Consider the following 57,671-nt stretch of genomic DNA (forward strand, 5'->3'; position numbering starts at 1 on the left):
ACTTTTCCAGTACAACAAAAAATTTCCTCATTTGTTATAGCAAAAAAAGCCCTCTATCCGAGGGCTTAAACTTATCTGGCGTCCGCTATTTTTTTCTGGCTTTACTTTATGCCTGGCCGCAGGCGGGGCATGTCGCCTGTTTATTCAGGGTAAATTGCCGCCATTGGTTGGACAAACCGTCGAACAGGCTGAGTTGGTTTACCGCCACCTTATTGGCGGTGAGCAGCTTAATGGCGGTTAACGATTGCATACCGGCAATAATTGCCAGTACCGGGCCGAGAATACCTATGGTTTGGCAGTTGTTGACCGGGGCTTTTTCACTGGCGGGAAACAGGCACTGGTAACAGGCGCTGTCGGGGTTTCTTGGATCCACCAGCAGGTGTTGTCCGTCAAAGCCGGTGGCGGCGCCGACAATCAGAGGTACCTTGTGCTCCAGGCACAGCTGGTTCATTAAATATCGGGTGGCTATGTTGTCGGAGCAATCTATGACTAAATCCACCAGATCCAGGTAATAAGGCCCCAGTTCGGCATCGAGCATTTCATCAATGACTTCGATATTGATTTCCGGATTTTGCTGTTGCAGTTTTTCGCTGGCAACATCGGCTTTATTGTTTTGCAGATCGTCTTCGCTAAACAATATCTGCCTGGGCAGGTTGCTGATTTCGACGTTGTCGCCGTCGGCAAGGTAGAGGTTACCGACACCGGCCGAGGCCAGATAAAGGGCGGTGGGGTTGCCCAGGCCACCCATGCCGACAATCAGCACTTTGGCGTTGCGCAGCGCCTGTTGTCCAGCCTCGCCAATCTGATTTAACATGATCTGACGGCTGTATCTGAGTTGTTCGTTATTGCTTAACACGCTCATTGTAATGTTATTAGTCCCACTGCTGTGCTTTAGAAGTATCACTGTGGCGGGCGTCGAGCCATTTTTCACCTGCTTCAGTGAGCTCTTTTTTCCAGAACGGGGCTTGTACCTTGAGGTAGTCCATGATGAACTCGGCGGCGGCAAAGGCATCCTGGCGATGTTTGCTAGTGACGCCGACAAAGACGATTTGTTCGCCGAGGTTAAGCTGGCCTATTCTGTGGATCACCCGGACCCGGCCGATATCCCAGCGCGAGCGGGCGGTTTCCAGTATTTTTTCCAGCGATTTTTCTGTCATGCCCGGATAATGCTCCAGGTACAAGCCAGAGACTTTCAAGCCTAAGTTGTTATCCCGGACCCGGCCGGTAAAGGTAACCACGGCGCCGTCAGCGGCATTATCCTGTTCCAGGTAAGCCATCTCATCGGCGAGGTTAAAGTCTTGGGTTTGGATGCTGATACTCATCTTGTGATCCTGTTTCGAGCCTTTTGCGATCTGTTCGTTAGCCGCCGGTGACCGGCGGGAAAAAGGCGACTTCGTCCCCTGATTTTACCGGGTGTGAACCATCCACCATTTCATGATTGACGGCGCTTAATAACGAAGCATTGTTGAAGGTCTCCTGCCACTGGGGATTTTGCTCAACCAGCAGTTGTTTGATTTTGGCTATGCTGTCGGTGTTTTCGCCGGCGTTGACTTCAAGTTCGGCGCAATTGAGTTGCTCGCGCAGGGCGGCAAAAAAAACAACTTTGATCATATTTCACCTTTATGGGTTGTCATTACTCATGGTTGGGGCCTGCCATAAACCGGTTTTACCCCCTTCTTTGGATAATACCTTGATGCCGTGAATTTCCATGGCGGGATCGGCGGCCTTACACATATCAAACAGGGTTAAGCAGGCAACGGAAACCGCGGTCAGGGCTTCCATTTCTACCCCGGTTTGCCCGGTTAACCGGCATAATGCGGTGACTTTCACCTGGCTATTGTCACTATCGGCTTCAAAGTCTACCTGGACCTTACTCAGCATTAGCGGATGGCATAAAGGAATAAGGTCACTGCACTTTTTCGCCGCCTGGATACCGGCAATACGGGCAACGGCAAAGACATCGCCTTTTTTGTGCTCACCTGTGGTGATCAGCGCCAGGGTTTGTGGGGTCATGGAAATGTAGCCCTGGGCAACCGCGGTTCTGGACGTCATGGCTTTTTCGGTGACATCCACCATATTGGCTTCACCTTTTTGATTAACATGGCTCAGTTGTACGCTGTCCGGTGAATTACTCATATGTTAGCCCCGGGTCTCACATTGCTCAGCGTCGGTAAATTTCAGGTGCGGTACAAAGTTGCAGGGACGATGGCTGGCATCGAGCTGTTCTTTGATCACCTTGTCCCAGGCGGTTTTACAGGCATTGGTTGAACCCGGTACGCATAAAACCACAGTGCTGTTGGCGATGCCGCCAAAGGCGCGTGACTGTATGGTTGATGTGCCGATTTCTTCCAGGGAGACATGGCGGAACACTTCGCCAAAACCTTCTACCGCTTTGTCGAATAAAGGCATCAGCGCTTCCGGGGTATTATCCCTTGAGGTAAAGCCGGTACCGCCGGTGGAAATCACCACCTGGACATCATCGCTGGCGATCCATTTGGAGACGATCGCCCTGAGCTGATAGACATCGTCTTTGACGATTGCCTTTTCCGCCAGCTTGTGTCCGGCTGTGGTCAGCTTGTCCACCAGCGCCTGGCCGGAAGTATCGTTGGACTCGTCCCGGGTATCGGAAACGGTTAAAACTGCAATGTTTAAGGGAATAAAGGTTTTGCCACCATGACTAGACATAGAAACTCCGTAATTACTTGAACCTGGCTTTGGCTTGCTGCCATTGTTCTGGGGTATTAGTGTTAAATAAATGGGATGTTTTGTCAGGGACCACACTGGTGTGGGGAACCTGATTTAATAAGGCTTTAAACGAAGGACCGCTCTTTTTCCCCTGAGAATGTTCTTTGGGAATTGCCGCTGTGTTTTTCGCGAAAGCCTGAGACATAAACAGTTCGACATAACCGTTATTGGGCAGGTACAGCGGAATATTGTGTCCCTGGAAAAAACAGGCCTTTTGGCTGAGTTCTCCCTTGATTTTCAGCTGGCTTAATGCCGATGCTGTCATCAGGGGCAAGTCTACCGGCAGGGCTAAAATCGCCGCGGGGCGGTAATGTTGCAAGACGCTGTAAATCCCGGCAACCGGCCCGCCATTGGCTATGATATCCGGTACCTGGTAGTTATTGCCGCTGACGACGATGTCTTTAATACCTATATCGGTCAGTAACTGCTTACTAAAGCTGAGCATGTCGGTATTGCCGCGCATCAGCTTGGCTTTGTTTTCACCCATGCGGGAAGACAGGCCGCCGGCGAGCACTACGCCTAAACAGCCGCTGTTGGCTAAGCTTGCTTTCACGCCTTAACCTCCCAGCATGGCCAGATGCTTGGTGGCGCCGGTCAGTTTATCGTGCAGGAAATGGGAGGCTTTTTTATCATCGAGCAGGGACAGGATCCGTGCTTTTAACGGCGACAAATCGTCCTGCTGCAGTTGCTCTCTTAACGACAGGCCCTGATCGCCGAATAAACATAAATGCAGTTTGCCGCTGGAACTCACCCGCAGGCGGTTGCAGCTGTTACAAAAATCTTTGCTGTAGGGCATGATCAGGCCGATTTTTCCCTGGTAGTCCGGGTGGAAAAATTCCTGCGCCGGACCCGCTGATTTATCGCGGATCACCGGTTGCCAGCCGTCGAGGATCAGGTTTTGCTTGATACGTGAACCTTTAACATGCTGGGCATCAAAAAACTCCTGGTTATCGCCGGTTTGCATCAGCTCGATAAAACGCAGGGTTACCGGGGTATCTTTTAACCAGTCAAGGTAGGTTTGAATATCATAACCGTTATATTCGCGCATCAGCACGGTATTAACTTTGATATCCGGGCGGCCGTCTGCCAGCGCCATATCGATACCTTGCAAAATGGTTTTGAGTTTATCGTGTCCGGTAATGGCGTGAAACTGTCTCGGATCTAAACTGTCGATGCTGATGTTGATGCTGTCGATACCGGCATCGAGCCATTGGGGCAAGTGCTGGGGCAGCTTAAAACCATTGCTGGTGATGGCCACTTTTTTGATGCCCGGGGTTTGTTTGCAGGTTGCAATGATCTCAGGCAAGTCTTTGCGCAGCCCGGGCTCTCCGCCGGTAATGCGGATTTTTTCCGTGCCCAGTTGTGCAAAGGCATGGGTCAGGCGCTGTATTTCATCCAGGGATAAAAAGTCGCGATTGCCGTCGCACTGGTAACCGTCCGGCAGGCAGTAGTTGCAGCGAAAGTTGCAAACGTCGGTAATTGAGAGGCGCAGGTAATAAAACCGGCGGCCGAAATTGTCTGTTAACATGTCACCTTTCCAAATGTCGGGAGGCTAACGCGTTTCCTTGTTAACCCTGGTGGTTGCCAGACCCCTTGTTATGACATCAGGGGCAACATCGGCAACCACGGCTTAAAACAACATTTCAAAACAAAGCGTTAATCTTAGGTTTTGAATTAGCCGTTTCAGCTCGGCGATTAAAATATATGCTTTTCTATTACTAGCTTCTTTAGCTTAGTGCAATTATATAGCTTAGATATAGGACTATCTTACAATTAATTGCGACAATTGGCACTAGTGTTAGCAAACTCCGTTGGCTTTACAGGGAAAAGTTTGATCTGCGTCATTAGATGGCCGGTTACAAATTTGCTAATTTAGATGATATTATTCAGGCATAAAAAATTGATGAGTTAACTTAATGAGTGATTGTTGTTCAGCCCCCGGATTACTGCCGTTTGAAACCGCCCTGGAAAAGATGCTCAGCAGCATCACCCCGATAACTGAAACCAGGGAATTAGCGATTGGCGATGCCCTGCATTATGTTCTGGCACAAGATGTTTTAAGCCCGTTAAATGTGCCCCCCCACGATAATTCGGCGATGGACGGTTATGCCTTTGCCGCCGACAGTCTCAAAGACAGCCGGGTACTGACTCTGGCGGGAAAATCTTTTGCCGGTGCCCCCTTTGAAGGCAAATGTCTACCCGGGCAATGTATCCGTATTATGACCGGCGCTAAAATGCCGGCAGACTGCGATACCGTGGAAATGCAGGAAAATGTTGAAGTGACTGAGGCGGGCATTGAATTTCTCAAGCCGAGAAAGCCGGGTGATCACGTACGTAATGCCGGCGAAGACATTAAGGCCGGGCAGAAGGTGTTAAGTGCGGGCCACAGATTGACAGCAATCGATATCGGCGTGCTTGCTTCCCTCGGCCTTGGTACCGTGAAGGTTTACCGCCAGCTTAATATTGCCCTGATCGCCACCGGGGATGAATTAAAATCCCCGGGGCAAGAATTAACGCCGGGGGATATATATGAAAGTAACAGTTATGTGCTGGCTGCGATGCTGAAAAAGCTTCATGTCAATGTTATCGACTTTGGCATCATAGAAGATGATTACCAGTTGATCAAAGAGGCCTTCGTTAAAGCCGACCAGCAGGCGGATGCGGTGATCTCCTCCGGCGGCGTTTCTGTCGGAGAAGCGGATTACACCAAAGATGTACTGGATGAGCTGGGACAGATAGATTTTTGGAAAATCGCCATTAAACCGGGTAAACCTTTTGCCTTTGGCCAGTTAAGCAACAGCATCTTTTTCGGCTTGCCGGGCAACCCGGTATCGGCATTGGTGACGGCGCATCAACTGGCGATCCCCGGCTTGTTGAAGCTGCAAAATGCCGAAGTGGCCAAGCGCATTTCGGTAACGGCGACAACGGCAACCGATTTACGTAAATCCCCGGGGCGTATGGATTTGCAACGCGGGGTGTTATCGGTGAGTGAGACGGGAGAAAATATTGTTACTTCCACCGGGGCTCAGGGCTCAGGCATTTTATCCAGCCTGGCCCGCGCCAACTGTTATATTGTGCTGCCCCGGGAGCAAGGCCGGGTAGCTGCCGGTGAACAAGTTACGGTGCAACTGTTTGATCAGTATCTGCAATAACCAGCGCCACTGCTAAACCAGTCTAAGTAAAACGGCAGCCTGCTCAAGCGCTGCCGTCTTTGTTTTTAGGCTAGGGCAAAGATTACTGTATATTACTGTTGTTTTATACAGTAATGTTTTGTACAATAAATCTGTAGTTTGAGTTTTGAGCAAAGTTAGTGTGTTTTGTCGGCACATGGATAACAAATAATGTTAATATGTTTTATCAGCGCGCTGATAACCAACAATGGATTAATGAGGGGAAATCATGGCAGTTGAAAGCCGATTTGTCGTAATTCGACAGGGTGTGGAGGTAGAAACATTTATGGACAAAAAATCAGCAGATGAATATGACAAGATGCTGGATATGGCGGATAGCCTGGCGGAAATGTTATCTCATGCACCGGTTGAATTAACTGAGCAGGCAACCGAAGAATTAAGTATTTATTTTGCCAAGCACAGGGAAGATGTGTTAATTGCCCTGCAGGCGAAAAAAGCCAAACCTGAACCCGCTAAAGCGAAAGCTGAACCGGCGCTAAAAGCCGTGGAAAAAAAGGCTGAAAGTAAAGGGGAAAAGAAACCGGCTAAGGCAGCGAAAAGCACTAAGGCGAGTAAGGCTGAAAAGGAAGCCAAGCTCAGTGAAGCAAGTTAAGGCCGTATAAGTGTTATTGGCCGGTAGATTAATGTGGCAGTAGTCGTAATTTGACCATAGAGTATCAGCTGATCCGCAGCGATAAGCGTAAAACCTTAGGCTTACAGGTGAAAAAAGGGCAAGTTTTTGTGCGTGCCCCCCGGTTTGTAGGCGCAGAGCAAATAACCGCCCTGGTGCAGGCAAAATCTGCCTGGCTCAAAGCCAAGGTTGCCGAGCAGCAATTGCTGCTTGAAAATGAGGTCAGCCTGTTTTGCCAGGACAGTGAAATCTGGATCCGCGGTACCCTGAAAAGGCTGGATATTCGTGACCTGCCGGCGCTTGGCTCTGCTGTGGCCAGTAAAGCCCGGGTGCGGGAGTTCGAGCAGGTAATAGAGCTTGCTTTACCGGCAGCTAAACTTGCCTCTGGCCATGAGCAAGTATCTTTGAGCGTCAAAAAGCAGCTTGAACTTTGGTTTAAACAGCAGGCGCAGGATTATATCCCTGCCAGGCTTGAATACTGGTCCCAGGCAACCGGCCTGAGCTATAAGTCTTACAAGATCCGCCAATATAAGGCCCGCTGGGGCAGTTGCAACAGCCGGGCTGAGCTGAGTTTTAACAGCTTGTTGATGATGGCGCCCGACTGGGTCATAGATTATGTGATCGTACACGAACTTTGCCACTTGCAACATCTCAACCACTCTCCGGCTTTTTGGCAGCTAGTCGCCGGTTTTTATCCTCAATATGCGTTGGCCAAGCAATGGCTGAAAAGCAATCAAATGAAATTGAGCTGGAAATAATTGCTGTTGTTTAACCATTTGATTGTTAGCTTTATAACGGTTATTTACCGCTTATTTTCTTTTCCCCGGTTTGATTAATATCGCGCTATGCACTATTAATAAGATGCAAAGGGCTGACATTAAAATAAATAAAACCAAGCTTTAAAACTATCTGTTTATTTTTCATTTTTTAGCAGGGAAGTTGTCTGTTAAATAAGGGTTCCGGCTTGTGACTGAACATTACTCAGTGGCTGTCGGGACAACAAGAGGGATAGATTATGAAGATAACCGGTTATAACCTGAAACTGATCTGTTTATATTTAGCCTCCACTCTTTTCTCTGTCGGCGTATTCCATTTATTGACGGAAATCCCATACTGAGCAACCGGCTCCGGGGTTGCCGAGTTCACAAGCCCTAAATTCTAAGTCAAACAAGCTGTTAGGATCTCGCTTAACGGGGTCATGACAATGTTTACAGTTAATTTACAATTTATAGGTTTGGTGATTAACAAACGCCTCTTTTTAGGGTAAATTATCGCCATTAAAATAACAAAAGGTTCAAAATGTTATGACGTCATCTGTATTAATTTGCGATGATTCCAATATGGCGAGAAAGCAGGTGGTGCGCAGTTTGCCATCTCACTGGCCGGTAGAAGTGCAAACGGCTAAAAATGGTATTGAGGCGCTTGAAGTTTTGCGCAACCAGGCGGTTGATGTGTTATTTCTTGATTTAACCATGCCGGAGCTCGATGGCTTGGGAGTGTTGCAAAAAATCAAAGAAGAAGGCATAACTTGCTCGGTGTTTGTGATTTCTGCCGATGTTCAGCCGGCGATGCAGGCGAAAGTGCTTGAATTAGGTGCCACGGCATTTTTGCGTAAACCTGTTGAAGGCGAAGTCTTAATGGATGAATTGCAAGTACATGGGTTTCTATGACTGCATTTAATTTAAATGAAGATCAACAGGATTGCCTTCAGGAGCTGATCAATGTCGCCATGGGGCAGGCAAGCGATCAACTGGCCCGTTATCTGGATACTTTTGTGCATTTACGGGTGCCGAGTATTGAGCAGGTAAGCACCACCAGCCTGTCCAATAGCCTGAATAAGGAACAGCAATCTGTGGCTGTGGTCAGCCAGGGGTTTTTGGGTTATGAAGGTATCCGGGGCGAAGCTTTACTGGTTTATCAACATAAAGACTCCGACTGTATTGGCAATATCCTGGGTTATGAGCCGGATGAGCTATCGGTCGAAGAGCAGCTTATTGACCTAAGCTCCATTTTAACCACCACCTTTTTGAATGTCTTTGCCCTGCAAATTGATAATCAGATGTCTTATAATGCTCCGCGCTTACTTTCCAGTGGCCAGGATGCGCTTGCCGTCTATTTGCAGCAATTATCCTTTAATTGCGATATGGCGTTAAAGGTGAAAATTACCTATCAGGTAACGGACTATTCTTTTAACTGCGATATGATTTTACTCATCCCCGAGTCAGCCATCACCAACATTAAAGCGGTTATCGACAGGATATTGGCAGATTACTAAGGAAGGAAACTATGTCGATGGAAACCTTTCATTCGACCATTAATAATCAGTTAAATACCGGGGTCCTGATCCTGGATTTAGACTTGAATATTGTGTTTTGGAACCGCTTCCTGGAAGTGCATGCCAATCAAAGAGCCAGTGAGGTTGTCGGCCGCTCTGTTTTTGAGGTATTTAAAGAATTGCCGCGCCGTTGGTTTGAACGTAAAGTGACCGGCGTGGTGCAGTTAAACACTCCATCCTTTTGCTCATGGGAGCAAAGACATCATTTATTTGAATTGCCCCATACCCGGCCTATTACCACCGACAGTCATTTTATGGCGCAAAATTGTACCTTTTTGCCCCTGGCCCCCGACGGCGTGATCCAGCATATCTGTATTTTGGTTGAGGATGCCACCGATGTCTGTCACTACCAGAGCATGCTGCAAAAGACCCTGGCAGATCTGGAGCAGGCCAATCGCATTGATGGCCTGACCCAGGTATATAACCGTAAGCACTGGGAAGAATGCTTATCCAAGGAGTTTGATCGCGCGCGCCGTTATCAACATGACTTATCCCTAATAATGTTTGATTTAGATCATTTTAAGAAATTAAATGACATACACGGCCATCTTTGCGGCGATATGGTCTTGATTGAAGTGGCGAAAACCATCAGGCCACTACTGCGTAGTTGTGACTTTTTTGGCCGCTATGGCGGTGAAGAATTTGCCATTATTTTGCCGGAAACCAATATTACCGGTGCGGCAGATGTTGCCGAAAGAATTCGTCAGGCGATAAGACTTAATGTCATGGAATATCAAGGTGTTGAAATAAGTGCTTCGGTCAGTGTCGGTGTCGGCGAATTTGAACCGAGAACCCGGCGTTATGAGGATTTGATCGGTAATGCCGATGCTGCTTTATATGAGGCGAAATCAGGCGGGCGCAACCGAACCTGCTTATTTAAAGACTCTGTTGTCTGCTTGTAATTTTTATTCAAAATATGTAATTGGTTTTCAAAATAAACGGTTGACAGCTAAATATTAATCAGGCATGTTATTGAGTATGAAAATTCAACACAGCCAAATTACCACTATTATTACCACTACCACCCTCACCGGGATGGTGGTCATTGGCTGACGTGTAAAATAAACGATTTTATCAAAGCCCGTGACCGACAAGGTTCCGGGCTTTTTTGTTTTTAAGGGGATGTAAAAATGCGTGTACTCAAATTTGGTGGTTCGTCGCTCGCCACTGCTGAACGATTTAAGCAAGTGGCTCAAATCATCAAGGATAAAAGCCAGTCATCATCTGTGGCTGTGGTGGTCTCGGCGCCGCAGGGGGTGACCAACCACTTGGTGGCCATGGCGGAAAATATCAGCGATGAAGACAAACTCAGTACCGATTTACAGCTTTTTAAAACCGCGATAGACACCATTATCGATGATTTAAGCGCCAGTCTGGACGGCTTTAACCGCCAGCATGCGGAGCAGGCGCTGGCAAATTGCGAACACCAGCTGAGCCGTTATATGCAGGGGGCGACCATGCTGTCGTTTTGCCCTGAACATATCCGGGCACGCATTATCAGCACGGGTGAAAGGCTCAGTGTTGCCATACTTGAGTCGGCTTTTGCGGCGCTCGGCAGTGAAGTCTCCATCCTGGAGCCGGAAAAATTCCTCTTTACCAGCGACGAATCCCTTAATGCCGTGGCAGATCTGGTGCTAAGCAAGGAAAAGTTTGTCGAGTGTTACAGTGAGCGCAAACCAATTGCTATTATGCCGGGCTTTTTCGGCGTCAACAGCCAGGGAGAAGTGACCACCTTAGGCCGTAACGGCTCGGATTATTCGGCGGCGGTGCTGGCGGTATGTGCCGAAGCTGAATGCTGCGAGATCTGGACTGATGTTGACGGTGTTTTTAATGCCGATCCCCGCTTAATCAAAGATGCCAAATTGCTTGATTACCTCTCTTACCAGGAAGCGATGGAATTATCCTATTTCGGCGCCAGTGTCTTACATCCGAAAACCATAGGCCCGATTGCCCAGTACCACATTCCCTGTCTGATCAAAAATACCGGTAATCCCCAGGCGCCGGGTACCCTGATTGGCAATGAAAATGACCAGCAAAAGCGGGTTAAGGCAATCTCCAACCTCAATGATCTGACCATGGTCAATGTTTCCGGCCCGGGTATGAAAGGCATGGTGGGTATGGCCAGCCGGGTCTTTGCTACCATGAGCCGGGAAAATATTTCTTTGGTGCTGATCAGCCAGTCATCCAGCGAATACTGTATCAGTTTCTGTATTTATTCCAGTGATGCCCTGCGCGCCAAGCAAAGCCTGGCGGAAGAGTTTGAACTGGAATTGCTTAACGGCTTGCTTGAGCCGATCTCACTGACCGGCGACCTGTCCATTGTTTCCCTGGTGGGGGACGGCATGCATCACCAGCGCGGTGTGGCGGCGAAATTTTTCAGCTCGCTGGCACAGGCCCGGGTCAATGTGGTGGCCATTGCCCAGGACTCGTCCGAGCGCAGCATTTCCGTGGTAATTGAGCAAAGAAAATGTACCGATGCCTTAAAGGTCAGCCACCAGAATTTCTTCTCGTTTAAACCGACAATTGATGTCTTTATGATAGGTTGCGGCGTGGTCGGCAGCGAGTTGATCGCCCAGATCGCCCGACAGCAGCCAAGCCTTAAAGCCCAGAATATCGATCTAAAAGTGTACGGCCTGGCCAACAGCCAGGGTATGGTGTTTGATGAAAACGGTATTGATCTCGATAACTGGCAAGAGAGTATGGGTAAAGATGCGGTGCCGGTCACGGTGGAAAATATCAAGGCGTTTGTCCGTGACAACCATTTGATTAACCCGGTGCTGGTGGATTCTACCTCCAATGAAGAATTGGCCATGAGCTATGTCGGTTTCCTTGAAGAAGGTTTCCACGTGGTGACCCCGAATAAAAAATCCAATACCGACTCCTGGCAGTATTATCAAGAATTGCGGGAAGCGGCGCAAAAAACCAACCGCCGTTTCCTTTATGAAACAACGGTCGGCGCAGGATTACCGGTGATTGATACCCTGCAGAACCTGATCAAGGCCGGTGATCAGCTGGTGAAATTTGAAGGCGTGCTTTCGGGCTCTTTATCCTATATTTTCGGTAAACTGGAAGAAGGGATGCCGCTATCCCAGGCAACGGCAATTGCCAAGGAAAATGGTTTTACCGAACCGGATCCCAGAGACGATCTCAGCGGTATGGATGTTGCCCGCAAGCTGTTGATCATGGCGCGTGAATCGGGAATGCAACTGGAACTTTCCGATATCGAAATTGAGTCGGTATTGCCGGAGAGTTTTGACGCCGGTGGCGATGTCAGCCGCTTTATGGCCAACCTGGAAAAACTTGATGATGAATTCAGCCTGAAAGTGCAAGCCGCTAAAAACGAAGGCAAGGTGTTAAGGTATATCGGCAACATTGATGAAGGAAAGTGTAAGGTCACCATAGAAGCGGTCGACAGTAAACATCCTTTGTATAACATCAAAGACGGCGAAAATGCCCTGGCGATCCACAGCCGTTATTACCAGCCGCTGCCTTTTGTGTTGCGCGGTTATGGCGCAGGTGCTGCGGTCACCGCCGCCGGTGTTTTCGGTGACTTACTCAGAACCCTGGCATGGGAGCAGGAGCACTAATGGCAGTATCAGTATTTGCGCCGGCGTCGCTGGCGAACTTCAGTGTCGGCTTTGATGCCCTGGGACTGGCGGTAAAACCCGTTGACGGCACCTTGCTTGGCGACCTGGTTACCGTAGAACAGGCTGAGGGGGAAAATAATCTCAAGGTTGTGGGGCAGTTTGCCGACAAATTGCCTTTAGCACCGGAAGATAATATTGTCTGGTCTTGCCTGCATTTATTTAACGAAGCGATGGCGGATGCGGGCCGGGCCACAGAAAAAGTTACCATTACTTTAGATAAAAAAATGCCGGTCGGCAGCGGCCTGGGATCGAGTGCCTGCTCTGTGGTGGCGGCTTTGGCAGGGTTAAATGCCTTTTACCGGGATTGTTTTGACGAAAAAACTATGCTGAAAATGATGGGCCAGATGGAGGCGAAAATCAGCGGCAGTTTGCACTATGATAATGTCGCTCCCTGTTACCTTGGCGGCTTGCAACTGATGGTGGCGGATGAGCACATCATCAGCCGCACTTTGCCGGATTTCAAAGACTGTTTTTATGTGATGGCCTATCCCGGTATCGAAGTTTCTACCAAGGCGGCCCGTGAAGTGCTGCCGGAAAATTACAGCCGTAAAGATCTGCTGTGCTATGGCCAGAATCTGGCGTCTTTCGTCGATGCCTGCCACCGCCAGGATAAAGCGCAGGCTTTTGCGGTATTGCAGGATGTTGTAGCTGAGCCTTACCGCCAGTCATTATTGCCGGGGTACGAGCAGGCGCGCAATTATTTGCTGGCCCAGGGCAGCCTGGCGGTCGGTATTTCCGGCTCGGGTCCGACGCTGTTCTGCGTATGCGATCAACAGGAGCGGGCACAGGAGTTGGCCAGATGGCTGCAAGATAATTATTTACAAACTGAGTTGGGCTTTGTTCATGTTTGCCGGGTTGATGACCTTGGTGCCCGTACGCTAAAAGACTAAGGAATGAATAAGTGAAGTTTTATAATCTAAAAGAAAATGATGAAAAAGTAAGTTTTGCCGGTGCGGTCAGACAGGGACTCGGCAAAAACCAGGGGCTGTTTTTCCCCGAAGAAATTCCCGCCTTTGATAATATCCAGGAGCTGCTGGCCCTGCCTTTAGTGGAGCGCAGCGTTAAGGTTTTATATCCTTTTGTCAAAGACGACTTAAGTGAGGATGAATTAAAAGAAATCGTCACCGCCGCGTTTAATTTCCCGGCGTTATTGCAACCGATTTCCGAAGATCGGGCGATCCTGGAACTCTTCCACGGACCGACCTTGGCTTTTAAAGATTTTGGCGCCCGCTTTATGGCGCAATGCCTGCAAAAATTCAGCAAAGAAAAGAAAATTACCATCTTGACCGCCACATCCGGCGATACCGGTGCTGCTGTCGCCCATGCTTTTCACGGTCTGGATAATATCCGCGTGGTGATCATGTATCCTAAGGGCAAGATCAGCTTGCTGCAGGAAAAAATGTTTACCACCCTGGGCGGCAACATTGAAACCCTGGCGATAGACGGTGATTTCGATGACTGTCAGGCGCTGGTAAAGCAGGCCTTTGACGATAAAGCTCTGGCGGCAGCAATCGGCCTGAACTCAGCCAACTCCATTAATATCAGCCGTTTGTTGGCGCAAATTTGCTACTACTTTGAAGCCGTGGCCCAGCTGTCCCGTCAAAAAAGTAAGAGTGAGCTCGGCGATGTCGTTTTCTCTATTCCCAGCGGCAATTTCGGCAACCTGACTGCAGGTTTATTTGCCAAGGCGCTTGGTCTGCCGATCAAACGTTTTATTGCCGCCACCAATGAAAATGATACTGTGCCCCGTTACCTGGAAACCGGTCAGTGGTCGCCCAATGATACGGTTGCAACCATGTCCAATGCCATGGATGTCAGCAACCCCAATAACTGGCCGCGTGTGGAGCATATGCTTAAAGCCGGTATTATTGATAAAGAAGCCGTCAGCTCGGTTTCCGTGGGAGAAGAGCAGACGCAATCGACCATGTTGCAACTGAATAAGCTGGGTTATATTTGCGAGCCCCATGCGGCTGTGGCTTATAAGGCGATGCAATACGGTTTGACAGAGCAGGAGTTCGGGGTGTTTTTAGGTACCGCCCATCCGGCGAAATTTAAAGAAGTGGTGGAGAGCATCTTGGGTCAGCCGCTGGGCTTGCCGAAAGAGCTGGCAGATTGCGCCGGAGAGAAAATCCTTTCCAGTGATATGACGCCTGATTTTGCCTTGTTACGTGAATATCTGTTAAAGGGCAATTAATCCTTTTATCCGGTAAGGTTTTTATCTGTTAACGCCCCTTGTTTTTCGCTGGAAAAGCAAGGGGGGGTTTTTTATCGGCCCTGGCGGGATTGGGCTGTTACGGGTAAACTAGCCGCTTTAATTTCATTCATTATTATTTGCCTTTTCATGAAGACATCTGACAGCATCAGCCAGCCGACGTGGCAGCACATTATTAAGCAGCAACAGCAGCAGCAATATTTCCAAACCCTGACCGCAGAAATTGACCGGCAAAGACAAGCGGGGGAAGCAATTTACCCGCAGGAGGATGATGTTTTCAGCGCCTTTAATTATGTCGATTTAACTGAGGTAAAAGTGGTGATCCTCGGACAAGATCCTTACCACGGTGCGGGGCAGGCGCATGGCCTGGCATTTTCGGTGTTACCCGGGGTGAAAGTGCCGCCGTCCCTGGTGAACATTTACAAAGAACTGACCACGGATATTGAAGGCTTTACCACGCCGGAGCATGGCTATTTAACCCCTTGGGCAAAGCAGGGGGTATTGCTGCTTAATACCGTACTTACGGTACAGCAGGGCAAGGCCCACTCCCACGCAAAACTTGGTTGGGAGCAATTTACCGATGTTATTATTGACCAGATAAACCAAAACAATCCCGGCTGTGTCTTTATCCTTTGGGGCAGTCATGCCCAGAAAAAAGGTAAAAAAATAGATGGTGACAAACATTATGTTTTAGCCGGGCCGCATCCGTCGCCGTTATCGGCTTATCGTGGTTTTTTTGGTTGTAAGCATTTCTCAAAAACCAATGCCTGGCTGGAACAACAAGGTCAGACACCGATTAACTGGTGTCTGGATTGATAGGATTGACGCACCTTTAGTTAAGGTTTAGTCGGGCATTAATCGAAGTAGATGATCATTTCCGCGGCTTCGCAGTGACAGTTATAACCGCACAAAATGCAGTTGTAACCGTTTTTGCTGTCTTCATACCATTTGTCCGGGTGTGATTTCACCAGCTGGCCGCCGCACTTGGTAAAATATTTTACCGCACTGTTGCCGGGACTTTGTCTCCATAAATGGCTGACCCCTGCCAGTGAGCCTTGCTCTTTGGCGGCGGCAATGGAAAGTTTTAACAGCTGGCCGCCGATGCCGTGGCCGCGGTAGTTTTCATCGACGGTATTGCATTTAAAATAACAGCTTTTATCCACCGGCACTTTCCATAGCTGGGGGCTACACCATTTATCGACATGCCACTGGCCGGCGGCAAAGGTGATACGAAAACCGATAAGCTTGTTCTGATCGTAAACCACATAGCCGCTGTTGATGCCGTTTTTTATGCCTTTTTCATACCAGGCTCTGATGTTTTCGCTATTGAGGTAGCCGTCGCCGTGGACGAAGTTACCCAGGGTGATGATGTTGTCAAAATCATCCGGGGTTAAATTTTTATAAATGAACTGCTTAGTCATATAAGTGAACTGTAAATACTTGAGTTTGATAAGTGCAACTATTGGCAAATAATGGCATAGTTGGCGCGATAAAAAAATAGTGAAACAGGCGAAAGTTATCGGTGTTATTGTTAACTCTTGTTGCCGCAGTATCTATAACGATATGCTTATATTGATGTTTCCAATTAGTTCGTAGTTTGGAGTGAATGATGTACGACCCCTTGCATGATCTGTCCCCGGGGATAGGCGAAGATTACCCCGACAGTTATTGGGCTGATGTGTCCAAAGATGCCCCCGAAGATGACGGCATGTTGAAACAAGATCTGGATGTCGATGTGGCTATTATCGGCGCCGGTTATACCGGGTTATCGTGCGCCCTGCACCTGGCACGCGAACACGGCATTAAAGCCACCGTGTTGGAAGCGAATAAAACCGCCTGGGGCTGCAGCGGCCGTAATGCCGGGTTTATCCTGAAATCTTCCGGTCGCAAGGCCTACTCCACCATGGAAAAGCAGTGGGGAGAGGAAGTGATGCGCGGTATCTACGGGGAAATGTGTGCCGGGGTCGATACGGTAAACAGTTTAATTGCCGAGGGCATAGATTGCGACCGGCAGGATGCGGGGTATATCAAGGTTGCCCATAAGCCGAACAAACTCGATGAATTGATCTCACTGGCGAAGTTACAACAGAAAATGTTTGGCTATGATGTCCAGATATTGTCTCAGGATGAGGTACGCAGCCAGTACATGGATGATCGCAATGCTTACGGCGCTATCCGCTATCAGGATGGTTTTGGCTTAAACCCGCTGAAACTTGCCTGGGGTTACCAAAAACTGGCACGTAAGGCCGGAGCAAAAATATACTCATCTTCTCCGGTGACTGACTGGCAAACGACAAATAACAGACAACAATTGATCACCCCTCAGGGGATAGTGACCGCGAAAAAGGTGGTAATAGCCACTAACGGCTACACCCCGAAAAACCTCCATGGCCTGGTAAAAAACCGTACTTTGCCTGTACTTTCCCAGATCATCGTGACCCAGCTACTAACGCCGGCTCAGCTTGAAGCCTGTAATTTTCTCACCAGCAATGTGGTAATGGATACCCGGGCGCTGAAATATTACTATCGCAAATTACCGGATAACCGCATTTTATTTGGTGGCCGTGGAGCGATCACCGGCAAGGGTGCCGAAGATCCCTATTATGCCAACCGTTTATTGGAAGTATTAAAAACCAGCTTCCCGTCATTGGCACAAATTAAATACGATTATGCCTGGTCTGGCTGGATTTGTATGGCGCTGGATGATTTGCCCCATATTTACCAAAGTGAAAATAATGATGTTTTCTACAGCATGGGCTATTGCGGCAGCGGAGTGTCTTTTACTGTTCAGGCGGGCAAACGACTGGCGCAAAAAGTGGCCGGCGAGCAGCTACCTGACTTGCCGCTTTACCAGAAAGCTTTGCCAAAGTTTCCTTTTGCACCGCTTCGCCGGGTGGGGCAATGGGGTTACTTCCATTACGGTAAAATTAAAGATACCTGGTTTTAAGCGCTTATTTCACCTTATTTGCACCCCCTCCTTAAACCATTTTTAGTTTAAGGAGGGGCCATGGAAACCGACATTTTTTGATGAATTAAATTGGATATTATCTTTTTTCCGGTAATAGGAGCTTTTTAATCAGGTGTGGTTATTTTAATGTTTTGATCCTGATGGAAACAGAGGGTTATGCCGTTGTTTATTAATTGAGTTAGTTGTTACTCTCGTGTAAAATTCGTCCCCTTTTTTAGTGTGTATTCATATCCGAAGCGATCCGCTGTCAATATGGTTTAAGGATGTTGTTGAATGTTACAGGGTTTATGGCGAAAACTAGCCTGCGGTCTGTTTTGTGTTTTTGCTTTTTTAAGTTTTTCTGCTTCTGCCGCCGTCCCCGGTAGTGTCAGTTATTTTAAAGCCTCCAGTACCTCGGTTACCGACGGTACCACCATTACTTTAAGCTGGGGCAAGCCTTCGGGTTATTCCGACACGGTGAAATATAATTTTTATATTTTTAAACCGGGCGATAAGCTGTGGAAGTATAAATCCCTGACCAGCAGTACTTCTTTAAACCGCTACATGACCATATTAGGCACCCATAAGTTTTATGTGGAAGCCTGTAATACCGAGGGGGCTTGTGGCCCCCGATCTTCCCTCAGTGTTGTAGTAAAAGAGCCGGTGCCGGGGGCTGTTAGTTCGTTCAGGGCCTCGAGCACTCAAGTGGCAGACGGCACCACTATAAGTTTTAGCTGGGGGAAACCATCGGGCTTTTCCGGCGCGGTAAATTACAATTTTTATGTTTATAAACCGGGTGACAGGCTATGGAAATATAAGTCGGGGATCACCAGTACTTCTTTAAGCCGCTATATGACCATAGCGGGCACCCACAGGTTTTATGTGGAAGCCTGTAATTCAAGCGGTGCTTGCGGTTCCCGTTCATCCGTTAGTGTGGTGGTTAAACCGCCTGTACCGGGTAAGGTAAGCTCTTTTTCGGCCTCAAGCACTCAGGTGACAGACGGCAGCAGCATTAGTTTAAATTGGGGGGCGCCTTCGGGTTATGGTTATGCGCTGCGATATAATCTTTATGTGCAAAAGCCTGGAGCTTCGTTGGTTAAGTTCCAGTCAGCCGTAAGCACTACAGCTGTTAATTACACCACAAGCGGTGTGGGCAGTTATGCTTTTTATGTGGAAGCTTGTAATACCTATGGTGATTGCGGTTCCCGTACTTCCCTTAACGCGGTTTCAAAGCCGCCGGTGCCAGGAAATGTCGGCAGCTTTACCGCCAGCAGCAGTGCGGTCACCGATGGCGAAAGGGTGCTTCTTAACTGGAGTGCGCCATCGGGCTTTAACTACCCGGTGACTTATAATTTTTATATTCACAAACCCGGTGACGTGCTTTGGAAATATCATTCCCTTACTTCGGATACTTCCCTGGACCGGTACATGACGATTTCCGGCACCCATATGTTTTATGTGGAAGCCTGTAACAGTGATAGTGTTTGTGGCTCCCGTTCTTCGCTTAGCGTTGAAGTAAGTGCGCCGCTGCCCGGCCCTGTAGCTTCTTTTTCAGCAAGTAAAAGCCTAGTGAGAGACGGCACGACTATTTCCCTGAACTGGATCGCACCGGTAGATTTCACTCAAACGCTGACGTATAACGTATATGTGCATAAGCCCGGTGATAAGCTATGGCTGTATAAGCCTAACTATACCGAGATTTCTTTAAACCGTTATATGACCATAACCGGCGACCACGAGTTTCATGTTGAAGCCTGTAATGTCGATAATGTTTGCGGCCCGCGCTCTTCCCTGAAAGTGTCTGTGATTGAGCCGATTAGTGTCAGCCAGTTTACAGCATCGAGTTATGAAGTCGTCGATGGCGAAACCATTACCTTAAGCTGGCAGTTGCCGGAAGATATCACCGAAAATGTGACCTATAACGTGTATGTGTTTAAGCCGGGGGATCAACTCTGGCTGTATAAGCCTGACTATACCAGCATTTCTTTAGGTCGCCATATGACCATAGCCGGTACCCATGAATTTTATGTAGAAGCCTGTGATGCTGACAAGGTTTGCGGGCCGCGTGCTTCTTTAAGCGTTGTTGTCAAAGCACCAGAAGGCGCTATTGATATTGATACCGAATTACTGGGAACTCCGGTGATAGACGGGAGTAACTGACCTTGAATTTATTTGATAAAAAATATTTACACCTGGGGTGTACTTAATTGACGAGATTAAAAGTGAATACTGATATGAAAATATCCTGCAACAAGGACAAGCATTAACCATGAATAACAAAATAAAAAACACCTGGTTGAGTCCCTGTGTTGCGTTCTTTTTGGCTGCTTCCGGAGCTCCAGCCCTGGCGGCTGGAAAAATTACCGCATTAAATGTGAATAACGATATTGCCACTTTTACTACGGAAGAAGTGAAAACACATGCCCAGTTAGGATGTGTTACTGGTGATGCTACGGCATGGGCAGTATCGACTACTGCCAATGACGGGCTATATCCATTATTGGCTATAGCGCAACAAATGCAGCAACCCCTTGAAATGTTTCAGGGCAGTGTGTGTTTATCAGGCATTGAAAAGCCTGAAATGATTTTTATAAATTATCAGGCTGCAGATGCAAATAAGCCAGTGGTTTCTTCCCTGCTTAATTTTGTTGCCCGAAGCCAGATAACTATGGCTGAAGGTGTATCCGCAACGGTTAAATTCACGCTTAAAGACAGTTTTGGCGGGCTGATTGTCAAAGACGCAACTCTGTCGAATGAAAAGTACCTTGCTGACTTTGGCCTGTTAACTGCCGGTGACTATACCTTGACCACATCGGTGAGTACAGGTAGCGGCAGTGAAATTGAAATAGTAGAAGAGGTTATAGAATTTAATGTTATCAGTTTTGCTAACCGGGCTTTGCAGGATAGTGATGGTAATTTGTATATCCAACTACCGCAAAGTTATGGCAGTAAGCTGCTTAAACTTAGCCTGGTCAATGGCGCTTGGAGCATTAGTGAAATTACGCAAGAGGAATGGGATTCATTAGTACTGTCGGTAAGTACTTTTACCTTTGAACCCGGCGAGTTTTCTCAGGACGAGTTTGATGATATTCGACTGTTTAATACCGAAACTTCAGATGAAACTCTTATTGAATATGGTGCAACCCTTGCCTTAGGTGATGCGGAAATTATCTATATTTATGATGATTTTGGTCGCCTAAAACAGGTGATCACCAAATAGTTAAAAATAAACCTGGGTGGCTGCTTTGCCTGACTTGCGGCTAACCCTGAAGTAATTATTATCGTATTTCTATATAGGCTAAAGTTATGCATCAAAAAACAGAGTCTGACACTAAGGGGATACCTGCCAGGCATTCGCTTATCTGTTTGTCTGAGCCTTTTGTGATCCCGTGGCTAAAGCCGAAAGAACAAAAATTCAAGCCCGTTACTTTTTGTTTGCAGAGTTTTCTATATCGCTACCTGTGTGGTGGTGAGTCTATGCGTTCATTAAGACAGGTGTCACGTAAAAAGCTGGCGTTGACAGGTTCTGGTGCTAATTACTTCGATGCTGATGTGATTAAGCTAAGTGAAGAAATAGCTCAATTTAGTAAAGCGGTTGATATTTTTTCAAATAATGATTTTTCTGTTGAAGTACTGAGAAAGGCTCATGGCTGTTTTTCTATTGAGAATGCCAGCCATTTTAGAACAACAGCCGGTTGGATAGGAAAAAGTGCCGAAGAGTCTGAGTATATGCTTCCGGTACAGCCGGATGAAATTGCAGGCTATCTTGATAACTTAGTAGAGTTTTTACGGCTTGCGCATGTTGAGACTTATCAGAAAGCGATTATTGCTCATACTCAGCTATTAAAAATCCATCCGTTTGCAGATCTAAACGGCAGAACAGCTAGGGCACTAATGGTCAGTTTGCTTCGCCGGGAGCAAGTAGATGTTATTCCGCCTGTATTTTTTCGGTATTTATGCTCAAGAGAAAGTTATCTGCAAAGTGCTAATTCGGTTGGGTTGAATGACTTGCGACAAACAGAACATGACTTTTGGCGGCAGGCTTATTTATGGGCGGAGTCTATTGAAAACGAAATCAATTTATTGGTGGAGAAGGTACAAAATATTTTGGTATCAGCCACCGTATTAACCGGTATCAATGCTGATAGCCAAGCGTTACTTAAATACCTGTGGCAACAACCTCTTGTTACCACAAAGCTTATTTCGGCAAAGTTAAACATGACTACAGTCCGGGCCAACAGTGCCATCAATCAATTAATCAATTGCCAGGTATTAATACCAAGACAAATCAGCAGCACGAGTAGAGATGTTGTATTTGAATGTCACGAAGTGATGAAGCTTTATCAAGCTGTTGAAAGTAAATTATTTAAGGTAAAAGAATAAAATGAAATTCAATAAATTAAAAACCGCATTGTTTTGCGGCTTAATGACCGGGCAGATAACTTATCAGCCGGTAGATGAGCCTTTTCTTGATGATGAAGATGTTTCGACTGTTTCAACAGGCTGGGCTTGGGGAACAAACAACGCATTAGCTGCCAGTTCTCTGTGTGAGACCGGTGATGAAAGTGCCTGTCACGCAGAGGAGGAAGCAAGACAAGAGCAGCAAAGACAAAATGAAGACGAAAATAATATTGAGCGTATATTGATCACAGGGACTCCTATCAGCCCCCCTAAATATGATTATGAAGCTGCTATGAACGCGCATAACCTAGAAATATTAGCTCATGCTATGAGTCAGTCTTTTACTCTTTATGGTGAGCCGTCTGATAATGATAATCACGTGGGTGATGATAAGCTTTGTGGGAATCCAATCGATTATCGCAACGGTTTAAAAGTGGAAACGTTTACCGATTATGCTGCGTCAGGATTTAACCCGTTAAGTATCAAAAGAACTTATAACATAAAAAATAAAGATTTTAATGTCAGAAATAATGCTTTTGGCAGTGACTGGCGTTCGATTCATGACTTGGCGATGCATACGAATGCTACATTTGAAACCGGTGGTGAGTCGTCATTTGTGTATTTATACCGTATGGACGGCAGTTACCAAAAGTATAAGCGCTATACCACAGGTAACTTTTACCATGAAGACGATTATGATAAAGAGATAGTATTAGTCTTTGAAAACGGCTTTTTTACCTATGAAAACGCCAGAGGTTACCAAGAAATTTATTATGCGGATGGTCGTTTACATCAAATTGTTTATAAAGACGGCACTACCCATACCTATAGTTATAATGGTGATTCGTGGGAGTTTGATAAGGTTACTCACAGTTCTGGCCGTTTTCTGGCATTTACCTGGACTAATGGCCGGGTTTCACAGGTGCTTGATCAGGCCTCCAATGCATATAATTATAGTTATGATGACAAGGGTTTATTAACCAAGGTTACTTATCCTGATAATGATAGTGTCAGCTACCACTATAAAGATACTGGTAATGACAGTACCAACGGCGGTCGTTATCGTTATGTATTATCTGGGGTTAGCTATAACGACAAGCAATACGCTTGGTTTGAGTATAATGAAGGTACTAGTGCCGGTAAATATGCTATCGAATCTAGGCACGCCAATAATATTGATAAATATACCTTTGATTATGTGCCTACCAATAGTGCTTTAACTTCAAGCCCTAATATGGAAAAAACAACGATAACCAATCCATTGGGGCATCAAACCGTACATGAATTTGACTATTATACCGGGGCTGAAAAAGTCGTTACTAGCTTGGTAAGTGCTAATTGCCCTCAAATGAACAAACAAACATCTTATGATAATAATGGTTATGTAGAAGAGGAGATTGATGTAAACGGCAATATCACCCTCTTTGATTATAATAATGATGGGATGTTGATAGAAAAAACAGTAGCATCTGGCACTCCTGAAGAACAAACAATCACTTATGAGTGGGATAAAGATTCAGGAAAGATTCTTAAGGAAACCGGGCCAAACCTGATTAAAACCTTTGAGTATAACGACCGCAATATGACTACGCTTATCAGCCTGCAGTCAAATGGTAATGATGGCCAGCCGATATCAACAGTTACTCAGCTGAAATATGATTACGTTTTTTATGATAACGGCATGCCGAAAACTATTACCGGTACGAACTCTAAAGGTGAAGTTACCGTAAAAAGTTATAACAGTTATGGTGATTTGACTTCAGAAACGGATGGTTATGGCGGCACGGTTACCTATGAAAATTATGATGATCATGGCCGTCCCGGTAAAGTCACCACTGTTGATGGTTTGGTAACAACTTATACTTATACCTTACGTGGCCAAGTTCAATCACTAACCGAGTATGCAGTCGATGCGGGTATTACCCGTACTTTTAGCTATGAATATAATGTTAAAGGGCAAAAAACTAAAGAAACCATGCCTGATGGCAGTTATATTACCTATGCCTATGATGATGCCTATCGCCTAATCGGAAAGAGTCTGAGTAATGGCTATGAGGTTAGTTATTCCCTAGATAACATGGGGAATATCTTGTCTGAAAGCTTTATTGAGCCTATGTCTGAAGCTGAAATAGAAGCAGCTAGTGCTGGTGGTGAGCCTGCGACAACAAAAGTCGTTTTAACGACTACTAATACTTATGATGAGTTAGGCCGTAAATTAACGACAGCTGTTGATAATATAAAATACAGTAATAGCTATGATAATTTAGGTAATATTATTCGCCAGAGTACTCCATCAGGTGAGTATAAGTATACGTATGATGCCTTAAACAGGCCACTTAAGACGACTAATGTATTAGCGTTATCCACTGTAATGACTAATGTTTATAACGCCTTTGGTTTGTCTAGTGTTACAGGCAGTAGTAATCAGGTAACTGAATTTTCCATTGATGCCTTTGGAAATAACCTATCGGAAGATAGTCCGGATAGAGGGCTTATTGAATATAGCTATGATATGGATACATTGAGTATCAGTACTGAAACCACAGCAAATGGGGTTGTAATTACTTATACCGATAGCTTATCGGCCAATACTTTAATCAGAACAAAACAAGCAGGTAATAGTACGCAGGAAGTACATACTTCACAGCAAGGACTGATTAAGTATTTTAGTGATGGCACTGGTGAAACCAGTATCAGTTATAACTCGTTATTGATGCCAACTCAGCAAGTGAGCAAGATCGTCACAGGAGTGAATGAAACAAGTTATACCACTAGCTGGCAATACGACGCGTATGGCAGGGTAAAAGGGTTAACTTATAATGATGGCAGTTCGGTAAGTTATAGTTATGATGTGCATGGCCAGCCTAGTGCTATTACTGCAACTATCAATGGAGTGGAAATTCCGGTTTTCAGTGAGCTGAATTTAAATGCCTGGGGTGCCGTTAATAGCTTTAAGTATGGTAACGGCATTAACCGTACTTTAACATATAACAGTAATGGTATGGTAAAAACTATCGACTCAACAGGGGTGCAAAGTTTAACTTATATAGATACCTATGATCTTGGGCAAATCAATAAAATTCAAAACAATATTGATGGCAGAGTATCAACAAGTAACATGGTATATGGGAGTGGGCGACTGGGTTTTTATCACTATGGTTCAGAAACCAAACAGATCACTTATGATGGTTCAGGCAACCGGAAAACGTTAAAAACGATATCGAGCGAGAATCTTCCCGAAATTACTTACAATTATGAAACTGGCAGCAACCGTTTAATCAGTGAAGTCAGTACTGATGAGACCTTAACCTATAGTTATGATAATGCTGGTAATGTGGTTAAGCGCGCTAGTACAAAAAACCAGTCTGCGTCAGCAATGATAAAACATAATGCAAGCTATGAATATAACGCTTTAGGGCAGCGGGTGGTTAAGCGCATAAGCAATGAAAATAACATAGTAGAAACGCATTTTATTTATGACACTCAAGGTAAGTTATTATCAGAAGGGCATAATAAACATTATGTTTATAATGGTGATGATATCGTTGCTTTAATTCAGGATGGTGAGTTGTATTATGTCCATAATGACCATCTTGGCCGGCCGGAAGTTATCACTGATAGTAATAAAGAGATAGTATGGTTGGCAGATCTGGCACCCTTTGATCGTAAAGTGGTACATACCCAGATAGGGGAGTTTAATATTGGCTTCCCTGGCCAGTATTATGATAGTGAAAAGGATTCTTGGTATAACATGTTTCGGGATTATGATGCTAAAACAGGGAGATATTTGCAGTCTGACCCTATTGGATTGAGTGGGGGGATAAATACCTATGCTTATGTCGGAGGAAATCCTGTAAATGCGGTAGATCCTTTAGGGTTAATTCGAATGGATGATCCCAGGTGGGGGGTGCCTGACTGGGCTTATAACCCTCCGGTGCCTGATGAAGTGAGTTATGGTGGCACTCTCAAGGTAGGTGCTGGGCAGTTTTCTTACGATTCGAAGGCCGGACTTTCTTTCCAACCTATGGTGGGTTATAAGTTTGGTGCTACGGTTAACGCATGCTACAACATGAAAAAACAAGAAAGTGCCAATAGTGGCGGTAGTGGTAGCTGTGATCAGCATGAAAAGAAGTATAATACAGACATAGGTAAAGTATCGATGAATGCTGGAGTGGTTGGCGTAACATTGTCAAATGGTAAAGCTTGTGCAGAGGTTGGACCTGTAGTTGGTTCCCCTTGGTCTTATGTAACTCCAGTTAACATTAAAATCGGAGGTTAAATGATATATATAAGCTTGTTTATATTTCTTGTTGTTCTTCAGTTTATGGCTCCGATACTGGCTAAAAAGGTAAAAAATCGATTTTTACAACTTGGAATTACAATGAAGTCAGACCCGAGTACTTCTTGGTTGAATGTAACAACATTTTGGAAAGAGGCCCACTCATTGAATGTGTCAACTAAAGATTTCTTAATAACAAAATATCTTTGGATTTACAAAGGTTGGTGGTGCTTGATTATTGGAAGTGCGGTTGCTTTGTTTTTTGGTTTAGGTTTGAATTAAAAAAATGGGGACGATCTAGGCTTTATTTAAGGTGGAATTAACGCTGAGAATAAAGCCATCACCCGTGCCCGTAAAGAACAAGTACTCTTAGATGAAACGCCCTACTACCACTGCATTTGTCGCTGTGTTCTAGGGCGTATTTGTGTGGGGAAAATAATACTACCGGGCAGAGCTTTGGCCACAGAAAACAATGGTTGGTAGATAGAATTACCCGGTTGGCCTCAGTGTTTGCTATTGATATTTGTGCTTATGCCATCATGAGTAATCACTATCATTTGGTGCTCAGGGTAAACCAACACCAGGCTCAGCAATGGGATAGTCGAGAAGTAGCGCTACGTTGGATGCAGCTCTTTAAAGGGCATCCATTAGTAGACAGGTATTTATCAGATATTAAAACCACCCAAGCGGAAAAGGATAAGGCGCTTGAGCTGATTGAAAAGTGGCGTAATCGATTATTTGAACTGGGCTGGTTTATGCGTTGTGTGAATGAACATATTGCGGTGCAGGCCAATAAAAAAGATAACTGTAAAGGCCGCTTCTGGGAAGGACGTTTTAAGTCCCAAGCCTTGCATGATGATACTGCTTTGCTGGCCTGCATGGCTTATGTTGATTTAAATCCTGTGTGGGCGGCAATTGCAGATACCCCGGAGAACTCAGATTTCACCAGTATCCAACAGCGGATAAAAGCGCTAACCAGTGCTAAAAAAGCTCTGCTATTACAACCCGATAAAATACTCCCTTTTACCGGCTATAAACCTCATGGCAAACCAAGCCCTGGGTTACCCTTTAAACTCTTTGATTATTTAAACTTGGTGGAATGGATCGGGCGTTGTATCAGGGAAGATAAACGCGGTTTTATCCCGCCCGATATCAAGCCTATGTTTAAGCGGCTCAATATCAATGAAGATGGCTGGTTAATGGTAGTAAAAGACTTTAACCGCCACTTTATCAATGCTGCCGGCAGTCCGTCAAAAATGAAAGCCTGGGCGGGAAAAAATCGGCGCAAGTGGTGCTGTACGCATATGTCGCTACAGCTCTATGCCGGATAATTCTATGCTCATAGCAGTATTTCTTTAGCATGTTTTTCAAATGGTTGCTTTTCGTGTACAGCCTTCTATACAGTACTTACAAACACGCAAAATATTTAATACCAACCCCGCCGGATTTATGTCGTGTTTTGTACTATTAGTTAAAGATCCCGCAATAACCCGCCACACCCGAGGAGGTCATTTACCAGCTAAGAACTTAAGCAGATAAACCAGGCGCTATCCCCGAGTGCTAGTAACACCCGGAGACAGCTAACCAAAACGAACTTTAAAGGAGTCCGTCATGGCTGAATATCATCATACGCCAGAGCTCTGTCCGGCAAAAGTAAAATATCCCCGCTATCGCCAGTTCACCGTACTGGAAACTACCTGCGAATCGGCAGCAAAAACCCGCGGCCTGGGCATTAACTATGTCCCGGTAAACCTTGAACCTTGTATTGTACTGCGGGGAAAATGGCTCCGCCAGGCCGGTTTCCCTATCGGGCAAAAGGTGAGTATTGTGATAAATCCGGGAGAAATTCTTATTACGCTTAAACAGGTTTGCTAAAGGCGGTCGAATGTTGCCGCTTGCTGGCAATTGGCTGAAAAGGGAGGTCAGTGCTGATTTGTTGTTTTACAGCCGTCTGTTGTGAACCACTTGATGCTTGTGGAATTTATTTGGCCGGGTTGGGGTTAACATCAAGGGCTCAGGGCAGTCGTTAACCTCAACCAGGCCAGGTTACTGGTTACTTTTTCATTAACCGGCGGCTAAAACCACCACCTATCAAACCTAAGGCTAATAGCGCAATACTGGTGGGCTCAGGCACGGCGGCCGATGCTGCACGGCTAATTGCCAGGTGATCAAAGGTGAAACCGTCGGCATTGGCTCTGCTGCTTAAAATTGTTACCGAATGGATCAGTTCATTGCCTTCGGCGTTGATTTTTAAGTAGCCGTTGCGGCCGTTGCTGCTGGCGAAGTTAGCATGATCTTCGAGGTAACCGTAATCCTGACCGTTGATTTGCAGGGAGTGAAGGCCGCCATAGCCGGTTTCTACTTGAGCCATGCCGGTACCGAAACCGGTAATGCCGCCTTCAAAGAAAAAAGTGATGCCCTGCACCCAAGTACCACTCCAGCGGTTATTGCCGCCGTTGCCGTTTGACAATACATAACCATCATCCCAGCTTAGACCGGGGTAATTTAATACGTTGACCAGTTCGGTGCTTTGCTCTGTATCGGGGTTGATAAAGGAGTAGCTGAGGCCGTCAATCAGCTGGGTATCATCAAAGCTTTCTATTTCATAACCTGTGATCCCTAATGCGGCATCCATGGCAGAAACATCTGAAGAGTAAACCCCGGGGGCATAAAAGTTGATCAAGCTTGCCTGGCTGGCTGCACTGGCAAGTAAGAAAGAGCTGGTTAAGAGAAGTTGAGAGATTTTTTTCATAGAAGATACAACCTAATTATGTGGAATTATTATTTTGTTGCTTACCTTTTGTCATCCTGTTGATTTGGGTAAGTCCTGCCTGTTGCGCACTTGTTTGATGAGCATATATGGTGCCAAATGTAACCGAGCTGTAATCAAGATATAGATTTTTGTTGTAACTGTATGATTATAATAGCCTTGTTTGTTTTTTTTCTGTGTCTGTTTTTCAGATGAAGTGTTAGCGAGCTAAGGTTGAGGCGGCAAGAGTTGCCGCCCGAGCGGCTTATTGTTGCCATAATTTGATTGAATTGTGAACAGTTTGTGTATGCTGTTCATTAGCAACAGAAAGCGAGAGTGGATACAGAGCCGGAGCCGCCTACTGAGCAGTCGGCCCCTTTTAAAACTTTTGACAACTACAGCAAATTAAATGATTGCACAAAACTGGTAACTTTATTGTTTGGCGTGGTCACGGTAATGGTTAATACCCCGGTTTCGCTATCGCCACCTGAGGCATTAACAATGACAAAATCCAGGCTGCGGGGAATAGTTGTATTGGGCATGGTCAGGGAGGTTGTGCCTTCTATCTCCCCGGCGCTGCTGCTGACGCTAACGCTAGTGTTCATCGGCATGGCCTGTCCGGCAGAGTCGGTAAAGCTGAAGCGGAAACTCTGGCTGCTGCCGTCGTTAATGTCCGGCAGGCCGTCACCGTTGCCTGCCTGGTCGGCAAATAAGGTACCAGCACCGTCGGTGAGTTCATAGTCGGCATCCGAGCCTGACATAATAAGGACCATGGCTTTTCTCAGTCTGATTGACCTTTGCTCGGAGCAAGAGTTGCCTTCGCAGCGGGGACCGTTATACAGGCCGTCGGCATCGCTGAAGGCGTCACTGTTATCGTCATCATAATAGATTTCACCGTCATTATATTCACCGTCTTCATTATCGTCGCGCCAGGCTTCCGACATGTCGATAAAACCCAGGGCTTCGCTGCCATGGCTGCCAAAACCTGAATCAACCCCGGTATCGATAATGGCGCTGCCGTCATTGTCGTCGAAGGTATTGTTGCCATTGGTTTCATAAAAGGTTTCATGTCCCAGCGCGGTGGCCAAAATGGTGACCCTGTGATCGTCCACCCTGTCATTGGCACTGACCCAGGTAACAGAACAGCTGCCGTTGCTGGTGTTGCAGCTGCCCGGGATATGGCCGCCCTCGGCGGTGAAGGTGACAGTGGTGCCGTCGGGCACCGGGTTGTTGAAGTTGTCTGCCAGCCAGACAGAAATCTCCGAAGTTACGCCGTTGGTGGTATCGGCCTCAGGGTTAAGCACACTGGCGGCTATGGTAAAGGAGCTTTGCTCCGGCAGATCGGAAACTATGGATAATAAATCGGATTGGGTTTGTACCGGCGTGGCTTGCCCCTCAAAGTCCATGGTGGCTTTGGCGGTGACCCTGACCGAAGTCGGCACTGTACCGGCGTTTACCTGGGTGCTGATCTCTCCCTGGCTGTTGGTAAAGCCGCTTGTCGGGGTTAAGCTGATGTCGCCGACATCGGTATTGAGGCTAAAGTCGACTTCTTGCTGTGCCAGGGGGTTGCCCAGGTCACTGTTGACCCTGAAGGTCAGGGTGGAAAACTCCTGCTTGTCGACCCCGCCGGAGCCCTTGAGGGCGATAGTCGTTGGCTCGGCAGAAATAAAGGCGATAGAACCCAGTTGTTCGCCGCTGATATGTATACTTTGGGAAGCGGTATTGGTGGTACCGTTGCTGGTAATTGAGGCAATAAGCAAGTCGTCTGTGCCGGTCAGTCCGGCGCAGCTGACATCTTCGAAGGTAGCCTTTGCCCGGCCGTTGCTACTGACAACTTGACTCTCTATGGTTGCCTTGGCATTTTCGACACAGCTGGAGGTGAAGAGCACAGGCGTCGGCTCAGTGATCAAAACATCATTTTCATCAACCAGGTCGACACTTAGCCCCAGGGTGCCGCCGGCACTGACGGTATTGTCTGCAAGCGTTAATTTGATCTCACCTTCGATAAAGGTGTTGTTGTCATTGAAATAACCGATACGGACGGCGCCGTCGCTGATCACGCTGTCGGCGGCAATGATTTCATAGTTGAGGCTGTTGCTGTGGCTGCCGGTGCTGGTGTCGGTATAGGTGGCGGTGAGTACACCGGCGCCGAGCACGGCACTGCCTGCTAAGCTTACCGTGGCAATACCGTTGTCGTCGGTCAGCGCCGAAGCGGCCGCCAGGGTACCGACTTCTGCGCTATAGCTGATAATTTTTCGCACCAGTGGCTGGTTATCGCCGTCAAGCAGTTGGCTGGTAACTTGCACTGTTTCATCGGCTTTAAACTGGCTGACGGCAATACCGTTTAATAACAGCTCGCTGCTCAGGGAAGGGGAGGAAGTGTTTGTGCCGCTGCCGCTATCGTCATTGTCACCTGAGCTGCCGTTACAGCCAGTTAAGAAAATTAACCAGGAAAGCATCAGGGCGAGCGATATTTTTTTCATGCCTTTCTATCCTTAAAAATCTGAGAATTTAACAGCTAGAGGATAAAAGCCAGTCATTAAAAAGTCCATTTTAATTCAATAAATTATCATGAGCTGGAACAAGGTATTCCCGATTGCTATCCATGACGGGCCGGCTAAGCTTGCTGGCATTTTTTCATTTATTTATCCAGGCGATTAAGGGATTTGTGCTCATTATAAGCGCAAATGTTTGCCGCGATACCATCAAGCAGCCTTTGCTGGGCCTGCTCGCTGGCCCAGGCAATATGGCCGGTAATTTTTAGCTTGCCCGGATCGCTGTTTAGCCTGCTTATTAGTAATGGGTGGTCGGCCGGTGGCGGCTCCTGGTCCAGCACATCGAGTACCGCACAGGCGAGTTTCCCGTTTTGCAGGGCGGTTAATAGCGCCTGGTTGTCTACCAGGTCGCCGCGGGCAGTGTTAATCAACATGGCTGTTGGTTTCATGTGTTGCAAGCTTTGCTCATTCATCAAATGCCTGGTGTCGGCTGTTAACGGGCAATGCAGGCTGACAATATCTGAATGCTGCAGTAAAAAGTCAAAGGTGCAGCGACCGGGCCTTAAGCTTTTGGCACCGGGGCGTTCGCCGATCAATACCTTGATATCAAAGGCGGCGGCAATTTTGGCGACCGCCTGGCCCAAGCTGCCGTAACCGATAATGCCCAGGGTTTTATCGGCAAGTTCGGTTATGGCATTGCCGTGCAGGCAAAAGGTCGGATTTTGCTGCCACAGGCCGCGCTCGGTATTGCGGTTATGGTGACTGGTCTGGTGAAAATATTCCAAGATCTGGGCAAAGACATATTGCGCGACCGATGCGCTTGCATAACCGGTGACATTGGTGACGGCAATCCCCTGTGTGCGTGCGGCTTCCAGGTCAATATTATTGCTGCCGGTGGCGGCGATGCAAATCAGTTTTAATTTAGGCAATTGCGTCAATATCGTTTTATCGAGCACCACCTTGTTACTGATCACTATATCGGCCTCCCGGCAGCGCTCGACCATCTGTTCGGGTGTGGTGGTGTTATAACAGGTTAAGGTTGTCACTTGGCCGTGAATGTTTTTAAGGGCTGTACTTGTGGCGGCCGCCGGGCTGTCGGCATTGGCTATGCTGAAGGTTTGCAGATCGAGAAAAACCGCGTGCATCTGTTACGTCTCTGTTTCTAATAAAGCGGGGGAAGTGAAAGGCTCAGCTTACGGATTTCTCCCCGGCAGGACAAGCGCATTTTTTCTAAAAGACAGGAGAAAGGAGATCAGGGGAAGGCGTGATATTAGCCGCTGCGGGGCTGCAAATATCGCGATAAGATATTTGCAGCCTGCCGGCGCTAAGGTTGGGAATGGAATGAAATCAGTAATGGCCAGTTGTTAACCCGGACGGCCATCGGCGCGGGGGGCGGTCAGCATAGGGCCGTATTTGAAAATAAAGGCGCCATAGGCAATAAACCAGCACACGGCGCTTAGTTCAATAAAGTAAAGGGTATAGGTCGGGGCTCCCCAGGGACCGAACACCCGCAGCAGGGTGGAAATACTGATCAGGGCAAAACCATAGGATAACAGCTTAGGCGGCATTAACGGCCGGCCGGTATGGCCCAGGCTGACCCGGGCGATCATCGCCAGGATCAAGCCGCCCATGCCGCCTATGGTCAGTAGGTGCCAGATATGGTTGCTGGGGACTTCCGGGATAATGTAGCTCACGCCCAACAGGATTAAACCAAACCAGATAAATTTCAGCGCCGCATGTAATGACCATAATAGCGGTACGGCTAAGGTGATCCACGGACGCCAGCGCAGCCAGCGGATCCCCTGGAAGATACCGGAAAAAATCAATAAGCTGCCGAAAAATATCGGGCTAAAGCCGACCAGGGGCTGCAATAGTAGGGATAAGACGGCGATGGCCAGGGTGGCGGTGCAGGCTTTTTCCAGCCAGGGCAAGGGTTCGGCTTTTTTCGTGCCTGTGCCGTTGGCGGTAAACATGGGAGTAACCCGCCCTGCCATTACCGACATCAGCAGGGTTACCAGCAAGACCGCGGTATAACCGGTATAGCTGAGTACAAAGGTTTGCGGATAGACAGTGGCCAGATACATTTCCAGGTTGACCAGGGTCAGCACCACCAGCAGGGGAACAAAAAATAAGTTGCGGTATTGTTTGATCGCCAGGATAGGGCGGGCGAGTACTACGGCCACCGCAGGTAAAAAACTGAGATCAATAATGGCGCTTAAGGTATAACCGAGTACATCGGGAAATAACAACACCAGACGGCCGGCGAGCCAAAGGGAAAATAAGCCGGCGAGCAGTTTACCCTGCACCCCGCGGATACCGGTCCAGTTTTGTACCGCCGTTAACAGGAAACCGGCGATAATGGCACCGGCAAAGCCAAACACCATTTCATGAATATGCCACCAGTAGCCGCCGGCAAATGGGGTGAAGGTGGTGACTCCCCGGTAAATCAGCACCCAGATAATCACACTGATCACACTAAAAAGTGCGCCAAACAGAAAAAACGGCCGAAAACCAAGACGAAAAAGCGGCTGGATTTGCTGCTCTTTTTGCATATCGGTAATTTGCATCATAGATAAAACCTTGCTAACTCTCTTGTGAAAAACCTTTGTGAAAGCTTTTGCACTTAAGCCCCTGCTATTAATATCCGTAAGGGCAAGCTAAATAGTGGTCTTATTATACGCTTTCGCGATGTAGAAAAACTGATGTGAGATCAAGTTATTTTCATCTTAAGATGAAAAGTATTCATCGGGGAAAAGTCGGGAAAATAACCGCTATGGCTGATGGGGTAATTGACACCCGTGACGGATTATACTGGACATCTTTGCCAAGTGCTTTTATTCTGGCCAGCTTGATAACAGCATAATAAAGCGGATTACGAGTGAAAAAAGCAGTATTATCTCTGGGGATGGCCATCTCCACTTTATTTCAAGCCGGTGTGGCTCAGGCAGAAGAACTGAAATTTGCTTCATGGAATATCGCCTGGTTAGGCTCACATGAATACAATGAACGTAAAGCCAGTGACTATCAGCAGCTGGCGCATTATGCGAAAAAACTTAATGCCGATGTTATTGCCTTGCAGGAAGTTGAAGATGCAAGCTGGGCCCGCAAGGTATTCGGCGACGACTACGACTATTACTTTTCCACCAAAGACTGGGTGCAAAGGGTCGGGGTTGCGGTAAAAAAATCCTCCGGTTATGCCGTTAAAGCACAGGAATATAAAGCCCTGGATGTTGGCCGGGTACGTAACGGTATGGACGTTACCCTGTCCAAAGGCGATAAAAAAATACAGCTGCTGGCGGTACATTTAAAGTCCGGTTGTTTTGACTCGCCGCTGGATCAGGCAAGTGTCAGCGCGATGCCGAGCACGTCGAAAAAAGAAGCGAAACGCAAAGAAGCTTGTGAAAAGCTGAGCAAGCAGATTTCGCCGCTGGAAAACTGGATCGATCAAAGGGCATCAGAGCAGGTGCCTTTTATTGTCTTAGGTGATTTTAACCGTCGCTTCTCCCGTGACATCGCCCTTAACTACCCGGAAAACCAGGGCCTGTGGCAGGCACTGGATGATGAAGGTGCGGAAGATTTATGGACGCCGACTGCCACCGCCGATTCGGCGTGCTGGGGCGGTTACTATAAAGATTATATCGACCATATAATCTTTAACCCGGAAGCGAAAAAGCACTATGTCAAAGGGTCTTTCGACCAGCTGGTGTTTGATGAGAAATACAGCCGGGAACTATCGCAAACCTTAAGTGATCACTGTCCGGTTTCCGTGAAGATCAACTTATAGTTTATCTTAGGATAAAATCCGTTAATTAAAGAAAGGGGAATTAACCAAGCGTTAATTCCCCTTTTTCTATATAGGATGTATGGTATTTCGCGGTCACATGGATGTGAAAGAGCGAAGACATATAGGATGTATGGTATTTCGCGGTCACATGGATGTGACAGAGCGAAGATATACAGGATGTATGGTATTTCGCGCTCACATGGCTGTGAAAGCGTAATGTTTAGGATGTATGTTATATCGTGCTTATATGTGAATAACTGCCGATGAGCTGCCTTGCCGCGCTTGTTATTTGCTCAAATCCGTGGGTTTTTCAATTTCATCTAAAGCTTCTTCCATTTCCAGCGCCAGATCCGCCAGTTTGCCGGTGAGTACGTTTTGGGCGTCGTTTAGGCCGCGGTTATAGAAATATACGCCGATTTTCTCGGCGAAAAAATCCAGTAAAAATTCGGCATCGAATTGGCCGAGATCCTGATCAAGTTCTTTTTGAAAATACTTTTGTACCTGGTTGACGATGGTGCTTTTTTCTTCTTCGGAGAAGGTGATGATGGCCATTCAAATTTCCTGTTGTATAAATGGATTAGTAACTGGGTTTGGCGGCGGTTTTGCTCGCCTTTTTATTGGTGAAGTTATCGGGGGTAAATATTGCCACCTTTCCCTCTGCCCCGGCGGCCAGAATTGTTCGGCCGTTGCCGGCTAAGGTGTAAAAGCCTTGCCGGGAAAACTGCTGCCAGCTTTGACCGTGATCATAGGAAATATCTGTACTGAGTTTGCCCGTTGCCAGGCAGATATTTTTTATGCAGTTCATGGCGGTGCGTAAACCGTTTTGACCCGAGTCCAGGCTTTGCCATTGCCCCTGTTTTAAAGCGGCGATATTGCGGTAAGCGCCGCCGCGTTTCAGGTAATCTCCCCCCAGGGCAAACAGCTGATTTTTGTTATTAACGGCCAAGGCATAGGGCCCGGCGGTTTTTGTTGTCTGGTGCAGGGGCAGCGGCTGCTTTTGCCAACTGGCCCCCAAATCATTTGAGTGATAGGCAAAAGCGGATAACCCGCCAGTGGCAAACCAGATATCTTTTGTACCGGCTGCGATCAGGGTATTGCCGCTGGCGGCGAAAGCGATTTCGTTTTCCTGTATTGCCGGTAACCGGGTAGGGTCAATTCTTTGCCAACTCTTGCCCTGATCTCGGGTATGTTCGATAACAAAGTGACCACCTACCGGATCCCCGAGCAAGAAGCCTGTCTGTTCATCGATAAAAGCAATGGAGTCATAAAAGCCTTTTTCATGGCGGTTTTCCCTGAGCAGCTGCCAGCTTTTTCCCTGATCCCGGGTGATGAGCAGTTTGGATTGGCTGCCTTCCCCGGCCGACATAATAATGGCGGTGGTTTCATTGAGTACCGCTATATCCCTGAAGTCATGCTGCCTGGCTAACTTGGGAGAAATATCTGACCAGGTTTTGCCGTTATTTTTGCTGATATAGACCCGGTTTTTTGTACCCGCCACCCATAAGCTTTTTGCTGTGGCGGCACTGCTCCTGAGGGAGGCTTTTACCGGTAACTCCCTGATTTGCCAGTCGGCAACCTGCCCGGCAGATAAAGGGAAAATAAAACTGTTTAACAGCAACAACAAACCGGTGCAGTGGAGGGAGACAGAGCATTTCATGTTAGCGGACTTTCCTTGAGCCTAAGCTTTAGCGATATCGACTCCGCCACTATTCATAATAATTAAATAATAAACAAGTACTTTTATGATTTTACTTTTAATAAGGCTAAGCAGGGAGAAAATAACAGCCAAGTATAAGCAAGCCCGGCTGTGTTATTGGCGCTGGAAAACGGCCTTGCTCAACAGATAATCAATTATAGTTATAACCAGACCGCTTTTATCGCTTAAAAGTTTTAAATATAAATTAGATTCTTTTGTTATAAGCGGATAGAATGACCCGATATGTTCAAAGTTGAATTGTGTTTTCATTTAACCAATAAAAGTATTTCTTATGCTGACGCTCACTGATATCCAACCGCAAAAAGATGAGATTTATCTCGATAACAATGCCACCACGCCGGTATTACCCCAGGCCGCAGCGGCGGCCTCTCATGCCATGCAGCTTTGTTACGGTAATCCCAGCAGCAGTCATATTACCGGCATCAAAGCCAAGTATATTTTAGAAACCACGCGTAATTTAGTGCGTAAGGTTATCGGCGCCCCCAGCGGTGAAATTACTTTTACCAGCGGTGCTACCGAAGGCATACAAACAGCGATTATCTCGGCGCTTAATGCCAGCCGAGAATTGGCGACCAGGCTTGATAAACCTGTGCTCTTATATGGGGCTACCGAGCATAAGGCGGTGCCGGAAACGTTAAAGCACTGGAATCAGATGCTTAACATCGGCGCCGAAGTACTGGCGATCCCCGTTGATGAGCGCGGCATTTTAGACCTTGGCTTTATTGAGCAGCATGTCGCGAATGCCCTGATTGTCTGTACCATGGCCGCCAATAATGAAACCGGTGTTTTCCAGGATCTCAAGGCGCTTGAGTCGGTGATCCGCCGCGGTAACGATAACGTATTGTGGATGGTAGATTGTGTGCAGGCACTGGGGAAATTTTCCCTGGATATCGCCAATACCACCATAGATTATGCACCTTTTAGCGGCCATAAGTTATACGCCCCCAAGGGCATAGGCATTTTATATGTGCGCGAAGGCGCCCCTTATACCCCCTTTATTGCCGGTGGCGGCCAGGAAAGCGGTTTGCGCTCAGGTACCGAAAATTTACCCGGCATTGCCGCTATCCAGGCGATTTTATCCCTGTTGGACGATGACGAAGACGATACCTTTAAAAGCCATGAGGTTTTGCTCGGTTACCGCGAGCAGTTAACGCAGACCTTGCAGGAAGCTTTCCCGGAAATAGTCTTTAACCATGACTTTGCCTGTTCATTGCCGACCACGTTAAATTTCTCCGTCAAAGGCCTGTCCAGCAAAGACATTATGGATTTATTCGATGCCGCCCATATCCGGGTGAGTTCGGGCTCGGCCTGTTCATCGAAAGTCAGCGGCAGTTTTGTGCTTGAAGCCATGGGTAAACCCAAGTGGCAAAGTGACTCGGCTATCCGTATGTCTTTTGGTCCCGCGACTACCCAGCAGGAAATCGATGATGCCTGCCAGGGAATTAAGCAAGCGGTGAAGGCGCTGCATCACAGCTGTTTGATCCTCTCGGATACCGAAGATAACAGCGAATTTGCCGTCGATGGCCTGCAGCAATGGGTGTATGACCAGCAATGTACCTGGTGTTATGTCGACAAGGCGGCGGGTGAGTGTATTGTCCTGGATATGATCCCCGAGTTGGTGAATAAATTTGAAACCCTGGTGAAATGCCAGAATTACCAGGTAAACGGCGTACTGGAAACGCACCGCCATGACGGCCAGTTGCTCAGCAGTGAAATTGTCCGCGAGCTGATCACCGAGCAAATGTTGTCCAGTGATTATGATCACCTCGGCTGGAATAAAAACAGCGCTATGGTGACCCTGGATAACGGCCAGCAGGTAAGCGCCATAAAGGTTGGCGCTAAAGTACTGGCAAAACTGCCTTTGCCCGGCCATACCGACAACAGCGTTTGTTACCTGCTGGGTAGTGCCAAAGACAGTTGCCTGCAGGCGCAGGACATCGAATTTGCCTTTGTCGGTGATACCTTGCAAATCGGCGGCCTGGGCCGGGTGGATTTGCCGGAAAGCTCCGGTGAAAAGATGTATCAATCTTTACGTAATTTAGCCGCAGTGATCGCCGATGATACCTTGCTCTGTCCCAGCCACGATTACCAGCAGTTGTTCAGCACTTGCCTGGCGATGGAAAAGCGCACCAATAAGTTGCTCAGCGATGTGCTTGATGGTGATATCAGCGCACAGGAATTTGCCCGGCAAAAAGCAGAAATTGATGCCAAATTGCCGCCGGCGGATAATCACAGCTACTGCGGCAGTATCAGCACCAGTACCGCAAAAATCGGCGATATCACCCCGGATAAACTGAAACAGTTTATGGCGGACAACCCGGCGGCAACCATAGTGGATGTGCGCGAGCCCCACGAATTTGATGCCTATCCGGAAGAATGTATTTCCGGCAAACAGCTGGTGAATATTCCCCTGTCGCAGCTGACTAACTTTGTTAACCGCCACAGAAAAGAAAAAAACAGCAGTTCTTTTGTCTGTATCTGCCGTAGCGGCAACCGCAGTGATGCCGCCGCCAGAACCTTGAGCCGCTATGGTTTTAACAATGTTTATCATGTGCCCGGGGGCTTTGCCTTATTGTCTTAAGCCACTGCCTGAAAACAGCAGAGCTTTGATAAAGACTTCACCGGTAACGCTTTATTGGGTATATACTAGTAAACAGAAGTGATATCTGGGCAAGGGTTACCGGGAAAGGTGAAAAAATCAATTAAATCATGGTGGCATACCGACTGTAAGCTATGCCGCAAAACCCGGGTTATTTTCTTGTGGTTAATATTAATGCTGCTTGCCGACTTTTTATGGTTTCATCTGGTATTTAGGGGCTGATATGGCATTGTACTGGTCGGATTCACAAGAAATTGCCTTGGCGTTGATGGAGCGGCATCCGCATGTGGATCCGCTGACAATACATTTTACCGATTTAAGGGACTGGGTGCTGGCACTGGAAGATTTTGCCGATGACCCCAAGCATTGTGGCGAACGGGTTTTGGAAGGGATCCAAATGGCCTGGTTGAGCGAAGTTGATTAACTGCGTTAACGATGACCCGCCTAAAGCCGTTCCGCGGCGAACGGGTTTTGGCAGGGAGCCAAATGGCCTGGTTGAGTGAGGTGGACTGACCAGTTCGGCGTGTGTTCCCGGAAATCAAGGCCTGTAAGGCATTTTTTCGCCATTTGCTTTTCTTGACCGACTGGTTGGCTTTTTTGTCGGCAAAACTTCCTTTATACTGTGCCTGCTTCATTTTGCGTCCGGGTAAAACCCGTTATTAGCGTAAGAAAACGCATAAGAAAATGAACAATTTATAACGGCATCCGCTACAATTATCACTCTAATCTAAGTTATATCATCACCTATGAATCAAAGCAGCAAAAGCAAAAAACGTCCGCTCTATATTCCCTACGCCGGTCCCGCCTTATTGGAAACCCCCTTGTTAAATAAAGGCAGTGCCTTTAGCGCACAGGAGCGGGCCAGTTTTAACTTAACCGGTTTATTGCCGCCAAGTTATGAGACCATTGAAGAGCAGGTCGAGCGGGCGTATATGCAATACAGCAGCTTTAGCAATAATATCAATAAGCATATTTATTTGCGGGCGATTCAGGATAACAATGAAACCTTGTTTCATCGTCTGATCCAGGCGCACTTAGAGGAAATGATGCCGATCATCTACACCCCGACCGTAGGTGATGCCTGTGAGCAGTTTTCCGATATCTACCGCAGTTCCCGCGGTTTGTTTATTTCCTACGCCGAGCGCGACCATATTGATGATATCTTACGTAATGCTACCAAAAATAAGGTCAAAGTGATTGTAGTCACCGACGGCGAGCGTATCCTGGGGCTTGGCGATCAGGGGATCGGCGGCATGGGGATTCCTATCGGTAAGCTATCTTTATATACCGCCTGTGGCGGCATCAGCCCGGCCTATGCCTTGCCGGTGATGCTGGATGTCGGTACCAATAATGAAAAACTGTTTAACGATCCTATGTATATGGGCTGGCGTCATAAACGTATCGGCCAGCAAGAATATGATGAATTTGTTGATCTCTTTATCCAGGCGGTAAAACGGCGCTGGCCTCATGTGATGCTGCAATTTGAAGATTTTGCCCAGCCTAATGCCATGCCTTTATTAAACCGTTACCGCGATGAAATTTGCTGCTTTAACGATGATATTCAGGGCACGGCCTCGGTAACTGTCGGCTCTTTGCTGGCGGCTTGTCGCACTAAAGGGGTGGCTTTGTCGTCGCAAAAAGTTGCTTTTGTCGGTGCCGGCTCTGCCGGTTGCGGTATTGCCGAGCAGATCATCAGCCAGATGATCAGCGAAGGCGCCTCCCCTGAGCAGGCCCGCAGCCAGGTTTATATGATTGACCGTTATGGCCTGTTAACCCAGGGCATGGGCGAATTGCGGGATTTCCAGGCAAAACTGGTACAGGGTAAAGATGCCGTTGCCGCCTGGGAGATTGAAGGGGAATACGCGTCATTGCTGGAAGTGATGAATAACGCCAAGCCGGATATCCTCATTGGTGTTTCCGGGCAGGCGGGTTTATTTACCGAGCAAATTATCCGGGCGATGAAATCCCATTGCGAACTGCCGATCATCTTCCCGTTAAGTAACCCGTCCCGCCAGGTGGAAGCAACGCCTGAGCAGGTGATCCACTGGACCGAAGGGGAAGTGATCATTGCTACCGGCAGCCCGTTTGAGCCGGTCGACTATAAAGGTAAAACCTATCCTGTCGCCCAGTGCAACAACAGCTATATTTTCCCCGGCATCGGCCTGGGCATAGTTTCGGCTAATGTTAACCGCATTACCGATGAAATGCTGATGGTAGCCAGTGAAACCCTGGCAAACAATTCTCCGCTGGCCAACACCGGCGAAGGTGAGTTGTTGCCGCCGCTGACGGCGATTGCCGATTTAAGTAAGGCTATCGCCTTTAATATCGGGAAACTGGCCATGAAACAGGGACTGGCGCTGGAATTATCCGATGAAATGTTAACGGAAAAGATCGAGCGTAATTTCTGGAAGCCGGAATACCGGGAATACCGCAGGATCAGTATCTAACCTTTATTTATAAATCCCTTGCGGCGTAACTTTAGGTTTAATGCCCGGTTACGCCGCAGCTAAAACGGGATTAACTGCTTTTTGCCGGCATTTCTTCGTCGGCATCTATTTCTTTTTTTTGATCTTCTGGCGTTATCCCTGCTGTTTTTTCCTCATCGCCGCCCTCAGCTTTAAGTTTTTTGGCAAATTCCAGCTTAAGTAAATACAGGCTGAAGAACATTTGGATCACCAAGGCGGTGATCGAGATATACCAGATATATTCCAGCGGGTAGTTGGCTTGCTGGCTGAGCCAGAATACCGGCAGCGCGAAAATCACCAGGCGCAGCGACATGCTGATTAGGGAGGGCCAGGTATTGCCCATTCCCTGAAACATGCCCGAGCAGGTGAAAATCAGTCCGGCGGGGACAAAGTTAAAAGAAATTATCTGCAAAAAGCCGCTGGCGACCTTGATCACTTCGCCATCCTGGGTGAAAGGTTTTAGCATCAGTTCAGGTACCATCAGGCAAAATAAAGAAAAAGAAGCCATCATGGTACTGATCACCAAAGCGGCAACCTTAAAAGTCGATCTGACCCGGGTATAGTGCTTTGCCCCATAGTTTTGTCCCGCCAGGGCCGGCAGGGCAAAAGCAATGGCCATGGCCGGCATAAACACCGCCTGCATCAGGCGCGAGCCTAAACCGAATCCCGCCTGGGCAGCAGAGCCAAAATCTTTGATCGCCCAGTAAATAATCGCCATATAAAAGAACAGCATAAAAAATTCACCGCCGGAGGGAAAGCCGATGGCGAGGATGCGTTTGATTGGTTTACCGGCAGGCTTTAACAGGCTTTTATTAAAGGTGAAATATTGGCCGACTTTAAGGAAATAAATAAACATCATGATCACCGCTGCCGCCATGGCAATAGAGCTGGCCAGGCCGGCCCCGGCAACACCCATGGCATGCCCGGTAAACCAGCCGGCGACTAATATCGGGGTAAGGATGATATTGATAAAGACACTGACAAACTGGATCACCATGCCGGGTTTGACGATACCCGCGCCCCTTAAGGCGGACGACATCACCACCAGCATAAATTGCAGCGCCAGGTTGGGCAGATAGTAATGCAGGTATTGCTTGCCATCGCTAATCACCAGGGGATCCGATGACATTAACGTCAAATAATAATCGGCAAACAGGTAACCGGATAACAAGACCAGTACCGTTAACACGCCGGAAATGAACAGCGCCTGGTTGAAAATAACATCGACATCGGCTTTATCTTTTTTGCCTATGGCCTGGGCAACCAGGGAAACAGTGCCTACGGCAATGATTTGAGTCATGCCGAGGATCAATAAGGTCAGGTTGCCTGCGGCGCTGACCCCGGCAAGTGCCACCGGACCGAGCTGGCTGACAAAATAGAGATCGATAAGAAAATACAGGTTTTGGATCAAAATACTGATGCCGATAGGCAGGGAGAGATTGAGCAAATGTTTTAAAATGGAACCTTGAGTTAAATCTTTCATAGGGCTGCGGATTTATTTTTCTTGTTGGTAAATGTCATTGCTTATGGCCGTCCTTGGACTGTTAAGGCGGACAAAAAAGAGGGTTTTATTTTTTTAAAAGGAAAACTTAATAAGGTTAGGCTTTTAGTAGGGTAACGTCCACTTATTTTCTCTGCTCTGCCCCTTGAAAATGTAAGTAACTATATCTCTTGTTGTATGGCTTGTGCGCTAAAGCCAGTGCCAATAACAGGTATTAGACAAGCGGTCGGAGAACTGTAACTGTTTTGACATTTTTTAACCCTTGGTTAATACCGCTAATTGGTCTATAATCGCGCCAAAATTTTTACCAAGTTATTTAATTTTATATTTAAGAGGGCTGACAATGGCTATCGAACGTACTTTTTCTATCGTAAAACCTGATGCAGTAGCAAAAAATGTTATTGGTCAAATCTACAACCGTTTTGAAACTGCCGGTTTAAAAATCGTTGCTTCTAAAATGGTTCACCTGAGCAAAGAAAAAGCTGAAGGTTTCTACGCTGAGCACAGCGAGCGTCCTTTCTTTGGTGCTTTAGTTGAATTCATGACTTCTGGTCCAGTTATGGTTCAGGTTCTTGAAGGTGAGAACGCTGTTCTTAAAAACCGTGAAATCATGGGTGCTACTAACCCAGCTGAAGCTTTAGCCGGTACTTTACGTGCTGACTACGCTGATTCAATCGACGAAAACGCTTGTCACGGTTCTGATGCTTTAGAATCAGCTGCCCGTGAAATTGCTTACTTCTTCTCTGATGACGAAATCTGCCCACGCACTCGTTAATCAAAGCGTAAAAGCAGATAAGCCGATGCTTTAGCTTCGGCTTAATAAGCCTGAAAAAGGATTTTATCGATTCGTTGGTAAAATCCTTTTGCTTTCTTCTGAGCAGGCTGATTTTTGCCTTTAACCGTTAACGATAAATAATATTTTTGTCAGCGCAGTGCTTATTGAATAGAGAAAAAGTGCGTTAATAAAAGTGTTATTCGTTGATTAAAATTGTCACCTTTGTATGAAAAGTGTACAATCTTGCCCCTTTTAAATTTGCTGTTTTGAGATCCCGATATGAATGAAAATATAACCGAATCGACTGCCAAGGTTAATTTACTTAATTTTGACCATCAAATGATGCGTGAATATTTTGCTTCTATCGGTGAAAAACCTTTCCGTGCCGACCAGCTGATGAAGTGGATCTATCACTTTGGTTATGACGATTTTGAGAAAATGACCAATCTCAATAAAAAGCTCAGGGAAAAACTGCAAAGAAATTGTGAGATCAAGGCGCCGGAAATCTCGCAAAAGCAGGTATCAAACGACGGCACCATCAAATATGCCCTGATGCTTGAAGGCGGCCAGGAAGTGGAAACGGTATGGATCCCGGAAAATAACCGGGCAACCCTGTGTGTTTCTTCCCAGGTGGGTTGTGCCCTTGAATGTAGTTTCTGCTCGACCGCGCAGCAGGGATTCAACCGTAACCTCTCCATGTCGGAGATCATCGGCCAGGTATGGCGTGTTGCCAACGATATCGGTGCTACCCGTATTGCCGGCACCCGTCCCATCACCAATATCGTGATGATGGGCATGGGCGAGCCTTTGCTGAACATGAAAAACCTGATCCCGGCATTGGATACCATGTTAAACGACCTGGGCTATGGTTTGTCAAAACGCCGGGTAACCGTCAGTACTTCCGGCGTGGTGCCTGCGCTGGATATGTTAAAAGAGAAAATCGACTGCGCCCTGGCGATTTCCGTGCACGCGCCGAACAATGCCTTGCGTGACGAGTTGGTGCCGATCAATAAAAAATATCCGCTGGAAGACTTCCTGGCGGCATCGCGCCGTTATATTGAAGGCTCTAAAGCCAACAAGCAAGTTACGGTGGAATATGTGATGATAGATCATCTCAATGACAGCACAGATCAGGCCCATGAACTGGCTATCGCCTTAAAGGATACCCCGAGTAAGATTAACCTTATTCCTTTTAACCCCTACCCGGGGTCGCCTTATAAGCGCTCCAGTAATTCCCGTATCGATCGCTTCGATAAAGTGCTGCAATCCTACGGGTTGACGGTGATCACCCGCCGTACCCGAGGTGACGATATTGACGCCGCCTGTGGCCAGTTAGCCGGTGATGTTCTCGACAGAACCAAAAGAACTGGAAAAAAACAGGTGAAAGCTGATGAAATTTCAGTAAAAATGGTGTGATAACACATTCGGCCAATGGCATCAGTTCGTTATGGATAAATTTAAACCGGTTATTTTGAGCCTTGCGGCATTAACTATGCTCTCCGGGTGCGTGACCCGGGAATATGCCGGTGACAATACCCCTGTGGTACAAAATGATTCCAGTAACGACGATATTGCCCTGACCCGGATCTCCCTGGCGCTGGGGTATTTAAAAATGGGCAATACCACCCAGGCCAAGTCCAATCTGGAAAAAGCCAAGCGTTTTGCCCCTAAGCTGGTGCAGGTGCATACCGCTTTCGCCCATTATTATGAAACCGTAGGTGAAAACGAATTGGCGGTAGGGGCCTATGAGCAGGCCCTGTCCCTGGATGCGAATGATGCCGATACCCTGAATAACTACGGGGTGTTCTTATGCCGGGAAAACCGCCTTGAACAGGCCCAAAAGCAGTTTCTTAAAGCCATTGCCGTACCCAGTTACCTGCAGGTGGCGCAAAGTTATGAAAACCTGGCGTTATGCCATTTAAAAGCAGATAACTTCAAACAGGCCGAGCAGTTTCTAGAAAAAGCCATTAAACATAATCCCAGCCGGGCGGCAGTTGTGCTGCAAATGGTCAGGCTGCAATATGCCAAGCGGGATTATCGCCAGGCCCAGCTTTACCTGCAAAAATTTGAAAAGGCGGTACGCCGTTTTAGCGCTGAAGCCCTGGCATTGGCTTACAAACTGTATAAAAAGCAGGGCAAAACCAGTGTCGCCAACAATTATGGCGTGATGCTGGTGAAGGTGTTTCCCACTTCCTGGCAGGCGAAACAGTATTTAGTTAATGAACTGGCACAAATACCCGCCGATGAATTGGCGCTGCGTTATCAAAAAAGCCGGCAGGGGCAGGCGAGTGCGAAAAAGCGTGTCGTGGTGCTGTCGCCGGATAAAAACCAAACTGTGGTCAAAGCGGATAACAACAAGGCGGTTTTAGCCAAGACAGCAGAGAAGAAACCGAAACAGCAAAAGCAAGGGAAAAAGCGGTCAAGTGCCGATTCAAAGCCACAAACAACCATTACTATTCCGGTACATGTTGTAGAATACGGGGATAGTTTATTTTCCATTTCCAAGAAGTATAATATTTTTATGAGAAGCATTCAGCGCTGGAACAACCTTAAAGAGTCCAGCATCTTACGTGTAGGCGATGTTATTTATTTATCCAATCCGAACAAGGCGGCAAAATCCTGATGAGTGATGAAAACACCGCATCCGAATTATCCGAAGACATGGAAGTAATAGGCCCGGGACAGATGCTGGCGGAAGCCCGGATACAGATGGGACTTTCACAGGAGCAGGTTGCCGATAAGCTTAATTTCCGCCCAGGGCTGGTGCGGGATATCGAAGCGGAAATCTTTGATAAATCCCTGCCGACGACGTTTAATCGCGGTTATTTGCGCAACTACGCCAAGCTGGTGAATATTTCCGTAGAGCAGGTGCTGGCCAGCTATGAAATGCTGGGAGTGGCCGAAGCCCAGGGGGCTGAGCTGCAGAGCTTTTCTAAGATCACCAAGAAGCAGGCGGAAACCAACCTGGTGATGTGGATCAGCTATCTGGTGATTGCCCTGCTGATTGGCTCTACCGTGATGTGGTGGTTGCAGGATGTTAAAGACGAAGATAACAGCTTGAACTTGCCGGAGAAAGCGCCGATCGAGACGCCAAAAGCAGAGGTTGTCGCGCAGAGTGCAAGTGGTATCAGCCAGGCCAATGAATCAGAAACAGCAGCGAAGCCCTTGACTGCCTCAGCAGAGCCGGGCGAAGGCGCACAGCCGTTTGCTGGTGGACAGGAAATTGCCGGGCAGGAACCCTCAGCTGCCCAAGCCGAGCCTGCTGTTGGTGAGGTGAAGGAAGAGATACCGGCACAGGTGGCTGAGCAGGTAGAAAGTGCTGAGCGTGAAGTCGCGCAACTTGATGCCGGGGACAGTGCAGCAGCAAGTGTGGATGAAACACGGGAGCTAGCGGCCGAGCAAATACCAGAGCAGGCAAATCCCATGTCTACCGCGGTATTTACTTTTTCCGGCGACTGTTATGTTAATATCTTTGACGCCACCGGCGAGCGCATTGCCTACGGCCTGAAAAAATCCGGTTATGTGATGACCATTTCGGGGGTTGCCCCGTTAAATATCACCATAGGGCGCCCGGATCTGGTGGCCATTAATTTTGACGGCCAGGAAGTGGATATGTCCAACTATCCCGGCAGTAATATTGCTAAATTTAACTTACCCATGAACCCGCCGGGTCCGTAAAGCGTGTGTTGAGCGCTAAAGAATAAGTTGAATTAATTTGTTTTGCACTGGGTCGGGTTTTCCCGGCCATTGCCTTAAAGAAATGTTGAATTGTTATGTTTAAAGAATCTCCGATCATCCGCCGCAAGTCCCGTCAAATCATGGTGGGCAATGTCCCCGTAGGCGGCGATGCGCCGATCTCGGTGCAGTCCATGACCAATACCCTGACCACGGATGTGGCGGCCACGGTTGCCCAGATCAAATCACTGGAAGCCGTCGGCGCGGATATCGTCCGGGTCAGCATACCGACTATGGATGCGGCAGAAGCCTTTAAAGAAATCAAAAAACAGGTCAGGGTGCCGCTGGTTACCGATATTCATTTTGATTACCGTATCGCCCTGAAGGTGGCGGAATATGGCGCCGACTGTTTGCGCATCAACCCGGGTAATATCGGTAATGTCGACCGTATCCGTGCGGTAGTCGACTCGGCCCGGGACAAAAATATTCCCATCCGTATCGGGGTAAATGGCGGCTCGCTGGAAAAAGATATCCAGGCAAAATATACCGAACCTACGCCGGAAGCCCTGCTGGAATCTGCGATGCGCCATGTCGATATCCTCGACGGTCTTAACTTCCATGACTTTAAGGTCAGTGTCAAAGCCTCCGATGTCTTTTTGGCGGTCGGGGCCTATCGCTTATTGGCCAAGCAAATTGATAACCCGCTGCATTTAGGCATCACCGAAGCGGGCGGTCTGCGCTCCGGCTCGGTAAAATCTTCGGTTGGTTTAGGCCTGTTATTATCCGAAGGCATAGGCGATACCCTGCGGGTGTCGCTGGCGGCGGATCCGGTGGAAGAAATCAAGGTTGGGTTTGATATCTTAAAATCGCTGAAATTACGCAGCCGCGGCATTAACTTTATTGCCTGCCCGAGCTGCTCTCGCCAGGAATTTGATGTTATCTCCACCGTTAATGCCCTGGAAGAAAGGCTGGAAGATATTGTCACCCCTATGGATGTGTCTATCATCGGCTGTATCGTCAACGGCCCGGGGGAAGCCACGGTATCCGATCTGGGCTTGACCGGCAGCAGCAAAAAAAGCGGTTTCTATCTTGACGGCGTGCGCCAGAAAGAGCGTTTTGACAACGACAAGCTGGTCGAGCAGCTGGAAGAACGCATCCGCGCCAAGGCAGCGAAGCTTGATGAAAGCAATAAAATATCGGTCAAAGAAATCGATTAATCACGATCCGGCGCGCATTTTTCAGGATAAGTTAATTCCTCCGGCATTATTTACGTTTTGCCCTAATCTGCCTATAATGCGCGCAGTTATTTAATTCAAGATAAAGAGTACCCTATACGTGAGTAAAACTATTCAGGCAATTCGTGGCATGAACGATTGTTTGCCTTCAGAAACAAATATTTGGCAAATGGTGGAATCCGTATTAGCACGTGTTGCCAGTAATTATGGTTTTGCCGAAATACGTATGCCGATTGTTGAGTCTACTGCCCTGTTTAAACGCTCTATCGGTGAAGTTACCGACATCGTTGAAAAAGAAATGTATACCTTTGATGACCGCAACGGCGACAGTTTAACCTTACGTCCCGAAGGCACCGCAAGCTGCGTGCGCGCCGGTAATCAGCACGGTTTACTGTACAACCAGGAACAGCGTTTATGGTATATGGGGGCGATGTTTCGTCACGAACGTCCGCAAAAAGGACGTTATCGCCAGTTCCACCAGTTTGGTATCGAAGCCTTTGGTATTGCCACGCCGGATATCGATGCGGAAATTATTTTGCTCTCTGCCCGTTTATGGAAGGAACTTGGCATCAATGAATTTGTCACACTAGAGATTAATTCATTAGGCTCTAATGAAGAAAGGGCGAATTACCGTGATGCCCTGGTGGCATACCTGAAGGAAAAAGAGTCGTTATTGGACGAAGACAGCAAACGCCGTATGTTGACCAATCCGCTTAGGGTACTCGACAGCAAGAATCCGGATGTACAGGCCGCTTTAGTTGACGCGCCTAAGCTTTCCGATTATTTTGGTGACGAAACCAAGCAGCATTTTGCGCAGTTGTGCCAGCGTTTAGAAGCGGCGGGCATTAACTATGTATTAAATGAACGTCTGGTGCGGGGCTTAGATTACTACAACCGTACCGTGTTCGAATGGGTGACCGATAGTTTAGGCGCCCAGGGCACTATTTGTGCCGGCGGACGCTACGATGGTCTGGTGGAACAGCTTGGCGGTAAAGGTACGCCGGGATTCGGATTTGCGTTGGGGATTGAACGCTTAGTATTAATGTTAACCAGTTTGGATAAAGTTAATAATGTTCGCCCGCAAGTAGATGCCTATTTGATCACTTTAGGGGAAGGGGTTGATATCCGCGGTGCAGAGCTCGCCGAATTATGGCGGGATCAGGTACCGGATATTCGCCTGCAGTGCCACTGTGGTGGCGGCAATATGAAAAAACAAATGAAACGCGCGGACAAATCCGGCGCCCAGGTTGCCCTGATTTTAGGGGAAGACGAACTGGCGCAGCAGAAAGTCACGGTGAAATACCTGCGCGGGCAAAATGAGCAGCAAAGCTTGCCGTTGGATGAAGTAGCAAGCTTATTAACGAATTTAATTTAAGGGTTAGTTGTGGAAATTTATCAAACAGAAGAACAACAAGTTGATGCCATCAAAAAATTCTGGAGCGAAAACGGTAACGGTATTATCGCCGGTATCGTTTTAGGTTTAGGCGGATTTGTCGGCTTTAACTTGTACCAGGACAGTGTTTTAGAGCAGGAACTGGCGACCTCGGACGCCTATCAGACCCTGATCGAATCGGCAGAAAAAGAGCCGGAAGCCTTCTCTGCCAAGGGCGATAAGTTTATTCAGGATAATGCTGCAACCAGTTACGCCTCGTTAACTGCCCTGGCGCTGGCCAAAGAAATGGTCGATAAAAAAGACTGGGCGCAGGCAGAAAAATATCTGCAAACGGCAGTGGATAAGGCGCCAAGCGAAGGCATTAAGGCCATTGCCACCATACGTTTAGCCCGCATCCAGATTCAGCAGGAAAAGCTGAGCGAAGCATTAGCCAGCTTATCCGGCCAATTGCCTGAGTCTTTTACCGCTTCGGTACAAGAAATCAAGGGTGATGTTTACCTGCAGCAGGAGAAAAAGGATCTGGCCCGTAATGCCTACCAGGCAGCCATTGATGCCGACGGTTTAGCGTCAAGCCCGGGTCTGCAAATGAAATTGGATGATTTGGCCCAGGTCATTGATTTGGGTGCTGTGGCACTTAACGATTCTACTAGCGCTTCAGACAGCTCTTCAAATAAATAATGGGGCTTAATGTGGTATTAAAAACAACAGCCTTTAATAAAAAACTGTTGGCAGTATTACTGCTGTCGACGGGCCTGATGGCATGCTCTTCCACCGACGACGAAGATGAAGGTGAGAAAGTTGCCGAACTTGTCGAAATTCAGGAAAGATTTGAGCCGGAAGTGGTTTGGGATCGCAGCGTCGGCAATGGCGTAGAAGATTATTTCTCCCGTATCAAACCTGTTTCTGCCTACGGCAAAATATTCAGTGCCAGCCGTGAAGGTGAAGTGGTGGCGCTGGACAGTGCAACCGGTGACCAGGTCTGGGAAATTGATCTCAGCGACGTCAACCAGGAGCGTGGTTTTTTTGAAGGCAGCCGTTCGGCGTTGCTTGCCGGTGGTCCTGCCACAGGCATGAATAAAGTGTTTATCGGCAGTGAAAACGGCGAAGTCTTCGCGCTGGATGCCGAAACCGGGGAGCTTTCCTGGCAAGCGGCCATTAAAGGCGAAGTCATTGTAGCGCCTGCTTTTGACAGCAACACTTTAGTGGTGAACAGTGCTTCGGGCGTACTTAAGGCCTTTAATGCCACTACAGGCGAAGAGCTTTGGAAGATTGAACAGGAAGTACCGCCGCTGAGCCTGCGTGGCATCAGCGCACCTGCGGTCGCCTCGGGCGGGGTTGTGCTCGGCTCTGCCAGCGGTGAAGTCGGTGTTTTCCTGCTGGAACGAGGCCAGCAGGGCTGGGTAGCTGAAATCGGCGAGTCCAGCGGTTCAACCGAACTGGAACGCGTGGTGGATGTTGATTCAACGCCTTTGATCTTCGGCGATAAAATTTACTCGGTTTCCTCTAACGGTAACCTGGCGGCGATTGATTTACGCAGCGGCCGTATCTTATGGAAAAGGCAGTATTCTTCTTATCGCCAGTTGGCGATCAGCGGCAATACCCTGTTCTTGACCAATATCAGCGGCCATGTTTATGCCATCGACCGCATCAACGGCCTGGAGCGCTGGAGTAACCTGACCCTGACCAACCGGGGCGTTACCGGTCCTGCCGCCGTCGGCAATTATGTCGTGGTCGGGGACTTTGAAGGTTACCTGCATTGGTTAGATCAGGAGACCGGAGAAATTGTCGCCCGGCATCATGTTGACGGCAGCGGCATTCATGCCACGCCAACCGTCGCCGAGCAGATCTTGTTTAGCCAGGCCCGCGACGGTGAACTGCAGGCCATAAAAACCCCCTAGGGCGTTTTGAACTAAAATTATAGACGGCTCCGGAGTATTTGGCTCCGGGGCCGTTATTCGTTATTAACGTAAAGTTTTTAATCTACTGTTTATTAGAAATATTGAGGTGATCATGCTTCCTGTAGTAGCTCTTGTTGGGCGTCCCAATGTTGGCAAGTCAACGTTATTTAACCGGCTGACCCGCAGCCGGGATGCGTTAGTGGCCGATTACCCCGGCTTAACCCGTGATCGCCAGTACGGCCAGGCGGAAGTGGAAGAACATCCCTTTATTGTTATCGATACCGGCGGTATCCACGGCGATGAAGAAGGCATTGATGCCTTGATGGCAGAGCAGTCTCTGATGGCGATTGAAGAAGCCGATGCGGTGCTGTTTTTAGTCGATGCCCGCGCCGGATTAACGTCTGCCGATGAAGGCATTGCCTCTTATTTAAGAAAGCAAAATAAAACCGTGTTCCTGGTCGCCAATAAAGTGGACGGCATCGATGCCGACTCGGCGGTGGCTGAGTTTTATGCTTTATCTTTAGGGGAGACGGTACATCAAATTGCTGCTGCCCATGGCCGTGGGGTTACCCAGCTGCTCACCCTGGCCCTGACGCCACATATCGAAGCCCTGGGGCAGGAGAAAAGCGAAGAAGAGCAAGTCGAGGTCGCAGAAGGGGAAGAAGCAGATCTTGAAGATCAGCCGGATGAAAATGACGGCATTAAGCTGGCCATTATCGGTAAGCCTAATGTCGGTAAGTCGACACTTACCAACCGTATCTTGGGTGAAGATCGGGTGGTGGTTTATGATATGCCGGGCACAACCCGTGACAGTGTTTATATCCCGATGGAGCGTAACGGCCGGGACTATACCCTGATCGATACCGCGGGGATCCGCCGCCGTAAAAATGTCACCGATGTGGTTGAGAAATACTCTGTCATTAAAACGCTGCGGGCGATAGAAGATGCCAATGTCTGTTTACTGGTAGTTGATGCCCGGGAAGGGTTAAGCGATCAGGATTTAAGCCTGCTCGGCTTTATCCTTGAAGCCGGACGTTCATTGGTCCTGGCGGTGAACAAATGGGACGGACTGGATGAAAGCGTGAAAGACCGGATTAAGTCGGAATTAGACCGCCGTCTCGGTTTTATTGACTTTGCCCGTATTCATTTTATTTCCGCCTTACATGGTACCGGTGTTGGTCATTTGTTCGAGTCGGTTGAAGAAGCCTTTGTTTCCGCCACCAAGCGGATTTCCACTTCTATGGTCACTAAGATCCTGGATATGGCGGTATTTGATCACCAGCCGCCGATGCATAACGGCCGCCGTATCAAGCTAAAATACGCCCATGCCGGTGGTTATAACCCGCCGATCATCGTCATTCACGGTAACCAGGCGAAAAAACTGCCGCCTTCTTATAAGCGCTACTTGATGAATTATTACCGCAAGTCGCTGAAGATCATGGGGACACCGATCAAAATCGAGTTCAGGGAAACCTCGAACCCGTTTGCCGGTAAGAAAAAACTGACCTATACCGAGCAGAAGAAAATAGCCCGGGCGACTCAGGGTTATAAAAAGGATTGATGTTAACCGGGCTAAGGTGGTTTTGTTGAAAGCCACCTGAGCCGCGTTAATTTTCCCCGCCGCTTCCTTAAAAATGCTTCCCGTCAAATTGAGCTGAAGCTGGCTAAATAGGGTTGCTTTTAAGCGCTAATTTTACTACTGTAAAAAATTATTTTGCGTAAGTGATTTTTACTTATGGCAAGCCTTTTGTTTTTCACCATGTGTAAAGGAAGTTATGGTTAATAAGCCCACCCAGGTTGATATGGTAAGCCGCTTAAACCGTAATCTGGGCTTATTACAGGCCGGGGCCGTAGTTACCATAGACGTTACTACGCCCGCTGGCCAAAAAAGTAAATTCAGAACCACTTTTATCGGCTATCTGCCGAAACAGTATGTCTTAATCCAGATCCCCGATGCCAATAAACTGGGTAACTTCGGTAAGTATATCTACCAGGGGGCCAAGGTCACGGTACGCGGTTTAATCGAAGGCCGGGAAGGAGCCGTGGTAGCATTTGTCAGTGAAATACGCCAGACATTACAAATCCCTTCACGCCTGATGGTGCTTGATTTTCCCAAGCAGGTTACCTTGCAGAAATTACGCACCAGTATTCGCATTGATACCGAAATTATTGCCAAGGTCAAAGTCAAACAGGAATACTGGACCGGCATTATCACTGACTTGTCCATTAGCGGTTGCCAGCTGCAAATCGTCAATGGTGAAGAGTTGATGCTGCTCAATGAAGATGAGCTTGAGATCACCATAGAAGATGAACAGGCAGCAGCGAATGTTAAACTTGAAGCTAAGGTTTGCAACAGCAAGCAGCTGAGCAACGGCATTTCCTTCGGGGTGGAGTTTAACGACAGCAGCCGGGATTCGGTGACCAGCCTGCTTCATGATACCCTGGATGCTAAAGCGGAATAAATCTGTCCCCCTGTTTCTCTCAGGAAGGGTGCTGTTTACCGTTTTGTACTCTTATGAAGTCTTTCTAAGGAATTAATTGATAATTATACAAAAATTTTTCCTTATTTTACGCCTGGTTGTTATTTAACCGTTATACTGAAAATGCAGCGGAAAATTCCGTACGCTATTAATTGTATTTAATAAGCAGCATTCTGTTAACAGTAACTAACTTAGGTATCGAAAGAGCTCAAAATGAATAAAGGAACAGTGAAGTGGTTTAATGCGGAAAAAGGCTTTGGTTTTATCACCCCTGAGGGTGGCGGCAAAGATATCTTTGTCCATCATTCACAAATTCAGAATGGCGGCGGTTATGCCAGTCTGGATGACGGACAGGAAGTGAAATATGAAGTTGGCGAGGGGTTAAAAGGTCCTTGTGCCAATAATGTGATGCCTGCTTGAGTTGTTAAGCTTTAATATCAGCCAAGTACAGTACCGGGTTACGGATCACCAGGTGTTGGCAGTCCGTAACCTTGCTTTGAACCCCTTAGTGCTTTTATTCCTTATTCGCTAATACCCGGGCGTTAATTTGCCCTTTCGATAACTGGATCGCGATAGTATCCCCGCTCTCAACTTGCCCGCTGTCCCTGAGAATATTGCCCTTGTCATCCCTTACTATACTGTAACCCCGTGCCAGGGTCGCCAACGGGCTGACGATATGCAGCTGTTCAATAATTGAGGCAAACTGTTCGCCTTTTTGCCGGTAAATACGTTTGATGGCGTTAATTATCCGCTGCTCATTTTGCTGTGCGGCCTGCGACATCCCGGCGATGTCTTTTTGCGGCGATAAATGCATCAGGCGGGTTTTAAGCTGCTCGGGGGCTAAACGAAAACGTTGCTGTTCCCGCCCGATCGCCTGTTTAAGGCGTATCGCCAGTTCATCTGATTTTTGCTGCTGGCTTTGCAGTTGCTGCTGCGGATGCACCTGGTTTAACCTGTGCTGCAGGTTAATGCTGATTTTTTGCCGGTCGCTGAGCTCACGGCGGGCGGCGATGGTCAACCTGTGTTTCAAGCCGGCGAGTTTGTCCAGCAACTCGCTCTTATCCTGGGACACCAGTTCGGCGGCGGCGGAGGGAGTCGGGGCGCGAAAATCGGCGACGTAGTCGGATAAGGTAGTATCAATTTCATGGCCTACAGCGCTGATGGTGGGGATTTTACTTTGATGGATAGCCCTGACTACGGCTTCCTCGTTAAAGCTCCATAAATCTTCTAATGAGCCGCCACCACGGCCGACAATAAGTACATCACATTCATTTCTGGTATTGGCCTGATTGATGGCATGACAGATATCGTTGATAGCGTATTCTCCCTGTACCAGGGCCGGATAAATCACGGCGCTGATGGCGGGATTGCGACGCTTAAGCACGGTTAAGATATCTTTGACCGCAGCGCCCGTGGGTGAAGTAACTATGCCTACGCTTTTAATGTTATCCGGTAATACTTGCTTAGTTTGCTGGGCAAATAAACCTTCGGCATTTAAACGGTTTTTTAACTGTTCAAACTGCTGGCGTAATAAGCCGTCGCCGGCATCTTCCATCTGTTCGAGGATCAGCTGGAAGTCGCCCCTGGGCTCATATAAAGAAACCCGGGCCTTTACCAGTACCTGCTGGCCGTTTTTCGGTTGCAGGCGCACCCTTTGGTTATTGCCTTTAAACATGGCGCAGCGCACCTGGGATCTGGCGTCTTTGAGGGATAAGTACCAGTGTCCTGAGCCGGCGGCAACGAAATTGGATATTTCCCCTGTCAACCACACGGTATTAAGTTCGCTCTCCAGGATAAAGCGGACTTTTTTGGTGAGTTCGCTGACCTGTAGGATATTCTGCCTGCTCATAGGTGAAGGTGCTTTACTGTGTTTTCATTATTGTGGCGGGAGTATATCAAAGGAAGAAATGAAGTACACAATTAGCCGGTTTTTCGGCAGAAAAAATGCCAGTTTTCCCTTGGCAAGAGGTTGTTTGGCTAGGCATTATTTGTTCAGAGGGATGTTTTTTCAGCAGCAGCTGTCTTAGACGGAGCCACTGTTTTTCCTCGGTTTTTTAAGAATCAGTCAGGATATTTTAAGAATTCATCAGGGTTTTTTTAACATTCCGTAGGCTTTTATCAGACCGCCTTAATATAGTGATGGCGATAAAGAGAAAATAATAAAGACAAAAAATAAATACAACAGGCGAAGGAACGCTCAGGGAGATAGATATGCCATTGAGATCACATATGGGGTTTGCGGATCCGAAACAGAAAAAGCATTTGGTTGCCCGGGCCGTCATCGCGGCTTTAGCGTTGGGCACATTATCGGGAAATACGGCACTGGCCCAGGACGGGGAAAGTGAAAAAGATCTGGAAGTGATCACGGTAACGGCGCAAAAGCGGGTGCAGAATATTTTAAAGGTGCCGGTCACGGTAGGCACCATCAGTGAAGATTTACTGGAAGAAACCGGCGCCATCAACCTTGATGAGGTGGAAAAATTTATCCCGGGTTTTAACTTTGACGACGATACCATGACCCAGGCCGGGGTCGAGATG

Annotated in this window: 51 protein-coding genes and 1 riboswitch (2 of these 52 cut by a window edge); of the genes, 35 read left to right on the top strand and 16 right to left on the bottom strand. The window is 47.6% G+C overall.

Going from position 1 to position 57,671, the window contains the following annotated elements:
- On the top strand, nucleotide 1 holds a 1-nt sliver of the coding sequence (rmf, locus tag QL234_RS00490; protein WP_044831892.1) for a ribosome modulation factor. 173 nt of this gene lie to the left of the window's left edge; only 1 of the gene's 174 nt is visible here; its start codon lies off the left edge, out of view; its stop codon straddles the left edge of the window (only 1 of its three bases is visible, at nucleotide 1).
- Between the two features lie 105 nt (nucleotides 2-106).
- Here rmf and QL234_RS00495 read toward each other — a convergent pair whose 3' ends face one another.
- From QL234_RS00495 to moaA, 7 genes are all read right to left on the bottom strand, one after another.
- Nucleotides 107-862, bottom strand: coding sequence for a HesA/MoeB/ThiF family protein (locus QL234_RS00495; protein WP_281555913.1), 756 nt, complete (start codon nucleotides 860-862; stop codon nucleotides 107-109).
- Nucleotides 863-872: 10 nt separating this feature from the next.
- Nucleotides 873-1,322, bottom strand: a complete 450-nt coding sequence (moaE, locus tag QL234_RS00500) for a molybdopterin synthase catalytic subunit MoaE (RefSeq protein WP_281555914.1) — start codon at nucleotides 1,320-1,322, stop codon at nucleotides 873-875.
- A 37-nt stretch (nucleotides 1,323-1,359) separates the two neighbouring features.
- Entirely contained in the window at nucleotides 1,360-1,611 is a 252-nt protein-coding gene (gene moaD / locus QL234_RS00505) for a molybdopterin converting factor subunit 1 (protein ID WP_281555915.1), read from the bottom strand.
- Between the two features lie 9 nt (nucleotides 1,612-1,620).
- Entirely contained in the window at nucleotides 1,621-2,136 is a 516-nt protein-coding gene (moaC, locus tag QL234_RS00510) for a cyclic pyranopterin monophosphate synthase MoaC (RefSeq protein ID WP_281555916.1), read from the bottom strand.
- A gap of 3 nt (nucleotides 2,137-2,139) precedes the next feature.
- Nucleotides 2,140-2,685 carry a molybdenum cofactor biosynthesis protein B gene (gene moaB / locus QL234_RS00515; protein WP_281555917.1) on the bottom strand — a complete coding sequence of 182 codons (546 nt, stop codon included), beginning with the start codon at nucleotides 2,683-2,685 and terminating at the stop codon, nucleotides 2,140-2,142.
- Between the two features lie 13 nt (nucleotides 2,686-2,698).
- Nucleotides 2,699-3,298, bottom strand: a complete 600-nt coding sequence (locus QL234_RS00520) for a molybdenum cofactor guanylyltransferase (protein ID WP_281555918.1) — start codon at nucleotides 3,296-3,298, stop codon at nucleotides 2,699-2,701.
- Between the two features lie 3 nt (nucleotides 3,299-3,301).
- Nucleotides 3,302-4,273, bottom strand: a complete 972-nt coding sequence (moaA, locus tag QL234_RS00525; RefSeq protein ID WP_281555919.1) for a GTP 3',8-cyclase MoaA — start codon at nucleotides 4,271-4,273, stop codon at nucleotides 3,302-3,304.
- Nucleotides 4,260-4,451: riboswitch (molybdenum cofactor riboswitch) on the bottom strand. (Overlaps the previous gene by 14 nt.)
- A gap of 210 nt (nucleotides 4,452-4,661) precedes the next feature.
- Between moaA and moeA the strand changes: the two genes are divergently transcribed.
- The 10 genes from moeA (at nucleotide 4,662) to ung (ending at nucleotide 15,556) form a co-directional block, all read left to right on the top strand.
- Nucleotides 4,662-5,897 (top strand): molybdopterin molybdotransferase MoeA, encoded by a 1,236-nt coding sequence (gene moeA / locus QL234_RS00530; protein ID WP_281555920.1) that lies wholly within the window; start codon nucleotides 4,662-4,664, stop codon nucleotides 5,895-5,897.
- A 247-nt stretch (nucleotides 5,898-6,144) separates the two neighbouring features.
- Nucleotides 6,145-6,528 (top strand): YebG family protein, encoded by a 384-nt coding sequence (locus tag QL234_RS00535; RefSeq protein ID WP_281555921.1) that lies wholly within the window; start codon nucleotides 6,145-6,147, stop codon nucleotides 6,526-6,528.
- Nucleotides 6,529-6,578: 50 nt separating this feature from the next.
- Nucleotides 6,579-7,304 (top strand): SprT family zinc-dependent metalloprotease, encoded by a 726-nt coding sequence (locus tag QL234_RS00540; RefSeq protein ID WP_281555922.1) that lies wholly within the window; start codon nucleotides 6,579-6,581, stop codon nucleotides 7,302-7,304.
- 546 nt (nucleotides 7,305-7,850) lie between these two features.
- Nucleotides 7,851-8,216: a response regulator gene (locus tag QL234_RS00545; protein WP_281555923.1), complete on the top strand. Its 366-nt coding sequence runs from the start codon at nucleotides 7,851-7,853 to the stop codon at nucleotides 8,214-8,216.
- The gene (locus QL234_RS00550) at nucleotides 8,213-8,821 is read left to right on the top strand and encodes a chemotaxis protein (protein WP_281555924.1); all 609 of its coding nucleotides are present in this window, start codon (nucleotides 8,213-8,215) and stop codon (nucleotides 8,819-8,821) included. The genes QL234_RS00545 and QL234_RS00550 overlap by 4 nt, the downstream gene beginning before the upstream one ends.
- Before the next feature lie 11 nt (nucleotides 8,822-8,832).
- A complete protein-coding gene (locus tag QL234_RS00555) occupies nucleotides 8,833-9,783 on the top strand; it encodes a diguanylate cyclase (RefSeq protein ID WP_281555925.1) in 951 nt (316 codons plus the stop codon).
- 228 nt (nucleotides 9,784-10,011) lie between these two features.
- On the top strand, nucleotides 10,012-12,468 hold the full coding sequence (gene thrA, locus QL234_RS00560) for a bifunctional aspartate kinase/homoserine dehydrogenase I (RefSeq protein WP_281555926.1): 2,457 nt from the start codon (nucleotides 10,012-10,014) through the stop codon (nucleotides 12,466-12,468).
- Nucleotides 12,468-13,418: a homoserine kinase gene (gene thrB, locus QL234_RS00565; protein ID WP_281555927.1), complete on the top strand. Its 951-nt coding sequence runs from the start codon at nucleotides 12,468-12,470 to the stop codon at nucleotides 13,416-13,418. Before thrA ends, thrB begins: the two co-directional genes overlap by 1 nt.
- 11 nt (nucleotides 13,419-13,429) lie before the next feature.
- Nucleotides 13,430-14,722, top strand: coding sequence for a threonine synthase (thrC, locus tag QL234_RS00570; RefSeq protein ID WP_281555928.1), 1,293 nt, complete (start codon nucleotides 13,430-13,432; stop codon nucleotides 14,720-14,722).
- Nucleotides 14,723-14,869: 147 nt separating this feature from the next.
- Entirely contained in the window at nucleotides 14,870-15,556 is a 687-nt protein-coding gene (gene ung / locus QL234_RS00575) for a uracil-DNA glycosylase (RefSeq protein WP_281555929.1), read from the top strand.
- Nucleotides 15,557-15,594: 38 nt separating this feature from the next.
- Here the strand turns inward: ung and QL234_RS00580 are convergent, their stop codons facing one another.
- Complete coding sequence (locus tag QL234_RS00580) at nucleotides 15,595-16,161, bottom strand: GNAT family N-acetyltransferase (protein WP_281555930.1); 567 nt, start codon at nucleotides 16,159-16,161, stop codon at nucleotides 15,595-15,597.
- Nucleotides 16,162-16,346: 185 nt separating this feature from the next.
- On the opposite strand from QL234_RS00580, the gene QL234_RS00585 reads away from it, so the two are divergent.
- The 8 genes from QL234_RS00585 to QL234_RS00620 all read left to right on the top strand — a co-directional run bounded on the left by QL234_RS00585 (nucleotide 16,347) and on the right by QL234_RS00620 (nucleotide 28,242).
- Nucleotides 16,347-17,687 carry an FAD-binding oxidoreductase gene (locus QL234_RS00585; protein ID WP_281555931.1) on the top strand — a complete coding sequence of 447 codons (1,341 nt, stop codon included), beginning with the start codon at nucleotides 16,347-16,349 and terminating at the stop codon, nucleotides 17,685-17,687.
- Between the two features lie 294 nt (nucleotides 17,688-17,981).
- Complete coding sequence (locus QL234_RS00590) at nucleotides 17,982-19,847, top strand: hypothetical protein (protein WP_281555932.1); 1,866 nt, start codon at nucleotides 17,982-17,984, stop codon at nucleotides 19,845-19,847.
- Nucleotides 19,848-19,956: 109 nt separating this feature from the next.
- Nucleotides 19,957-20,907 carry a hypothetical protein gene (locus QL234_RS00595; RefSeq protein WP_281555933.1) on the top strand — a complete coding sequence of 317 codons (951 nt, stop codon included), beginning with the start codon at nucleotides 19,957-19,959 and terminating at the stop codon, nucleotides 20,905-20,907.
- A gap of 86 nt (nucleotides 20,908-20,993) precedes the next feature.
- Nucleotides 20,994-22,070 carry a Fic family protein gene (locus tag QL234_RS00600; protein WP_281555934.1) on the top strand — a complete coding sequence of 359 codons (1,077 nt, stop codon included), beginning with the start codon at nucleotides 20,994-20,996 and terminating at the stop codon, nucleotides 22,068-22,070.
- A 1-nt stretch (nucleotide 22,071) separates the two neighbouring features.
- Entirely contained in the window at nucleotides 22,072-26,367 is a 4,296-nt protein-coding gene (locus tag QL234_RS00605) for an RHS repeat-associated core domain-containing protein (protein ID WP_281555935.1), read from the top strand.
- Nucleotides 26,368-26,649 carry a hypothetical protein gene (locus QL234_RS00610; protein ID WP_281555936.1) on the top strand — a complete coding sequence of 94 codons (282 nt, stop codon included), beginning with the start codon at nucleotides 26,368-26,370 and terminating at the stop codon, nucleotides 26,647-26,649.
- Nucleotides 26,650-26,843: 194 nt separating this feature from the next.
- Complete coding sequence (locus QL234_RS00615) at nucleotides 26,844-27,698, top strand: transposase (protein ID WP_281555937.1); 855 nt, start codon at nucleotides 26,844-26,846, stop codon at nucleotides 27,696-27,698.
- Between the two features lie 280 nt (nucleotides 27,699-27,978).
- Nucleotides 27,979-28,242: a SymE family type I addiction module toxin gene (locus tag QL234_RS00620; protein WP_274052964.1), complete on the top strand. Its 264-nt coding sequence runs from the start codon at nucleotides 27,979-27,981 to the stop codon at nucleotides 28,240-28,242.
- A 178-nt stretch (nucleotides 28,243-28,420) separates the two neighbouring features.
- Here the strand turns inward: QL234_RS00620 and QL234_RS00625 are convergent, their stop codons facing one another.
- From QL234_RS00625 to QL234_RS00640, 4 genes are all read right to left on the bottom strand, one after another.
- On the bottom strand, nucleotides 28,421-29,119 hold the full coding sequence (locus tag QL234_RS00625) for a PEP-CTERM sorting domain-containing protein (protein ID WP_281555938.1): 699 nt from the start codon (nucleotides 29,117-29,119) through the stop codon (nucleotides 28,421-28,423).
- 392 nt (nucleotides 29,120-29,511) lie between these two features.
- The gene (locus QL234_RS00630; protein WP_281555939.1) at nucleotides 29,512-31,599 is read right to left on the bottom strand and encodes a hypothetical protein; all 2,088 of its coding nucleotides are present in this window, start codon (nucleotides 31,597-31,599) and stop codon (nucleotides 29,512-29,514) included.
- Between the two features lie 158 nt (nucleotides 31,600-31,757).
- Nucleotides 31,758-32,756 (bottom strand): D-2-hydroxyacid dehydrogenase, encoded by a 999-nt coding sequence (locus tag QL234_RS00635; protein WP_281555940.1) that lies wholly within the window; start codon nucleotides 32,754-32,756, stop codon nucleotides 31,758-31,760.
- A gap of 219 nt (nucleotides 32,757-32,975) precedes the next feature.
- A complete protein-coding gene (locus QL234_RS00640) occupies nucleotides 32,976-34,181 on the bottom strand; it encodes an NnrS family protein (RefSeq protein ID WP_281555941.1) in 1,206 nt (401 codons plus the stop codon).
- Nucleotides 34,182-34,489: 308 nt separating this feature from the next.
- On the opposite strand from QL234_RS00640, the gene QL234_RS00645 reads away from it, so the two are divergent.
- Entirely contained in the window at nucleotides 34,490-35,395 is a 906-nt protein-coding gene (locus QL234_RS00645; RefSeq protein ID WP_281555942.1) for an endonuclease/exonuclease/phosphatase family protein, read from the top strand.
- Between the two features lie 285 nt (nucleotides 35,396-35,680).
- On the opposite strand, the gene QL234_RS00650 is transcribed toward QL234_RS00645, so the two are convergent.
- A complete protein-coding gene (locus QL234_RS00650; protein ID WP_281555943.1) occupies nucleotides 35,681-35,947 on the bottom strand; it encodes a DUF2164 domain-containing protein in 267 nt (88 codons plus the stop codon).
- A gap of 25 nt (nucleotides 35,948-35,972) precedes the next feature.
- The gene (locus QL234_RS00655; RefSeq protein WP_281555944.1) at nucleotides 35,973-37,052 is read right to left on the bottom strand and encodes a YCF48-related protein; all 1,080 of its coding nucleotides are present in this window, start codon (nucleotides 37,050-37,052) and stop codon (nucleotides 35,973-35,975) included.
- A 331-nt stretch (nucleotides 37,053-37,383) separates the two neighbouring features.
- Here QL234_RS00655 and QL234_RS00660 point away from each other — a divergent pair, with 331 nt between their 5' ends.
- The 3 genes from QL234_RS00660 (at nucleotide 37,384) to QL234_RS00670 (ending at nucleotide 42,158) form a co-directional block, all read left to right on the top strand.
- A complete protein-coding gene (locus QL234_RS00660) occupies nucleotides 37,384-39,693 on the top strand; it encodes an aminotransferase class V-fold PLP-dependent enzyme (RefSeq protein ID WP_281555945.1) in 2,310 nt (769 codons plus the stop codon).
- Nucleotides 39,694-39,934: 241 nt separating this feature from the next.
- Nucleotides 39,935-40,135 (top strand): Fe-S cluster assembly protein IscX, encoded by a 201-nt coding sequence (gene iscX, locus QL234_RS00665; protein WP_044831867.1) that lies wholly within the window; start codon nucleotides 39,935-39,937, stop codon nucleotides 40,133-40,135.
- 322 nt (nucleotides 40,136-40,457) lie between these two features.
- Nucleotides 40,458-42,158, top strand: a complete 1,701-nt coding sequence (locus tag QL234_RS00670; protein ID WP_281555946.1) for an NAD-dependent malic enzyme — start codon at nucleotides 40,458-40,460, stop codon at nucleotides 42,156-42,158.
- A gap of 70 nt (nucleotides 42,159-42,228) precedes the next feature.
- On the opposite strand, the gene QL234_RS00675 is transcribed toward QL234_RS00670, so the two are convergent.
- Nucleotides 42,229-43,659, bottom strand: coding sequence for an MATE family efflux transporter (locus QL234_RS00675; RefSeq protein ID WP_281555947.1), 1,431 nt, complete (start codon nucleotides 43,657-43,659; stop codon nucleotides 42,229-42,231).
- Between the two features lie 361 nt (nucleotides 43,660-44,020).
- On the opposite strand from QL234_RS00675, the gene ndk reads away from it, so the two are divergent.
- From ndk to QL234_RS00730, 11 genes are all read left to right on the top strand, one after another.
- Nucleotides 44,021-44,452, top strand: coding sequence for a nucleoside-diphosphate kinase (gene ndk / locus QL234_RS00680; RefSeq protein WP_044831864.1), 432 nt, complete (start codon nucleotides 44,021-44,023; stop codon nucleotides 44,450-44,452).
- 279 nt (nucleotides 44,453-44,731) lie between these two features.
- Nucleotides 44,732-45,868, top strand: coding sequence for a bifunctional tRNA (adenosine(37)-C2)-methyltransferase TrmG/ribosomal RNA large subunit methyltransferase RlmN (locus tag QL234_RS00685; protein WP_281555948.1), 1,137 nt, complete (start codon nucleotides 44,732-44,734; stop codon nucleotides 45,866-45,868).
- A gap of 31 nt (nucleotides 45,869-45,899) precedes the next feature.
- Nucleotides 45,900-47,075: a type IV pilus biogenesis/stability protein PilW gene (gene pilW, locus QL234_RS00690; RefSeq protein WP_281555949.1), complete on the top strand. Its 1,176-nt coding sequence runs from the start codon at nucleotides 45,900-45,902 to the stop codon at nucleotides 47,073-47,075.
- Entirely contained in the window at nucleotides 47,075-48,130 is a 1,056-nt protein-coding gene (locus tag QL234_RS00695) for a RodZ domain-containing protein (protein ID WP_281555950.1), read from the top strand. The genes pilW and QL234_RS00695 overlap by 1 nt, the downstream gene beginning before the upstream one ends.
- A gap of 95 nt (nucleotides 48,131-48,225) precedes the next feature.
- Nucleotides 48,226-49,344 (top strand): flavodoxin-dependent (E)-4-hydroxy-3-methylbut-2-enyl-diphosphate synthase, encoded by a 1,119-nt coding sequence (ispG, locus tag QL234_RS00700; protein WP_281555951.1) that lies wholly within the window; start codon nucleotides 48,226-48,228, stop codon nucleotides 49,342-49,344.
- A gap of 118 nt (nucleotides 49,345-49,462) precedes the next feature.
- Nucleotides 49,463-50,737, top strand: a complete 1,275-nt coding sequence (gene hisS, locus QL234_RS00705) for a histidine--tRNA ligase (RefSeq protein ID WP_281555952.1) — start codon at nucleotides 49,463-49,465, stop codon at nucleotides 50,735-50,737.
- Nucleotides 50,738-50,746: 9 nt separating this feature from the next.
- Nucleotides 50,747-51,433 carry a tetratricopeptide repeat protein gene (locus QL234_RS00710; RefSeq protein WP_281555953.1) on the top strand — a complete coding sequence of 229 codons (687 nt, stop codon included), beginning with the start codon at nucleotides 50,747-50,749 and terminating at the stop codon, nucleotides 51,431-51,433.
- A gap of 11 nt (nucleotides 51,434-51,444) precedes the next feature.
- Complete coding sequence (gene bamB / locus QL234_RS00715) at nucleotides 51,445-52,653, top strand: outer membrane protein assembly factor BamB (RefSeq protein WP_281555954.1); 1,209 nt, start codon at nucleotides 51,445-51,447, stop codon at nucleotides 52,651-52,653.
- 112 nt (nucleotides 52,654-52,765) lie between these two features.
- Nucleotides 52,766-54,214, top strand: coding sequence for a ribosome biogenesis GTPase Der (gene der, locus QL234_RS00720; RefSeq protein WP_281555955.1), 1,449 nt, complete (start codon nucleotides 52,766-52,768; stop codon nucleotides 54,212-54,214).
- A gap of 214 nt (nucleotides 54,215-54,428) precedes the next feature.
- Complete coding sequence (locus tag QL234_RS00725) at nucleotides 54,429-55,115, top strand: PilZ domain-containing protein (RefSeq protein WP_281555956.1); 687 nt, start codon at nucleotides 54,429-54,431, stop codon at nucleotides 55,113-55,115.
- Between the two features lie 231 nt (nucleotides 55,116-55,346).
- A complete protein-coding gene (locus tag QL234_RS00730; RefSeq protein WP_281555957.1) occupies nucleotides 55,347-55,553 on the top strand; it encodes a cold shock domain-containing protein in 207 nt (68 codons plus the stop codon).
- 94 nt (nucleotides 55,554-55,647) lie between these two features.
- Here the strand turns inward: QL234_RS00730 and xseA are convergent, their stop codons facing one another.
- Nucleotides 55,648-56,982: an exodeoxyribonuclease VII large subunit gene (xseA, locus tag QL234_RS00735; protein ID WP_281555958.1), complete on the bottom strand. Its 1,335-nt coding sequence runs from the start codon at nucleotides 56,980-56,982 to the stop codon at nucleotides 55,648-55,650.
- Nucleotides 56,983-57,344: 362 nt separating this feature from the next.
- Between xseA and QL234_RS00740 the strand changes: the two genes are divergently transcribed.
- Nucleotides 57,345-57,671: the start of a TonB-dependent receptor gene (locus QL234_RS00740; RefSeq protein WP_281555959.1), read on the top strand. It continues 2,289 nt past the right edge of the window; the window shows 327 of its 2,616 coding nt (coding positions 1-327); the start codon lies at nucleotides 57,345-57,347; its stop codon lies beyond the right edge, outside the window.

It is taken from the genome of Thalassomonas sp. RHCl1 (genome assembly GCF_947387555.1).
GTDB lineage: Bacteria > Pseudomonadota > Gammaproteobacteria > Enterobacterales > Alteromonadaceae > Thalassomonas.

Coding starts and splice junctions, on each gene's coding strand:
- QL234_RS00550 (WP_281555924.1), top strand. CDS start 8,213: ATGACTGCATTTAATTTAAATGAAGATCAACAGGATTGCCTTCAGGAG.
- QL234_RS00655 (WP_281555944.1), bottom strand. CDS start 37,052: ATGAAATGCTCTGTCTCCCTCCACTGCACCGGTTTGTTGTTGCTGTTA.
- QL234_RS00605 (WP_281555935.1), top strand. CDS start 22,072: ATGAAATTCAATAAATTAAAAACCGCATTGTTTTGCGGCTTAATGACC.
- moaE (WP_281555914.1), bottom strand. CDS start 1,322: ATGAGTATCAGCATCCAAACCCAAGACTTTAACCTCGCCGATGAGATG.
- QL234_RS00535 (WP_281555921.1), top strand. CDS start 6,145: ATGGCAGTTGAAAGCCGATTTGTCGTAATTCGACAGGGTGTGGAGGTA.
- QL234_RS00685 (WP_281555948.1), top strand. CDS start 44,732: ATGAATGAAAATATAACCGAATCGACTGCCAAGGTTAATTTACTTAAT.
- QL234_RS00545 (WP_281555923.1), top strand. CDS start 7,851: ATGACGTCATCTGTATTAATTTGCGATGATTCCAATATGGCGAGAAAG.
- ispG (WP_281555951.1), top strand. CDS start 48,226: ATGTTTAAAGAATCTCCGATCATCCGCCGCAAGTCCCGTCAAATCATG.
- QL234_RS00620 (WP_274052964.1), top strand. CDS start 27,979: ATGGCTGAATATCATCATACGCCAGAGCTCTGTCCGGCAAAAGTAAAA.
- moaD (WP_281555915.1), bottom strand. CDS start 1,611: ATGATCAAAGTTGTTTTTTTTGCCGCCCTGCGCGAGCAACTCAATTGC.
- QL234_RS00590 (WP_281555932.1), top strand. CDS start 17,982: ATGTTACAGGGTTTATGGCGAAAACTAGCCTGCGGTCTGTTTTGTGTT.
- QL234_RS00670 (WP_281555946.1), top strand. CDS start 40,458: ATGAATCAAAGCAGCAAAAGCAAAAAACGTCCGCTCTATATTCCCTAC.
- moaB (WP_281555917.1), bottom strand. CDS start 2,685: ATGTCTAGTCATGGTGGCAAAACCTTTATTCCCTTAAACATTGCAGTT.
- QL234_RS00695 (WP_281555950.1), top strand. CDS start 47,075: ATGAGTGATGAAAACACCGCATCCGAATTATCCGAAGACATGGAAGTA.
- der (WP_281555955.1), top strand. CDS start 52,766: ATGCTTCCTGTAGTAGCTCTTGTTGGGCGTCCCAATGTTGGCAAGTCA.
- QL234_RS00555 (WP_281555925.1), top strand. CDS start 8,833: ATGTCGATGGAAACCTTTCATTCGACCATTAATAATCAGTTAAATACC.
- QL234_RS00580 (WP_281555930.1), bottom strand. CDS start 16,161: ATGACTAAGCAGTTCATTTATAAAAATTTAACCCCGGATGATTTTGAC.
- QL234_RS00650 (WP_281555943.1), bottom strand. CDS start 35,947: ATGGCCATCATCACCTTCTCCGAAGAAGAAAAAAGCACCATCGTCAAC.
- QL234_RS00595 (WP_281555933.1), top strand. CDS start 19,957: ATGAATAACAAAATAAAAAACACCTGGTTGAGTCCCTGTGTTGCGTTC.
- pilW (WP_281555949.1), top strand. CDS start 45,900: ATGGATAAATTTAAACCGGTTATTTTGAGCCTTGCGGCATTAACTATG.
- QL234_RS00635 (WP_281555940.1), bottom strand. CDS start 32,756: ATGCACGCGGTTTTTCTCGATCTGCAAACCTTCAGCATAGCCAATGCC.
- moaC (WP_281555916.1), bottom strand. CDS start 2,136: ATGAGTAATTCACCGGACAGCGTACAACTGAGCCATGTTAATCAAAAA.
- QL234_RS00675 (WP_281555947.1), bottom strand. CDS start 43,659: ATGAAAGATTTAACTCAAGGTTCCATTTTAAAACATTTGCTCAATCTC.
- QL234_RS00495 (WP_281555913.1), bottom strand. CDS start 862: ATGAGCGTGTTAAGCAATAACGAACAACTCAGATACAGCCGTCAGATC.
- moeA (WP_281555920.1), top strand. CDS start 4,662: ATGAGTGATTGTTGTTCAGCCCCCGGATTACTGCCGTTTGAAACCGCC.
- thrA (WP_281555926.1), top strand. CDS start 10,012: ATGCGTGTACTCAAATTTGGTGGTTCGTCGCTCGCCACTGCTGAACGA.
- QL234_RS00600 (WP_281555934.1), top strand. CDS start 20,994: ATGCATCAAAAAACAGAGTCTGACACTAAGGGGATACCTGCCAGGCAT.
- QL234_RS00610 (WP_281555936.1), top strand. CDS start 26,368: ATGATATATATAAGCTTGTTTATATTTCTTGTTGTTCTTCAGTTTATG.
- xseA (WP_281555958.1), bottom strand. CDS start 56,982: ATGAGCAGGCAGAATATCCTACAGGTCAGCGAACTCACCAAAAAAGTC.
- QL234_RS00585 (WP_281555931.1), top strand. CDS start 16,347: ATGATGTACGACCCCTTGCATGATCTGTCCCCGGGGATAGGCGAAGAT.
- QL234_RS00625 (WP_281555938.1), bottom strand. CDS start 29,119: ATGAAAAAAATCTCTCAACTTCTCTTAACCAGCTCTTTCTTACTTGCC.
- ndk (WP_044831864.1), top strand. CDS start 44,021: ATGGCTATCGAACGTACTTTTTCTATCGTAAAACCTGATGCAGTAGCA.
- QL234_RS00640 (WP_281555941.1), bottom strand. CDS start 34,181: ATGATGCAAATTACCGATATGCAAAAAGAGCAGCAAATCCAGCCGCTT.
- QL234_RS00630 (WP_281555939.1), bottom strand. CDS start 31,599: ATGAAAAAAATATCGCTCGCCCTGATGCTTTCCTGGTTAATTTTCTTA.
- ung (WP_281555929.1), top strand. CDS start 14,870: ATGAAGACATCTGACAGCATCAGCCAGCCGACGTGGCAGCACATTATT.
- iscX (WP_044831867.1), top strand. CDS start 39,935: ATGGCATTGTACTGGTCGGATTCACAAGAAATTGCCTTGGCGTTGATG.
- QL234_RS00660 (WP_281555945.1), top strand. CDS start 37,384: ATGCTGACGCTCACTGATATCCAACCGCAAAAAGATGAGATTTATCTC.
- thrB (WP_281555927.1), top strand. CDS start 12,468: ATGGCAGTATCAGTATTTGCGCCGGCGTCGCTGGCGAACTTCAGTGTC.
- QL234_RS00725 (WP_281555956.1), top strand. CDS start 54,429: ATGGTTAATAAGCCCACCCAGGTTGATATGGTAAGCCGCTTAAACCGT.
- moaA (WP_281555919.1), bottom strand. CDS start 4,273: ATGTTAACAGACAATTTCGGCCGCCGGTTTTATTACCTGCGCCTCTCA.
- QL234_RS00730 (WP_281555957.1), top strand. CDS start 55,347: ATGAATAAAGGAACAGTGAAGTGGTTTAATGCGGAAAAAGGCTTTGGT.